The sequence below is a fragment of the Amycolatopsis japonica genome (assembly GCF_000732925.1).
Lineage (GTDB): Bacteria > Actinomycetota > Actinomycetes > Mycobacteriales > Pseudonocardiaceae > Amycolatopsis > Amycolatopsis japonica.
Genome location: NZ_CP008953.1, coordinates 3,400,271 through 3,457,941, shown reverse-complemented (window position 1 = coordinate 3,457,941; position 57,671 = coordinate 3,400,271). Strand labels below are relative to the sequence as shown.

The 57,671-nt window shown below is 67.0% G+C and carries 49 protein-coding genes (2 of these 49 running past the window's edge); 19 read left to right on the top strand and 30 right to left on the bottom strand.

Features of this window, described 5'->3' with window-relative positions; all coding sequences use genetic code 11:
• Positions 1-316 carry the 5' portion of a TetR/AcrR family transcriptional regulator gene (locus AJAP_RS16200; RefSeq protein ID WP_202965567.1) on the bottom strand. The gene continues 281 nt to the left of window position 1, outside the view, so 316 of the gene's 597 nt are visible here — the first part of the coding sequence; it begins with the start codon at positions 314-316; its stop codon lies off the left edge, out of view.
• 63 nt (positions 317-379) lie between these two features.
• Between AJAP_RS16200 and AJAP_RS16195 the strand changes: the two genes are divergently transcribed.
• Complete coding sequence (locus AJAP_RS16195) at positions 380-1,405, top strand: NAD(P)-dependent alcohol dehydrogenase (RefSeq protein WP_038512418.1); 1,026 nt, start codon at positions 380-382, stop codon at positions 1,403-1,405.
• Positions 1,406-1,602: 197 nt separating this feature from the next.
• Here the strand turns inward: AJAP_RS16195 and AJAP_RS16190 are convergent, their stop codons facing one another.
• Together AJAP_RS16190 and AJAP_RS16185 are read right to left on the bottom strand one after the other, a co-directional pair.
• Positions 1,603-2,028, bottom strand: a complete 426-nt coding sequence (locus AJAP_RS16190; protein ID WP_038512414.1) for a VOC family protein — start codon at positions 2,026-2,028, stop codon at positions 1,603-1,605.
• 503 nt (positions 2,029-2,531) lie between these two features.
• Positions 2,532-3,785, bottom strand: a complete 1,254-nt coding sequence (locus AJAP_RS16185) for a hypothetical protein (RefSeq protein ID WP_148311517.1) — start codon at positions 3,783-3,785, stop codon at positions 2,532-2,534.
• Positions 3,786-4,614: 829 nt separating this feature from the next.
• On the opposite strand from AJAP_RS16185, the gene AJAP_RS16180 reads away from it, so the two are divergent.
• Positions 4,615-5,508: a hypothetical protein gene (locus tag AJAP_RS16180; protein WP_051972476.1), complete on the top strand. Its 894-nt coding sequence runs from the start codon at positions 4,615-4,617 to the stop codon at positions 5,506-5,508.
• A 23-nt stretch (positions 5,509-5,531) separates the two neighbouring features.
• Positions 5,532-5,999, top strand: a complete 468-nt coding sequence (locus AJAP_RS16175; RefSeq protein ID WP_051972475.1) for a hypothetical protein — start codon at positions 5,532-5,534, stop codon at positions 5,997-5,999.
• Between the two features lie 72 nt (positions 6,000-6,071).
• Here the strand turns inward: AJAP_RS16175 and AJAP_RS16170 are convergent, their stop codons facing one another.
• Together AJAP_RS16170 and AJAP_RS16165 are read right to left on the bottom strand one after the other, a co-directional pair.
• Positions 6,072-6,689 (bottom strand): hypothetical protein, encoded by a 618-nt coding sequence (locus AJAP_RS16170; RefSeq protein ID WP_038512408.1) that lies wholly within the window; start codon positions 6,687-6,689, stop codon positions 6,072-6,074.
• Between the two features lie 47 nt (positions 6,690-6,736).
• Positions 6,737-7,684 carry a helix-turn-helix domain-containing protein gene (locus AJAP_RS16165; protein WP_228694958.1) on the bottom strand — a complete coding sequence of 316 codons (948 nt, stop codon included), beginning with the start codon at positions 7,682-7,684 and terminating at the stop codon, positions 6,737-6,739.
• A 127-nt stretch (positions 7,685-7,811) separates the two neighbouring features.
• On the opposite strand from AJAP_RS16165, the gene AJAP_RS16160 reads away from it, so the two are divergent.
• The 6 genes from AJAP_RS16160 to AJAP_RS16135 all read left to right on the top strand — a co-directional run bounded on the left by AJAP_RS16160 (position 7,812) and on the right by AJAP_RS16135 (position 12,169).
• Entirely contained in the window at positions 7,812-8,312 is a 501-nt protein-coding gene (locus AJAP_RS16160; RefSeq protein ID WP_038512402.1) for a TetR/AcrR family transcriptional regulator, read from the top strand.
• 13 nt (positions 8,313-8,325) lie between these two features.
• Positions 8,326-8,676: a hypothetical protein gene (locus AJAP_RS16155; protein WP_038512399.1), complete on the top strand. Its 351-nt coding sequence runs from the start codon at positions 8,326-8,328 to the stop codon at positions 8,674-8,676.
• 135 nt (positions 8,677-8,811) lie between these two features.
• Positions 8,812-9,075: a hypothetical protein gene (locus tag AJAP_RS16150; protein ID WP_038512396.1), complete on the top strand. Its 264-nt coding sequence runs from the start codon at positions 8,812-8,814 to the stop codon at positions 9,073-9,075.
• 66 nt (positions 9,076-9,141) lie between these two features.
• Positions 9,142-10,218 (top strand): ESX-1 secretion-associated protein, encoded by a 1,077-nt coding sequence (locus AJAP_RS16145; protein ID WP_038512393.1) that lies wholly within the window; start codon positions 9,142-9,144, stop codon positions 10,216-10,218.
• Between the two features lie 10 nt (positions 10,219-10,228).
• Complete coding sequence (locus AJAP_RS16140) at positions 10,229-10,666, top strand: hypothetical protein (RefSeq protein ID WP_038512390.1); 438 nt, start codon at positions 10,229-10,231, stop codon at positions 10,664-10,666.
• A 105-nt stretch (positions 10,667-10,771) separates the two neighbouring features.
• On the top strand, positions 10,772-12,169 hold the full coding sequence (locus tag AJAP_RS16135; RefSeq protein WP_038512387.1) for an FAD-dependent oxidoreductase: 1,398 nt from the start codon (positions 10,772-10,774) through the stop codon (positions 12,167-12,169).
• 53 nt (positions 12,170-12,222) lie between these two features.
• Here the strand turns inward: AJAP_RS16135 and AJAP_RS44810 are convergent, their stop codons facing one another.
• Complete coding sequence (locus AJAP_RS44810; RefSeq protein WP_228694957.1) at positions 12,223-13,023, bottom strand: VOC family protein; 801 nt, start codon at positions 13,021-13,023, stop codon at positions 12,223-12,225.
• 306 nt (positions 13,024-13,329) lie between these two features.
• On the opposite strand from AJAP_RS44810, the gene AJAP_RS16125 reads away from it, so the two are divergent.
• Complete coding sequence (locus tag AJAP_RS16125) at positions 13,330-15,312, top strand: peroxidase family protein (RefSeq protein ID WP_084098651.1); 1,983 nt, start codon at positions 13,330-13,332, stop codon at positions 15,310-15,312.
• Positions 15,313-15,351: 39 nt separating this feature from the next.
• Positions 15,352-16,926, top strand: coding sequence for a 4-hydroxyphenylacetate 3-hydroxylase family protein (locus tag AJAP_RS16120; protein ID WP_038512384.1), 1,575 nt, complete (start codon positions 15,352-15,354; stop codon positions 16,924-16,926).
• Positions 16,927-17,087: 161 nt separating this feature from the next.
• On the opposite strand, the gene cmdF is transcribed toward AJAP_RS16120, so the two are convergent.
• Both cmdF and AJAP_RS16110 read right to left on the bottom strand, forming a co-directional pair.
• Positions 17,088-18,719: a tyrosine 2,3-aminomutase gene (gene cmdF / locus AJAP_RS16115; protein WP_038512382.1), complete on the bottom strand. Its 1,632-nt coding sequence runs from the start codon at positions 18,717-18,719 to the stop codon at positions 17,088-17,090.
• Between the two features lie 51 nt (positions 18,720-18,770).
• Positions 18,771-21,953 carry a non-ribosomal peptide synthetase gene (locus AJAP_RS16110; RefSeq protein ID WP_202965566.1) on the bottom strand — a complete coding sequence of 1,061 codons (3,183 nt, stop codon included), beginning with the start codon at positions 21,951-21,953 and terminating at the stop codon, positions 18,771-18,773.
• Between the two features lie 161 nt (positions 21,954-22,114).
• Here AJAP_RS16110 and AJAP_RS16105 point away from each other — a divergent pair, with 161 nt between their 5' ends.
• A complete protein-coding gene (locus AJAP_RS16105) occupies positions 22,115-22,393 on the top strand; it encodes a phosphopantetheine-binding protein (RefSeq protein WP_038512379.1) in 279 nt (92 codons plus the stop codon).
• A 118-nt stretch (positions 22,394-22,511) separates the two neighbouring features.
• Here the strand turns inward: AJAP_RS16105 and AJAP_RS16100 are convergent, their stop codons facing one another.
• The 4 genes from AJAP_RS16100 to AJAP_RS16085 all read right to left on the bottom strand — a co-directional run bounded on the left by AJAP_RS16100 (position 22,512) and on the right by AJAP_RS16085 (position 27,085).
• A complete protein-coding gene (locus tag AJAP_RS16100) occupies positions 22,512-23,843 on the bottom strand; it encodes a hypothetical protein (RefSeq protein WP_038512376.1) in 1,332 nt (443 codons plus the stop codon).
• A 27-nt stretch (positions 23,844-23,870) separates the two neighbouring features.
• Entirely contained in the window at positions 23,871-25,283 is a 1,413-nt protein-coding gene (locus AJAP_RS16095; RefSeq protein WP_038512373.1) for a nucleotide disphospho-sugar-binding domain-containing protein, read from the bottom strand.
• A gap of 35 nt (positions 25,284-25,318) precedes the next feature.
• Positions 25,319-26,494, bottom strand: a complete 1,176-nt coding sequence (locus AJAP_RS16090; RefSeq protein WP_038512370.1) for an epoxide hydrolase family protein — start codon at positions 26,492-26,494, stop codon at positions 25,319-25,321.
• Positions 26,495-26,608: 114 nt separating this feature from the next.
• Complete coding sequence (locus tag AJAP_RS16085; RefSeq protein ID WP_051972473.1) at positions 26,609-27,085, bottom strand: dihydrofolate reductase family protein; 477 nt, start codon at positions 27,083-27,085, stop codon at positions 26,609-26,611.
• Positions 27,086-27,478: 393 nt separating this feature from the next.
• Between AJAP_RS16085 and AJAP_RS16080 the strand changes: the two genes are divergently transcribed.
• Both AJAP_RS16080 and AJAP_RS16075 read left to right on the top strand, forming a co-directional pair.
• Positions 27,479-29,014, top strand: coding sequence for an MFS transporter (locus AJAP_RS16080; RefSeq protein ID WP_063777809.1), 1,536 nt, complete (start codon positions 27,479-27,481; stop codon positions 29,012-29,014).
• 204 nt (positions 29,015-29,218) lie between these two features.
• A complete protein-coding gene (locus tag AJAP_RS16075) occupies positions 29,219-30,421 on the top strand; it encodes an acyltransferase family protein (protein WP_063777808.1) in 1,203 nt (400 codons plus the stop codon).
• Positions 30,422-30,669: 248 nt separating this feature from the next.
• On the opposite strand, the gene AJAP_RS42490 is transcribed toward AJAP_RS16075, so the two are convergent.
• The 12 genes from AJAP_RS42490 to AJAP_RS16015 all read right to left on the bottom strand — a co-directional run bounded on the left by AJAP_RS42490 (position 30,670) and on the right by AJAP_RS16015 (position 47,422).
• The gene (locus AJAP_RS42490) at positions 30,670-31,449 is read right to left on the bottom strand and encodes a thioesterase II family protein (protein ID WP_228695005.1); all 780 of its coding nucleotides are present in this window, start codon (positions 31,447-31,449) and stop codon (positions 30,670-30,672) included.
• 25 nt (positions 31,450-31,474) lie between these two features.
• On the bottom strand, positions 31,475-32,608 hold the full coding sequence (locus AJAP_RS16065) for an acyl-CoA dehydrogenase family protein (RefSeq protein ID WP_038512367.1): 1,134 nt from the start codon (positions 32,606-32,608) through the stop codon (positions 31,475-31,477).
• Entirely contained in the window at positions 32,598-34,511 is a 1,914-nt protein-coding gene (locus tag AJAP_RS16060; protein ID WP_038512364.1) for a B12-binding domain-containing radical SAM protein, read from the bottom strand. Before AJAP_RS16060 ends, AJAP_RS16065 begins: the two co-directional genes overlap by 11 nt.
• Positions 34,508-36,946 (bottom strand): non-ribosomal peptide synthetase, encoded by a 2,439-nt coding sequence (locus AJAP_RS16055; protein ID WP_148311515.1) that lies wholly within the window; start codon positions 36,944-36,946, stop codon positions 34,508-34,510. Before AJAP_RS16055 ends, AJAP_RS16060 begins: the two co-directional genes overlap by 4 nt.
• Positions 36,947-36,971: 25 nt before the next feature.
• Positions 36,972-38,219 carry an aminotransferase family protein gene (locus AJAP_RS16050; protein ID WP_228694956.1) on the bottom strand — a complete coding sequence of 416 codons (1,248 nt, stop codon included), beginning with the start codon at positions 38,217-38,219 and terminating at the stop codon, positions 36,972-36,974.
• A gap of 192 nt (positions 38,220-38,411) precedes the next feature.
• Entirely contained in the window at positions 38,412-39,656 is a 1,245-nt protein-coding gene (locus AJAP_RS16045; RefSeq protein ID WP_038512355.1) for a cytochrome P450, read from the bottom strand.
• A 48-nt stretch (positions 39,657-39,704) separates the two neighbouring features.
• The gene (locus AJAP_RS16040; protein ID WP_038512352.1) at positions 39,705-40,454 is read right to left on the bottom strand and encodes a hypothetical protein; all 750 of its coding nucleotides are present in this window, start codon (positions 40,452-40,454) and stop codon (positions 39,705-39,707) included.
• Positions 40,455-40,564: 110 nt separating this feature from the next.
• Entirely contained in the window at positions 40,565-41,644 is a 1,080-nt protein-coding gene (locus AJAP_RS16035) for a hypothetical protein (RefSeq protein WP_051972470.1), read from the bottom strand.
• An 18-nt stretch (positions 41,645-41,662) separates the two neighbouring features.
• The gene (locus tag AJAP_RS16030; RefSeq protein ID WP_038523154.1) at positions 41,663-42,892 is read right to left on the bottom strand and encodes a cytochrome P450; all 1,230 of its coding nucleotides are present in this window, start codon (positions 42,890-42,892) and stop codon (positions 41,663-41,665) included.
• Positions 42,893-43,064: 172 nt separating this feature from the next.
• A complete protein-coding gene (locus AJAP_RS16025) occupies positions 43,065-44,594 on the bottom strand; it encodes an MFS transporter (RefSeq protein ID WP_038512349.1) in 1,530 nt (509 codons plus the stop codon).
• 36 nt (positions 44,595-44,630) lie between these two features.
• Positions 44,631-45,986 carry a condensation domain-containing protein gene (locus AJAP_RS16020; RefSeq protein WP_051972469.1) on the bottom strand — a complete coding sequence of 452 codons (1,356 nt, stop codon included), beginning with the start codon at positions 45,984-45,986 and terminating at the stop codon, positions 44,631-44,633.
• Between the two features lie 14 nt (positions 45,987-46,000).
• Positions 46,001-47,422, bottom strand: coding sequence for a tryptophan 7-halogenase (locus AJAP_RS16015; protein ID WP_407639406.1), 1,422 nt, complete (start codon positions 47,420-47,422; stop codon positions 46,001-46,003).
• 295 nt (positions 47,423-47,717) lie between these two features.
• On the opposite strand from AJAP_RS16015, the gene AJAP_RS16010 reads away from it, so the two are divergent.
• From AJAP_RS16010 to AJAP_RS16000, 3 genes are all read left to right on the top strand, one after another.
• Positions 47,718-48,317 carry a dihydrofolate reductase family protein gene (locus AJAP_RS16010; RefSeq protein ID WP_038512341.1) on the top strand — a complete coding sequence of 200 codons (600 nt, stop codon included), beginning with the start codon at positions 47,718-47,720 and terminating at the stop codon, positions 48,315-48,317.
• Between the two features lie 211 nt (positions 48,318-48,528).
• Complete coding sequence (locus AJAP_RS16005) at positions 48,529-49,221, top strand: O-methyltransferase (protein ID WP_038512338.1); 693 nt, start codon at positions 48,529-48,531, stop codon at positions 49,219-49,221.
• 668 nt (positions 49,222-49,889) lie between these two features.
• Positions 49,890-50,327: an enediyne antibiotic chromoprotein gene (locus AJAP_RS16000; RefSeq protein WP_051972468.1), complete on the top strand. Its 438-nt coding sequence runs from the start codon at positions 49,890-49,892 to the stop codon at positions 50,325-50,327.
• Between the two features lie 64 nt (positions 50,328-50,391).
• On the opposite strand, the gene AJAP_RS15995 is transcribed toward AJAP_RS16000, so the two are convergent.
• The gene (locus tag AJAP_RS15995) at positions 50,392-51,867 is read right to left on the bottom strand and encodes an exo-alpha-sialidase (RefSeq protein ID WP_158509798.1); all 1,476 of its coding nucleotides are present in this window, start codon (positions 51,865-51,867) and stop codon (positions 50,392-50,394) included.
• A 199-nt stretch (positions 51,868-52,066) separates the two neighbouring features.
• On the opposite strand from AJAP_RS15995, the gene AJAP_RS15990 reads away from it, so the two are divergent.
• Positions 52,067-52,834, top strand: a complete 768-nt coding sequence (locus AJAP_RS15990) for a class I SAM-dependent methyltransferase (RefSeq protein ID WP_038512332.1) — start codon at positions 52,067-52,069, stop codon at positions 52,832-52,834.
• A gap of 45 nt (positions 52,835-52,879) precedes the next feature.
• Here the strand turns inward: AJAP_RS15990 and AJAP_RS15985 are convergent, their stop codons facing one another.
• From AJAP_RS15985 to AJAP_RS15975, 3 genes are all read right to left on the bottom strand, one after another.
• Entirely contained in the window at positions 52,880-54,028 is a 1,149-nt protein-coding gene (locus AJAP_RS15985; protein WP_051972467.1) for an aminotransferase class I/II-fold pyridoxal phosphate-dependent enzyme, read from the bottom strand.
• Between the two features lie 42 nt (positions 54,029-54,070).
• Positions 54,071-55,198, bottom strand: a complete 1,128-nt coding sequence (locus AJAP_RS15980) for a nucleotide disphospho-sugar-binding domain-containing protein (RefSeq protein WP_038512329.1) — start codon at positions 55,196-55,198, stop codon at positions 54,071-54,073.
• A 200-nt stretch (positions 55,199-55,398) separates the two neighbouring features.
• Entirely contained in the window at positions 55,399-55,956 is a 558-nt protein-coding gene (locus AJAP_RS15975) for an SMI1/KNR4 family protein (protein ID WP_038512327.1), read from the bottom strand.
• A gap of 95 nt (positions 55,957-56,051) precedes the next feature.
• Between AJAP_RS15975 and AJAP_RS15970 the strand changes: the two genes are divergently transcribed.
• Positions 56,052-56,828, top strand: a complete 777-nt coding sequence (locus tag AJAP_RS15970) for a hypothetical protein (RefSeq protein WP_038512325.1) — start codon at positions 56,052-56,054, stop codon at positions 56,826-56,828.
• 12 nt (positions 56,829-56,840) lie between these two features.
• Here the strand turns inward: AJAP_RS15970 and surE are convergent, their stop codons facing one another.
• Together surE and AJAP_RS15960 are read right to left on the bottom strand one after the other, a co-directional pair.
• Positions 56,841-57,581, bottom strand: coding sequence for a 5'/3'-nucleotidase SurE (gene surE / locus AJAP_RS15965; RefSeq protein ID WP_038523145.1), 741 nt, complete (start codon positions 57,579-57,581; stop codon positions 56,841-56,843).
• Positions 57,581-57,671, bottom strand: partial view of a 1-phosphofructokinase family hexose kinase gene (locus AJAP_RS15960; protein ID WP_038512322.1) — the 3' portion only. It continues 833 nt past the right edge of the window; the window shows 91 of its 924 coding nt (coding positions 834-924); the start codon falls outside the window, past its right edge; the stop codon is at positions 57,581-57,583. Before AJAP_RS15960 ends, surE begins: the two co-directional genes overlap by 1 nt.

Genomic DNA, 57,671 nt, shown 5'->3' with positions numbered 1-57,671 from the left:
CCAGCCTCGTCAAGGCGGCGTGGAGATCCGTGCGGAGGTCGCCGCCGGCGGGCGGGTGGGTCGTGTCCTCGCAGATCTGCTCGATCGCGTCGCGGGCCAGGTCGAAAGGTGTCGGCCAGTGCGCGTAGATGGTGGCCTTCGAGTATCCCGAGCGCTTGGCGACCTCGGCGTGCGTCATCGCCGCCCATCCGTCTTCCAGCAGCGCCGTCGCGCTTTCCCTGACCACATCACGCCGCGTTCGCGTGACGCGCGGATCCGCCCCATCACCCGAGAACTTGACCATCCAGCCATCGTACCCGCTACCGATCACACTCATCACTACTAGACTATGAGTACAGTAATGACCTGTTAGGCCAACGGCTGCCGGAAGGACCCGTTCGTGACCAGTGCCCCAGCACCCCGGACGCAGCAGGCGATCGTGCAGACCCGCTATGGAGGCGCACGTGACGTTCTCGCTCTGATCAAGGACCTACCGGTCGTCCCTCCCTCCGCGCACGAGGTACAGGTGCAGGTGCGGGCGTCGTCGATCAACCCGATCGACTGGCACATGCTCGAGGGCAACCGGCGCCTGATCACCCGGCGCCGCTTCCCGTTCACCCCGATGTTCGACCTCGCGGGCGTCGTCACGGCCGTCGGCAGCGAAGTCACGACGTTCTCCGTGGACGACCGGGTGTACGCCGACAACGAGATCCACGGCGGCGGCGGGACGGAATACGTCAACGTGCCCGAAGACCTCCTCGCCCACGCCCCCGCCGGACTGGGTTTCGCCGAAACCGCGGCGATTCCCTTGGCCGCACAGACGGCCCTGACCTGTCTCGACCGAGGCGATATCTCCCCAGGCACACGGATCGCGATCATCGGCGCATCCGGCGGAGTAGGACACTTCGCCGTCCAGATGGCACGCGCCGCCGGGGCGTTCGTCGTCGGCGTGTCGAGCGCGCGCAACCGCGACTTCGTCCTGAAGCTGGGCGCTGACGAAGTGGTCGACCGGAACGAGACCGACCTGACGGCGCAGTACGGAGCGAACTCCTTCGACGTGGTCATCGACACCGTCGGTGGCCGAAACCAGTGGCTTCAGGCCCGCCACGTACTACGGCAGGGCGGCCGGTTCGTGACGATCTCCCGCGACGAAGACGGAGTCGTCACCCCGGCCGCCATCGTCCGCCTGCTCACCACGATCACCGTCCGCCGCATCCAAGGCGCCGGGAAGCGGGGGATCAAGTACATCCCCGTGTTCCTCAAAGCCTCCCGCTCGCTGCTGCGGCGCGTGACCGCACTCGTCGACAACGGTCACGTCACACCCCATGTGGCGCGCACCTTTCCGTTGACGCTCGCGGGTCTGCGACAAGGCATCGAGGAAAGCCGCGCGGGACGTACTGCCGGAAAGCTGGTACTCGAACGATGACCCCGTATCCTTCCCCGGGCTCGGCTCGCCGCTACAACTCCGCCGCGGCACCACGCTGTCGACCGCACCGACGTCCCACAACACGCGGACGTCATCCTCGACACGGCGAACTTGCACCGTTCCGCACCTGGACCCAGTCCGTGCAGCACGGCTCGCTGTGGATGCAGAATACTGCCCAGCCGAAAGGCAATTCCGGGCTACAGGGCGAACTCCCCCGGCGCGAGGCTGCGTGTCAGGCAGAACTCGTTTCCCTCCGGGTCGGCCAGAACCACCCAGGACCGACCGTCTCCCTGTCCCACATCCGTCTTGGACGCGCCGAGCGCGAGCAACCGCTCCAGTTCGGTTTGCTGGTCGCAGTCGATCGGACAGATTTCGAAGTGCACCCGGTTCTTGGCGACGGTCTTGGTCTCGGGAACACGGACGAAGACCATATTCGGCACGGCGGGCCCGCCACGCAACGCGGCCAATCGCTGTTCGTCCGGCGACTCCGGATCGGGTCCGATCTCGACCACGGCGCCGTTCTTGTCCTCATAAACGACGTAGCCCAGGACGCCACACCAGAAATCCGCCAGCCGCCGCGGATCCACGCTGTCCATGGTCGCCCATTCGAACCGGCTCGTCATGCACAATTCCTTTCCGCGCGGCGGCCTGCATCGGATGCCTACCGTAGCGACTGCTGGACCCGGTCCAGGCCAAGCCCGGTGCAATGACCAAGCGATCCCGAGTGGGCTGCTGGCAGCGTAGCGCCCGTGGATCAGCGCGGCGGGAATCCCGTGACGTCGCTCGATGTCGTGCAGCAGTTGCCCTTCGTCGAGGGAGCAGCAGTTGGACCAGTAACGGGTGACGAAGTGAGCGAACGTCAGCTGGAATTCCGGGCCGACGATCGACGGAACGGTGCCCTTTGTGCGGCCGCGGTCCGGATCTCCGGATCTGGGTCGTGGAGCCACCGGCTGCAGGCGGCCGACAGGTCGCCGTCGCGTTCAGAAGCCCTGCTCCTCCTCTGAGGGGCGGGGCTTCAGTCGTTCAATGGCGATGAAATGAGGATGGCCCTCGGAACCGTCTCCAAGTGCCCGTCACGGAACGTGGCGTGCAGGTGCGGGACCACGGACGCTTCAGACGGCGAGGATCACGGGGATCCCGCTCCCCCGGCCCGCGCCTCGGCGGCCGTGTACTCGACCCTGATCACGACCGACCGCTCGTTGGGCACGGTGAACTCGCTGTCGGGCACGACTTCCATCCGGCCCGCGACGTTGTGCAGGCGCCTGGTGACGTCGTCGATGCGGCCGGCAATCACCCGCTCGTTCCGCTCCGGGCTGCCGGTCCGGCTCGCCCGGCCAGTGATCCGCACCGGTTTCCGCCCGGAAACGATCAATTCACGCACCGGCGCCGGAAGGGACGCCCACCACTCGTTCACCCCCAGAATGCCGTCGTTTCCGGACCTGAACCTGCCCTCGGCGGAATAGAAGATGGTCTTCATCTTCGTGATCTTCGGCGGGATCCGCACCCGGAGGTTGACCGCGAAGCTGCACGTGACCGAGGTGGTACCGCTCACCGTCATTCCGACCGCGTGCGAATTGGCCTCGCTCACCGCATAGCTGCCGCCCGTGGTCACCGATCCCCCCACTCCGCCCGGGGTGGCGGCCCCGGTCCCCGTTCCGGTGAGCGTGGTGGTCGTCGTCCTCGTTCCGGTGTCCGTCGTGGTGGTGGACTGGAGCGCCCGGAAGACGACGCTGACCGTCAGGGTGCCGGAATTCTCGCCGTCTCGTGACGTGATGGTCGGAACCCCTTCGAGGTACCCGGCGGCACCGATCGTGCCGCCGGGAGTGGTGTTGGCGAAGGCCACTCGGCCTTCCGGTGTCACCGTGAAGGGCGCCGAAACCCAGTAGTCGATGGGACCACCACCGGCGTGGATGTGCCGTTCGTTCGTGCCGTAGAGCCGGCCGGGTTCCTGGACGATGCCGTGGTGGTGCCAATACCAGGGCAGCCGGAGCAGCACGGTTCCCGTCGCTCCGGGATCGACTTCGACCGTCTCCGTGGCGTTGCTGAGGAACCAGGCCGGATGACTGACCGAGCGGTTCCCGTCGGCGACGTCGACGGACGCGTTGGCGTTGACCATCACGCTGCTGTCGTTCGTCCCGCCCCAGCCGGCGAAGGTACCTCGCTTGTTGACGTCGCGCTGGACGGGGAGCCCGGGCTTCTTAGCCCCGAGATAGGCGGTGACGGCTTTGTTCCCGGCGAGGCGTTGCAGGTTCGCCACGTTCGCCACGCCCGGAAGCACACCGGGCGGGAGCTTGTCTTCCGTGGCCCGGGAACGAGCACTCCGGTCGCGGGCCGGACCGGACGAGCCGAGTCGTTGCCTGTCGACTTCGCGCTCATTCATGAATGCGACACCTCGCCAACGTGAATTGCCGGAGATCGAACTTCACGCACGTTCCCGCAGAACAGCACGATACCGTCACACTGTTCGGGGTTCGCCGATCTGCCGGGGCGTCACAATGGGCACCATCGGCTTCCCTGTCGGGCAGACGCCACCCGGACGGGTCACTTTAAGGGGACACTTGACTGCCGAAGAGCAGCCGGAAAAATCATGCCGCTCCGCGTTCGAGTGCGCTACCTGCTCAACGTCCAACCGGGCCTGACCTCGATGACTGCGGACGGGGAATCCGTGGCGTTCGCCAGCCCAGCCGCGGCGATACCGCCGGCCTGGACACGGGCGGTCGATCGATATCGGCTCCACCGCGGGGATATACCGTGATCTTCGGCGACACCATCACGATCCTGCGGCCCGCGATCGGCCGGGACCGGTACGGCTCGAGGAAGCCACTGGATCCGCCGACGACGACTGTCGTCGCTCCCCGGCAGCCGGGCCGACTCACCAGGACAAGCCACGGTGCCGCTGGATCCGCGGCTCCGGCCTGACATGCCGCCCTGTTCGGCGGCCTTACATTTTTCCAAGCCAGGGGCTCTGTACGTCACTAAAGTCGAGCACACATTCCCGACGTCCAGCCGCAGGGTTCAGCGCCGGGAAACCGCTTCCGGAAACCTGGGCGGCGACCTCTCGAAGGGAAGGAACCGTGTTCGGTCACTTCAACCTATCGCCTTTTGCATAGGCCATTTCTTGGCCGGCCTTTGCGATCTGGTTCCGAGCCTTCTGGCGTTTATTTCACGATAGGCCGTCGGCAGTGGTATGCGGACAGGGAGGATCGAGGGTGTCTGCCAAGACGAGAATCAGGCGGCTCGCGCTGGCCGGGAGCGCGTGCCTGCTGGGCGCGTTGACGTTTTTCGTCGCTGTCGACCGCGAACCATCGACAGTTGACGAGACAGTGTCGGTACAGCCGTTGACAGCACAGGAGAAGTCCATCCTGCACCGGGCTGAACAGGTTCTGCTGCAAGCATGTATGGCCGACAGCGGATACGCCTACGTCATGGTCGAGGAAGAACCGGCCTCCTTTCTCCGACGGTTCCCCTATGTGGTCGACGACCTGTCCTGGGCGCGCGAACACGGATTCGGCAACGACGTGCGCGACGAGGTGCGGCAACGCGCGGAGAATGATCCGAACAAGCGCTACTTCGGCAGCCTGTCGGCGGCGGACAAGGCGAAGGCGCTCGCCGCGGTCAATGGTGAGCGTCCGGTGGGCTTGATCGCGACATCGCCTGCCGGGGTCGAGATGACCCGAAGCGATCGCGGTTGCACCTCCCAACTGGAGAAGAAGCTTTATGGCGAGCTCCAGACCTGGTTCCGGGCCAAGACCGTCACCGACGGGCTTCACGTGCCCCGACGGCAACTGGTGTCCGCGGACCCGGGGTTCCAAGCAGCCCTATCGGACTGGGCCCGGTGCATGGCCGACCGAGGCTATTCCTTCGCCGATCCCGCCCGGGTCCACGAGGCGTTCCGCGTCCGGGGACCGGAGGAGATCTCGGCGGCGGTCGCCGAGGCGACGTGTGCCCAGAGCACCGGTTTCGCTTCCGTAACCCGTGGCCTCGACGCCCACTACGAGGCCCTGCAAGGACAACGGTACGGGCGGGAGATAGCGGACCGCCTTCGCCTGGAACGTGCCGCACTGCCCTTGGCCCGTGCGGTGGTCGAAAGTCAATCCCGATGAATTCACCAGGAAAGGCAGGAACCATGAGGAAGGCGATCTTCGTCGCGGCGGCTGTGATCGGCATCGGCGTGGCGATGACACCGTGGGCACAGGCCGAGAACTCATCTGTCGGGCTTCGATCCGGCGAAGAGCGCGCGGTGGCCGCCGCCGACGGCCTTCTGCACGTCTGGGAGCACCCCTTCGCAGGCGGCAAGCACTGCACGTGGGTCGGCAAGTCCAACAACTGGGACGAATGTGGCATGCGGAACAAGGGCTCCGACATCTGGAACAACGGATACGCCGGCAACAACGACGACGTGTGGCTGCACTACAACACCAGCAACACGGGGGCCTACGTGTGCATCGGCAGAGGCACGTCGTGGAACAACCTCACCAGTATCAACCCGCCGCCGCCCGGCACGCAGCGGATCACCTTCTGGGCGAACACCGGCTCCGGCTCCGGCCAGCCCATCGCGGACAACGTCGCGTCGCACGAGTGGGGAAACTGCTGACGCGACGGTGATCTGAATCCACGACGTCTCCCGGCCCACCGCGGGCCGGGAGACGTCGGTCGTATTCAGAACTCAGGATGGCCCCGCCGGACAGCCGCCGCACACGCAAGGGTCTACATGAGGCCGGTCCGCGGGGCGCAGCCGTCGTGGTCGCCACGGCCGACGCCGGGGAGACAAACCACAGCTGACCAGAAAGGCGCGATCGTCGGGCTGCAGATCGGTGTAGTAGTCGACGCCGAGGTGCATGGCCAAGTCCTTCTTCAGCTGGGTTCGCAAGAGGGATACCTGGCGGACGATCGCGCAACCGCGACGGCGTTCGGCGTCGGCCGGGGACAACGCGGTGAGTTGTGCGGCCAGCACGGCCGGCTTCATCGCGCCGATCGGGCAGACGAGATTGCCGTGAACGCCTACGAACAAGTCGCGAGCCGCGGCCGAGGTGAGGATGCCGTCGCCGTCGTCGAAGTACCACTTGCCCATGTCGTCGTGGAGCTTCTTCAACTCCGCGGGCTCCAGCGGAGTAGCCCGGAAGGGGGCCGCGGACGCGGTCAGCGCCCAGAGCCGCGTATACGCCTCGACCTGACGTTCAGCGAGTTTGAGCCGGATCTGTCGCCGATAGTTGTGGGCGAACCAGAGTCCGACCAACCCCAGCAACACGGTTCCGGCCGCCTGAACCCACGTCGTGATCGCCATGTCAACTCCCGGCTCAACGGCCCCGTCGATCAGATGGACATTCCCAGCTAGGGAATCGGGCAACCCGATTCCAGGTTCGTGCCGGTCGGCGGTGTCGGGCGCAGGCTGATGAGGCTGCCGAGATAGAGGTCGGTCGCGCTACCGGGGCGCAGTAACGCTGTCGGGGTACGACCGATCAGCAGGCGGAAGTCCCGGTTGAGATGCGCCTGATCCGTGTATCCGCAGAGCGCGGCGAGCCTGGGCAGCGGGGGCGGGCAGGCGCCGGTCAGAAGCCGGATCGCCCGGTGACATCGGGCGATCCGCCCGACGACTTTCGGCGGTAGCCCGACTTCCCGGTGGAAGCGGGTGGCCAGATACTGCCGGCTCAGGCCGGCCCGTTCCGCGAGGTCGTCGACCTTGACCGCACCGCCCGATATCGTCAGGCTGCGCCAGCTGCGGTCGAGCGACTTGGGCATTTCCGGTTCATTCAGGAGCCAGCTCGACAACCGCCGGTCGAGAATCCGGAACCGGTGATTCGAATCCCGCGCCTCCTGTAGCTCCTCCCGAAGAAGGCAGGCTCGCGTGCCCAGGAGATCTTCGAATCGCACAATGGTGCGGCTGATTTCCCGCAGTGGCAGGCCGAAGAGGGCTCGTGCGCCCAGGGGGGTCAACTCGATGACGATCCCTCGCTCCCGGCCCACCCTCGTATAGGTCATCGGCGTATTCGACAGTCCCACGACCGGGGAGACCGTCGCCAGCGGCGAGCCGGAGACCTGATGCCGAACCGGCGTGTCCAGATCGATGACCACCACGACCGAGTTCAGCGCAGCCACCGTACGCGTCTCCGGCACCGGTGCGATCCGTTGGAAGGCCAGGTAGAAACTGACCCAGCGCGCCAGCCGTCGATCCGGCGACCGGGTCTTCCAGAACTCGTCGCCGGGCGACGAAGACTCCCCCACGGCCGTTCCCCCTGGTTCCGGTGATCCCATGAGCGACATCCGCAGCACGGAAAGCATGGCAGTCCCCGCGCTCGCGGTGGGACCTCCCGGCAGTGAACGAACCGAAAGGAGCAGAACCCTTCGTTCGATTTTTGAGGAACGATCGTTCTTGACTGATCGTTCCTCAAAAGTCTAAGGTCGTGACATGGGCAGGCGAAGGGCGTTCGACGAAGACGAAGTGGTGCGCGCCGCGGTGGAGTTGTTCGGTGGCCGCTCGTACGACGGGGTGTCCATCGACGACCTGGTCAACCATCTCGGCGTGCACCGCAACAGCTTGTACAAGACGTTCGGCAGCAAGCGCGGCCTCTATCTCGTCGCCCTACGCCGCCACCTCGCCGACGACGTCCGCCCCTTGGCCGAAACGCTCGCCGCGGCGACGGACGCCGCGACCGCGCTGCGGCTCGTCACGTCGGCCGACCTCGGTCTGCTGCTGCTCGCGGCGGCGGAACGGGCACCGGCCGACGAGGAGGTGGCCACCGAGGTGACCACGGCGCTGGCCACCGTGGACCAGGCGATCGCCGACGCACTCGGCATCCCCATCGACCTGGCCGCCGCCCTCACGGCCACCGCGTTGGGCCTCCGCCTGCGCGGCGACCCCGGCGGGGCGGGCGCCGCCCTGACCCGAAGACTCGATCCTCTTGACTGACAAGGAAAAAGACATGGCACTGGTCTCCATCGACGGCGACGACCTCGTCGTCGTGATCGAAGGTCTCGACAAGCTCTGGGCCTTGAAGAGCAGCCTGACCATCCCGCTGGCCAACGTCCGCGGCGCGACCGCGGACCCGGGCATCGCCGCCGACCCCAAGGGAATTCGCGCGCCCGGCGCCCACCTGCCGGGCGTGATCACAGCGGGCACGTTCCACCTCGACGGCGAAAAGGTCTTCTGGGACGTCAAGAACCCGTCGAAGGCCGTCGTGATCGAACTCGCCGACGAGCGCTACACCCGCCTCGTCCTCCAAGTCGACGACCCGCGCTCGACCGTCGCGCTGATCGAGAAAGCCCTGCGCTGAACGACGACGCTCCCCCGCGCGGCGCAGGTGACGCTGCCCTTTTCCCTGGAGCGCAAAGGCGTTGTGGCAGCCGGCGACACCTTCCACTCTGATCATGCGTCCGAGGTACGGACGTGATCGACAGGGGAGGACATCATGGGGAAGTTCGTCACCAAGGCGGCGCTCGCGGCAGGGATCGCCGTCGCCGCACTGCCTCTAGGCATGGCCTCGGCCGGTGCCGCTCCCGTCGCGGCGGAGCCGGCCCAGCAGGTCGGGACGGCCGGGATGAAGTTCTACGACGACTACTGGACGCTGAAATCGTGCAAGACGGTGGGCAACTGGGGTCTGAAGAAGGGCAAGTGGTCCGTCTACGAGTGCCAGTTCTCCGGGTGGGACTGGGACCTCTACTACGACAAGTGATCGCGACCTGGCGCCGGTACCGGCAGGGCCCGGCACCACACCTTCTGACGACACGGAGGAGGCCACATGTCGTTCAGAGTCGAAGCCGACGCGCTACGCGACTTCTCGAAGTTCCTCGAGGGCTGCCGCGAGGACGCCGAGGCCGTGAAGAAGAACATCTCCGACGACATCACGCTGAGCGCCCATGAGGAGGGCGTCCTCACGATGCTCGCGGGCTACCACTCGGCGAACACCGACGCGATGAAGGGTCGCATGAAGCTCCTGACCCATATCGCGGAGCACGCGGCGGACGAGATCGACTCGGCCGCCCAGATGTATGAGAAGACGGACAAGGACGACGCGGCGAAGCTCGACTCGACCTATCCGGGCGCGACCTACGAGAGCTTTCTCCCGCCCGCGGACGATGGGTCGAGCGCGACCTTCGAGTGGTATCCCACCAAGGGCAACCTCGACGTCGAGACGGACCCGGACGAGCTGCAGCCGAAGGCCGAGGGACTAGAGAAGTGGACCCGCGAGTTCTTCGACACCATCAGCTGGATGGCCAACATCCGCGAGTTCATCGCGTGGGCGTGCAAGAAGCTCGGGGTGTTCGACGGTGACCCGCTCGACTGGATCGTCCAGTGGTTCATGGGCGAGTGGCAGGCTTGGGCGACGTGCGCGCTCGAATGGGAGCTCTGCAAGGCGACCGCCCACGGTATGTCCGACAACTTCGAGTTGTTCGGTCTGCCCAAGCTGACACAGGTGTGGGAGGGCAAGGCCGCCGATGCCGCCTACGAATACTTCGACAACCTGAAAGACTCGATCGAAACCGAGTCCGAGGCCTTCGACAAGCTCTACGAGCAGTACAAGCTGGTGACGGAGCTCGCCTACGAGACACAGGTCGCCATCAACGACGCCGTGAACGGCCTGATCGACGCCGCCTTCGAAGCGGTGGCGATGATCGCCGGTGGCGGCTGGGTCATGGCGGTCTGGGACATCGTCGGCATCATCGGAACGATCGTCACCTCCGTCATGAACTACATCCAGGCCGCGGAGACGGCGATCCGGTTCGCCTCGTCGGATCCGGTGCCGGACACGACACTCAAGGAGCTTCCCGGCAAGGGGAAGTACCACGACTACGACCACCCCAGCGAAAAGATCTGAGGAGGCCACGATGTCGGACGAACGCCACCGGATTCCACCACTGAACCTGGACCTGAGCAGGCTCGGCGAGGTCCGAGAGTTCGCGCTACGGACGGCGGCCAAGGGGCAGGACCCGGTGCTGGCCGAGATGGCCAAGGAGATACGGGCGGGCAAGATGACGCTGCGCGAGGCCGGGACCGGCACCGCGTACCGGGAGGCGTTCGCGGCGGCGACGGAGAAGGCGCTGCGAACGGTCCGTGAGGTCGACGACGGGGACGCCAAGGCCGACGTCGAGGGGAAGTCCCTCGACGAGCTGGTGGACCGCTTCGCTCGGCGGAACGCGGAGTTGGATGCCGAGGAGGCGGTGCCCCAGCGTCCGCAGGCCGCCGAGCCGGAAGACGACGCGGACACGTACTTCGACAACGACTCGTTCATGGTGGACCAGCCCCGGCGTGACCGGCGCTGGTAATGCTCACCGGGTCTCGCAGGGCAACCATGAAGTAGTCAGACACTCTCGGCGGGGCGCATGATCGGACGAAATTCGATCCATCCGCGCGATGAGGAGTGATGCCCGATGGGTGACTACGCGGGACAGCGGGCGGTCGTCCTCGGGGGCAGTATCGCCGGTGTGCTGGCCGCTCGTGTGCTCGCCGAGAGATACCGCGAAGTTCTCGTGGTGGATCGGGACACCGTGGTCGGTGTGCACGAAGCGAGGCGAGGCACTCCGCACACCCAGCACGCCCACAGTCTGCACGGACGCGGGCAGCTCGTCCTCGAGGAGCTGTTCCCCGGCCTCACCGAGGAACTGTCGGCCGCGGGCGTGCCGGTCGGGGACCTCGGCGAGATGCGCTGGTACTTCAACGGCCGCAAACTGGCGCCCGCGCGTACCGGACTGACCTCGGTCACCGCGCCACGGCCGTTTCTGGAGGGATCCGTCCGTGCACGGGTGGCCGCGCTGCCCACCGTGACCTTCATGGAGGGCCACGACATCGTCGGATTGCTGACCTCGCCGGGCAAAGACCGCGTCACCGGCGTGAAGGTCCAGAACCGGGCGCTCGGATCCGACGAGCGGGAGCTGACGGCGGACCTGGTCGTCGACGCCACCGGACGTGGCTCGCGGACACCGGCCTGGCTGGACCGGCTCGGCTACCGGCGCCCGGAGGAGGACCGGGTGTCGGTCGGGCTCGCCTACACCTCACGCACCTTCCGCACCCGCCCGGAATGGTTCGAGGGAGTGCAGTCGATCAACCCGGTCGCCTCGCCCGCGCATCCGCGCGGGGCCTTCTTCGGCCAGGTCGGCCGCGACGTCTGCATTCTGTCCCTCACCGGGCTGCTCGGCGACCATCCGCCCACGGACCCGGAGGGATACCTGGAGTTCGCCCGCTCGCTCCCCATTCCGGAGATCTACGAGGCCGTCGTCGACGGCGAAGCACTCACCGATCCGGTCACCTTCCGGTTCCCCGCCAGCGTCCGGCGCCGCTACGAACGCCTGACCCGCTTCCCCGCCGGACTGCTGCTGCTCGGCGACTCCGTGTGCAGTTTCAACCCCGTCTACGGGCAGGGTATGAGCGTGGCCGCACTGGAGGCGATCACGCTGCGGGATCACCTCCAGTGCGATGGCGGTGCCATCGACCCCGCCGCCTATCTACGTGACATCGCACGCATCGTGGACGTCCCGTGGGAGATCTCCGCCGGCGGTGACCTCGACTTCCCTGGCGTGGAAGGAAAACGCACGCCCAAGGTACGGGTCGGGAACTCCTTCATCGCACGTGTGCAGTACGCCGCCACCAAGAATCCGGAAGTCACCGATGCCTACCTGCGCATCGCGGGCCTGATGGACCCGCCGACCGCGTTGATGCGCCCCGGCATGGTCGCCAAGGTGTTGCGGCATGCCGTCCGGCGGCCCGCACCCGGGCCCGCGGTCCACGCCGCACCTGTCGAGCGGCGGGACGGAACGCGACGCGCCGCGTGAAGCAGAAGGCCTCTTTCCCCCGTCGCCAGGGGAAAGAGGCCTTCGCCACGACATCAGGCCGGCGCGTCACCGAGACGGGCGAAGTAGGCCTCGTTCAGCTGGATCACCTGGACGTAGTTTCCGTCCGGGTCTTCGAAAGTGCTGAAATGACCGTCCGGACGCTCCTCCAGATCGCTCACCACCGGCGCTCCCTCGGCCCGCAGCCGCTCCACGATCGTCTTCGCGTCGTCGGTGTCGACGGTGAGCAACACCCGGCCCGGTTCGGCGGTGCGGGCGGCGACGTCGTCACGGCCGTCCACGAGCAGGCCGACACTACCCAGCCGAAGCCAGCCTTCAACGGGCTCGACCTCGAACACGCGCTCGTAGAACCCGCGTAGCCGTTCGGGATCGGCGGAGCCGAGCAACACGCTGGTGCCGCGCAGTTCGGGCCCCACCTCGTCCGGCTCCGGAGCCTGCACGGGCTGGCCGAGCGAGATCATGTTGCCCTCGCAATCACGAAAGAACGCCCCGCGTTCGCCGCTGCCCCGGCTCGGATAGTTGCTGTCGATGTCGACGATCCCGTTCACCGTGCGGAATCCCGGAAAGTCATATTCTTCGAAGACGACTCCGCGGGTGCGCAATTCCGCCACTTCGGCCTCGATGTCGTCGACCTCGAACGCCAGCTGGGTGAACGAACCGTCGGAGGCACCGCGAGAGGCGAACAGGCAGAAAACCGTCGGTCCACAGCGATAACGCAACCCGCCGGGTCGTTCGTCGACGGGTTCCAGACCGAGCTTCTCCGCGTACCAGCGTCGGGCCCGATCGAGATCCTTTGCCGGCAACCGCGTTTCCAGGACCGCGTCCGTCAAAGCCATTCGAGCTCCTCTTCCGTGTCGTCTTCTTCGGGGAAATGCGGGTGAACTCCATCATTACCACTCAGGAGACGCATTCTCACCTCCGGCCGTGCGAGCACGATACGAGAGGGTGACGTCTGGGAACGGTGCCAGACTGGGGAACCGGATCGGTTCGGATCGGACGCCAGTTCAGGACTCCGACCGGCTGTTGGGTACTCGACGGCACCGGCCTCATCGGCCTGGGAGGAAACTATGTGTGCAATCTCGCGCAGGCGCTTTCTGGTCACGGGAACCGCCGCGGGGGCGACGGCGGCGTTCACGTTGGGCATGCGTCCGCTCGACGGTGTCGCCAACGCCGAGGACGCCGGTGACGTCGTCCTCGGCAAGTGGGAAACGCGCAGCCTGAGCGGCGTCGGGAACAACCAGCTCCACCCGGACTGGGGGCTGGCGGGAACCGTCTACCCCCGGGTGGCTCCGGCGAACTATTCCGACGGCCGTGGCGAGCAGGTCTTCGGGCCCAATCCCCGGTACGTGAGCAACCGGGTCTTCAACGACACCGGAGTCCATCTGTACTCGGAGCGGAACGTCAGCGCCTGGGCCTTCGTGTGGGGGCAGTTCCTCGACCACACCTTCGCCATGCGCCTCGGCAGGCGGCAGACGGGGGAACCGGGCGAAACCGCCAATATCCCGGTCGATGCCAACGACCCGATCGACAAGTACCCCAACAATCTGGGTGTCCTCTTCTTCGAACGGTCGATCCCCGCCGCCGGCACCGGTGAGACCAACCCCCGTGAGCAGATCAACCAGATCAGCTCGTACATCGACGCCTCGGCCGTGTACGGAACCTCCGCCAGTCGTTTGAACTGGTTGCGTGAAGGGCCCGCCGACGGGAATCCCGAGCACGAAGGCGCGCGGCTGCTGATGCCGGGCAACCACCTTCCCCGGAAGCGCAGCCGCGGCAACGTCGACACCGCTCCGACGATGGTGCAGGGTTCGCAGCCCGACCCGGGCGCCCCCGTGGTCACGGGAGACCAGCGTTCCAACGAGAATCCGATGCTGAACGCGGTTCAGACCCTGTTCGCCCGCGAGCACAACCGGATCGTGGCCCTCCTGCCGAAATCGATGTCGGAGCAGGACCGGTTCCAGATCGCCAGGGCCGTCGTCATCGCGGAGCAGCAGTACATCACCTACAACGAATTCCTGCCCTCGATGGGCGTCAAGCTTCCTCGCTACGCGGGCTACAACCCCGGCGTCGACACCGGCATCTCCAACGAGTTCGCCACGGTCGGCTACCGGGCGCACAGCCTGATCCGCAACGACATCCACATCGAAACCGACGCCGGTCGCTACAGCAAGGCCACCATCGAGGAGCTGCGCGCGCTGGGGCTCACGGTGAACGTCGCACACGGCAAGGCCCACATGGTCCTTCCGCTGGCCGAAAAGACGATGTTCAACCCTGATCTCGTCGAGAAGGTCCAGCTCGGACCGCTGCTGCACGGAATCGGCTTGAAGCCCCACGTCAAGAACGACGAACTGATCGGCGACATGCTGCGCAGCTTCGTCTTCGAACTCGAACCGGGCGTCCACGGCGTGAACGACCTCGCCGCGGTCGACATCCAGCGTGGCCGCGACCACGGCATCCCGACCTACAACCAGCTCCGCGTGGCGTACGGCCTGCCCGTGAAGAAGTCGTTCCGGTCGATCACCGGTGAGCACACCGAGGAGTTCAGGTCCACCGGCCTCACCCCCGGCGACGAGATCAACGACCCGCGCAGCCTCGAATACACGGCCCTGTACGACATCCACGGCAAGCGCACGACCGTCGAAGCAGACAACGCCACCAAGGGTGTGCGGCGCAGCACGCTGGCGGCCCGGCTCAAGGCGATCTACGGCAGCGTGGACAAAGTGGACGCCTTCGTCGGCATGGTCGCGGAACGGCACCTGCCCGGCTCGCAGTTCGGCGAACTGCAGCTGGCCATCTGGCGCAAGCAGTACGCGGCACTGCGCGACGGCGACCGGTTCTTCTACGCCAACTATTCCCTGCTGGACCATGTCAAGCGCGCCTACGGTATCGACTACCGGAAGTCGCTCGGCGACCTCATCGCGCTGAACACGGGCATGCCGCGGGAGAGCCTCGCCCCGAACGTCTTCTTCGCCCAGGGGACGCAACACTCTTTCACGGCGCCTTCGGATGCCGACGCGGCGGACGCCGTCTCGCCCGCCGTGCTCGGCGGAGCGGCGGCCGGAGGATCGGCGGTGGCGGCCTCGAAGAACGCCAAGCCCTGGCACTGCGGCCGCGCGGAAGTCTGACGCTCGCCCAGCTCCGACAACCATGCGGGAAGGCCATCGATGACCGCGCTTCACGAGCCCGATCCCCACGCCGTTCCCCGGCGGACGCGCCCCTTCACCGGCGACGAATACATCGAAAGTCTCCGTGACGGCAGGGAAATCCATATCTACGGCGAGCGGGTCAAGGACGTCACCACTCATCCTGCGTTCCTGAATCCCATCCGGATGACGGCGCGTCTCTACGACTCGCTGCACGATCCGGAGCAGCAAGGCGTGCTCACGGCGCCGACCGACACCGGAAGCGACGGTTACACCCACCGGTTCTTCACCACTCCGCACACCGTCGAGGATCTGGTCGCCGATCAGCGCGCCATCGCGGCGTGGGCTCGCCTGAGCTACGGCTGGATGGGCCGCAGCCCCGACTACAAGGCCGCGTTCCTCGGCACGCTCGGGGCGAACGCCGAGTACTACGGTCCGTTCGCGGACAACGCCCGGCGCTGGTACAAGGAATCCCAGGAGAAGGTGCTGTACTGGAACCACGCGATCGTGCACCCTCCGGTGGATCGTTCCCGCCCACCGGACGAGGTGGCCGACGTCTTCATCCATGTGGAGAAGGAGACCGACGGGGGGCTCATCGTCAGCGGCGCCAAGGTCGTCGCGACCGCTTCCGCGTTGACGCACTACAACTTCATCGCCCATTACGGACTGCCGGTGCGAAAGAAGGAATTCGCCCTCGTGGCGACCGTGCCGATGGACGCGCCGGGAATGAAGCTGATCTGCCGTCCGTCCTATGCGGCGACGGCCGCGGTCATGGGCAGCCCGTTCGACTATCCGCTCTCCTCCCGGCTCGACGAGAACGACACCATCCTCATCCTGGACAAGGTGTTCATCCCCTGGGAGAACGTGTTCATCTACGGTGACCTCGGAAAGGTCCAGATGTTCGCCGGCCAGTCCGGGTTCACCGAGCGCTTCACCTTCCACGGCGCCACCCGGCTCGCGGTGAAGCTGGAGTTCCTGATCGGTCTGCTGGCCAAGGCGGTCGAGATGACCGGCAGCGGTGACTTCCGGGGCGTGCAGGCACGGCTCGGTGAGGTGGTCGGCTGGCGCAACCTCTTCTGGGCGTTGTCCGACGCCGCGGCACGCAACCCGGTGAAATGGAAGAACGGCGCACTGCTGCCCAATCCGCAGTACGGGATGGCCTACCGGTGGTTCATGCAGATCGGCTACCCGAGGATCCGGGAGATCGCGCTGCAGGACATCGCCAGTGGGCTGATCTACGTGAATTCCAGCGCCGACGATTTCCACAACCCCGAGCTGCGGCCGTATCTGGACAAATACGTCCGCGGGTCGAACGGCATCGACTCGGTCGAACGGGTCAAGCTGATGAAACTCCTCTGGGACGCGGTCGGCACCGAATTCGGCGGCAGGCACGAACTGTACGAGCGCAACTACGCCGGAAATCACGAGAACACCCGCCTCGAACTGTTGAACGGACAGATCGCCGGTGGGCAGATCGACGACTACAAGGCGTTCGTGGACCAGTGCCTCGACGAGTACGACCTGGACGGCTGGCGGGTGCCCGACCTCGAGAACTTCGACCACCTGCGGAAGGGCCGGAAGGCCATGTTCGACTGAGGTGCACCCTGGCGGGGGTCGTGAGTGGCAATGACGGTTAGAACCGTCATTGCCACTCACGACCCCTTCGCACTTCCCCGATACCGGCAATACCCGACACAGCACGGGCGACAGACGAAAGTGGGGACCGGCAGCCGCCGGTCCCCACTTTCGTTGCCTCGTCAGCGCAACTCGATGCCCGCTTCCTCGACGGCGCGGACGACCTCGCCACCGGCCAGCATCTCGGCCACGGCTTCGATGTCGTCCGACATGTAGCGGTCACGGTCCAGGGTGGGGATCCGCGAGCGCACCTTGTCGTACACGGCCTTCGAAGCCGGGCTCAGCCCTTCGTACCGGCCGGAGATGTCGACCGCCTGCACGGCGGCCAGCAACTCCACCGCGAGGATCTTCTCGTTGTTCTCGAGGACCCTGCGCGCGTTGCGCGCGGCGATGAGGCCCATGCTGACGACGTCCTGGTTGTCCCCATTGGACGGAACGCTCTGCGTGCTGGCGGGGCCGATCGTCCGGTTCTCCGCGATCAGCGCGGTCGCCGGGTACTGCGCTCCGGCGAAGCCGCTGTTGAGCCCCGGGTCGCCCGCGACGAGGAACTCCGGCAGCCCGTAGGAAAGGTGGCGGTTCAGCAGCCGGTTGGTCTGCCGCTCCGAGAGCACCCCGAGCTGGGTCAGCGCGATCGTCACGAAGTCCATGGCGAACGCGATCGGCTGGCCGTGGAAGTTCGCCCCGTGGAAGATCTCCTTGCCCTCGAAGAACAACGGGTTGTCGGTGGCCGAGTTGATCTCGATGTCGAGCTTGTTCTGCGCGTGGTAGAGCGTGTCCCTGACCGAGCCGACGAGCTGCGGGATCGCGCGCAGGGAATAGGCCTTCTGCAGGTAGACCTTCGTGCGCTGCACACCCTCTTCGTGCAGTTTGCCGTCGCCGCCGCTCTTGTCGCCGCCGTCCGCGACTTCGCGTCGCAGATCCGAATGCTCGACGGTCAGCAGGCTGCCCTGCATCAGCGCTCGCATGTTGGCCGCGGTGTCGATCTGGCCCTGATGCGGACGCGCCACGTCGTGGCCTTCCGGCAGGAACGGGCTGGTCGAACCGCGCAGGGTCTCGATCATCAGTGCCGAGACGATCTCCGCGTGCTTCACCTGGGTCATCGCCCGGTCGACGACGAGCGCACCGAGGCCGGTCATCCCCGAGGTGCCATTGATCAGCGCCAGGCCTTCCTTGAAGCGCAGTTCCAGCGGCTCGATGTTCAGGCTGCGGAGCACCTCACCGGTCGGCACTTTCTTCCCGTCGCGCAGGACGTATCCCTCGCCGATGAGCGTGATCGCGATGGCCGAAAGCGTCGCCAGGTCACCGCTCGCGCCGAGCGACCCGATCTCCGGGATGGCGGGCGTGATGCCGAGGTTGAGGTACAGGGCGAGCCGTTCGAGCACCTCCGGCCGCACCGCCGAATACCCCTTGGCGAGCGCGTTCAGGCGGGCGGCGACGATGGCCCTCGCCTCGTGTTCGGCGAACAGCGGACCGACGCCGGCGCTGTGGCTGCGCACCAGGTTGGTCTGCAGCTCCACCTCCTTCTCGGTGGCGACCAGCATGTAGATCATCTCGCCGTAACCGGTGGTGACCCCGTAGATGGGGATCTCCTGGCGGACGATCTCCTCGAACCTCGCCCGGCTTTCCTTCGCGCGCTCCAGCACGGACGGCGGCACCCAGCAGGACGCCCCTTGCTCGGCCACCGCACGGAGATCCGCGATGCTCAGGCCTTCGCCGTCGAAGGCGACCGCATGCTCTGTCTCAGTCCGAGTCACAATTTCTCCTCCGGGTCGTTCGGTGACAACCGTGTCGGCTGCCCACATCGGTCATGCCGCCGCGTCCTCGCGCGTTCCCGCGGCTTCGATCAAGGCAGCCATGCCTGCCAACGTGCTGTGTGCGAAGAACTCCGCGACGGGGACGTCGACGCCGAACCGTGCACGGACGTGGTCGCCGAGTGCGGGGATCAGCACGGAATCACCGCCCGCGGTGAAGAACCCCTCCAGCGCGGTGGCCGGATGTACGCCCAGGGCCGCCCAGATCGCGGCCAGCTCCTGTTCCGTGCCCGGACGTGGTGGCCGGGCGGCCAAGGACCGTGCGCGCGGCTTCGGGAGGCGGCGGCGATCCACCTTGCCGCCGGCGGTGCGGGGCAACGGCGCGCTCACCGGTTCGAACGAGATGAGGCGTACCGCGTCGCCGAACCTGCGCCGCAGGTGACCTCGCCACGTTTCGGTGTCGGCGCGGCCCGGCGAGGCTTTCCGGGCTCTGACGTAGGTGATCAGCCGGATCACCAGCCCGCGCTCGTCGGACACCGAGACCACCGCGCACTCCGCCACCGAGTCGTGCTCGGCGAGCGCCGCCTCGACCTCGGCGAGCTCGAGCCGATTGCCCTGGAGTTTGACCTGCAGGTCACGGCGACCGCGGAATTCCAGCAGCCCGTCCCACCGCAACCGGGCGAGATCACCCGTGCGGTAGCAGCGGACGTCCGTTCCGAGACCGCGCACCGGCCGGAACGCCTCACCGTTGCCGCCGCCGACATAGCCCCGCGTGACATACGGGCTCCGGATGACGATCTCGCCGGTGACCCCGGCCGGGCAAGGACGATCGTCGTCGCCGAGCAGTAGCACCTGGCGACCCGGGATCGGCTCGCCGATCGGCACCACGCCGTCCACGGGCGAGGAGATCTCGTGCCAGGTGGCCGCGATCGTCTCGGTCGGGCCGTACATGTTCACCAGGCGGACGGACGGCAAGGCGGCGCGCAGAGCGTTCGCCAGCTCCCTCGGGAGCGCTTCGCCCATCAGCACCAGGCATTTCAGGGCGCCCAGCCGCTCGCCCGCGCCCCGGTCCTCGATCTCCTTCAGCAGCTCGCTCGCGAAACTGGGGACGGTCTGGAGGAACGTGATCCGTTCCGAGACGAGCCAGTCGAGGAGCTTGCCGGGATGGACCCGGATCTTCTGGGGCACCGGATACAACGTCCCGCCGGCGGCCAGCGTCGCGAACACCTCACAGAGGCTCGGATCGTGTTCCGGGGCCACCCATTGCGCCACCCGTGCGCCGGGCCCCGTTTCGCAGGTCCCGGCCAGCCAATGGACAAACTGCGCGAAGGCGAGGTGAGTCTGCGGGATCCCTTTCGGGGTGCCGGTCGACCCGGAGGTGTAGGCGATGTACGCGGTCTCCTGCGGCGCCACCGGTTCCCCGGCCTGCCGAACCGGTCCCCCGCGGACCACGCCACCGATGTCGACGATGCGGCCGCCCAGTTCGTCGCGATACCAGCGGGCCAGGTCGTCCTCGTCCTGGTCCCACTCCCCCAGCAGACACGCCGGCGGCGTCGCGCTCAGCACGGCCCGGCCGCGCTCCCCCAGCTCACCGGTGCCCAGCCAGATCAGATGCGCGCCGGCACGGAGGGCTCCCAGCGAGGCGGCGACCTGGCGGGCTCCCGGTGTCATCCGGACGGCCACGGCCGCTCCGGCCACGTCGAAGGCCTGGAGATGATCCGCGACCATCGTCACCTCGCGCTCCAGGGCGCCGTAGGTGAGAACGCCGCCGCTCCAGACGACGGCGGCGCTGTCGGGTGCCAGTGCGGCGTGACGGCGTACCGATTCCTGAACCGGTTCGTCGATGACGACGGCGTCGTCGATCCGGTCCGTCGCACGGGCCGTCGCCGCTCCCCGGTAGGCCGTGTCCAACGGCAGCTCGTCCAGCGGGACGTCGGGTGCCGCGAGCGCGGCACCGAGCAGGACGCGCAGCTGGGCGAGCACCATCGAGGCCTGCTCCATACCGAACAGGTCGTCGCGGAAAGCCAGGGTCCCGGCGACCGAGGGCGCCACCTGGTCCACGGTCAGGGTCAGATCGGTGCCGACCGTGCCGGTCCCGAGCACGCGAGGCCGGACCTCGAGCCCGGACAGTTCGAGTGCGGCCTCCGGCTCCCTGAGGACGAACATGGCGTCGCAGAACGGGATCCGGCGTGGATCGCGGTCGGCCTCGAGCGCACGGACCAGGTGCCGGAACCCCGGCATCCGATGGTCGGACGCCTCTTGCGCCACCCGTGCCACGCGCCTCGTCAGCTCCCGGAAGGACGGTGCGCCGGCGAAATCCGCTTGGTGCACGACCAGGTTCTCGAAGGGCCCGAGAGCGCCGGCGAACTCCCCCGGACGCGTGGACAACGGGACACCCACGGCGACCCTGTCCTCGCCGCCGTAGCGGTGGAGCAGGGACTGGAACGCCGCGAGCAGGACGACGAACGGGGTCACCCGCTCGGATCGGCTGAATTCGGCGAGCCCACGCCCGACCTCAGAGCCCCAGTCGAACGGCAACCTGTCGCCGCTCATGACCGGTCGCACCGATCTGGCCCGGTCCGTCGGCAGCACCGGCGAGGCGGGCGCCGGCGTCATCGACGAGGTCCACCACTCCAGCAGGCGGCCGAACTCCGGTGTCTCCTCCTGAGCGCGCTCCCATCGCGCGTAATCGGCGTACTGCGCGACGGGCCCAGAAGCACCGCAGGCCCGCGTGTAGTTCTCGGACAGCTCCTCGACGAGGATCGAGACCGAGTGCTCGTCGGCGACCGCCCGGTGCAGGACGAGGACGACGTCGAATCGCCGCGGAGCCTCCTGGATCACGGTGAGCCTGGCGAGCGGCCCGTCCTCGAGGGTGAGCGACTCCGAAACGAGTCCGGCACGGTAAGAGTCGAGTTCCGGCGCGGAAAGATGGCTCAATTCGGCGAAGGCGAACGATTCCGCGGGATCGGCCGTGATCCGCTGCACCGGCCGTCCGCCGGTTCCGACGATCGTCGTCCGCAGGGTCTCGTGCCGGGCCACGACCGCTCGCCAGGCGGCCCTGAGGTCGTCGACGCGCAAAGGACCCGTCACCTCGTACCGGCGACAGATACGGTACGCCGCGGTATTCGGCACCAGCTTCTCCAGTAACCAGAGCCCTTCTTGCGCGCGGGAAGCCACGACTTCCCCAGCACGAAATCGCGGGGTGCCGCCCACGTTCGCGTCCTTTTCCTTCGCCACGGAGGAATCGTCACACGGGCCGCCGCACGAACGCTTCTCGTCCATTGCCGTGCCCCGAAAGGCGCCGGCACCGCACGTCCAAGGCCGCAAGCGGAAGGATGCCGCCCTTTCCGCACCCACGGACAATGGACGACGAATCATTTCCGAAAGGAGTGCGGAGAATGACAGATCGCGACCCGCGCGAGCGAACATCGACGGCGATCGAAAACCATGTCGAGAAGATTTGGAAAGATGTTCTCGGGATGCCGGACGGGCGCCACGAACTCACATTCTTCGATCTGCAGGGCCAGTCCATCTCGGCCGTGCGGATCGTCGCCAGGATCGAGGACGAGCTCGGCGTCACGGTGGATGTCGGCCTGCTGTTCGAGGACCCCGATCTCACCGGCTTCGCCTCGTCGGTCGTGGCGGTGGCGCTGCGTGAGGAACCCGGCGCGGCCTAGTACCGCGTTGTCACCGAAGAAGAACTGAAGCAGCACAGACGAAAACCGCAAAGCTTGAGGGCCTGGGCCGGACTCGACATCCCGTCGAATCCGGCCCAGGCCCTTTTCGCGCACCCGGTCAGGGGCGCGAGCGAAGCACCCGCCAGATCACGCCGGGGCGCAGCAGCGCGTCCTGATCGACGAGACCCGCCGAACGCATCAGGGCCTCGGTGACCTTGGGGTCGGTGAGGGCGGCCTGCTGAACCCGCTTCATGTACCAGTGCAGGAAGCGGACCTTCCGGGTGCGGCGGCCTTCCATCCGCGGGTGGACGAGGTTCATTGCCTCCGTCATCTCCCACGCCGGGTCGATGATGCGACCGACCTGGGCCATGAACTCGCGGGGCTGCGGCGGCACCCCGCTGCGTACCTGATCGCGGAGGGCCAGCGCCTCGATCGCCGCGAGGGACTGCGCTTGAGCGAACACCGGGCTCGGCGTGCAGACGGCGTCGCCCATCACGAGCAGACCTTCGGGCAGTCGCGCCATGCGTTCGTAGCGACGCCGGAGGGTCGTCGGGAACCGGAAGAGCACCGGGTCCGTCAGCGGCTCGGCCTCGACGATCGACTCGTAGATCTCCGGTGCGACCAACGACTTGACGAAGAGGGTGAAGCCTTCCGGATCGGTGGGCGGGTGATCGCCGAGAATCCCGTACGTGGTCAGCTCGACCTTGCCACCGTCGGTCTTCGTGAAGATCGCGCCGCGGGGAAGCGCCGGGTTCGCCACGCAGATGATCGAGTGGTCGGAACCGAAGGGATCCGACCGCATCCGGTACTGCCGCGTGGCGTAGCCGACGCCGACCTTGGTCCCTTCCTCCTCCACCCGCGGATAGCCGAGGGCCTCGAGCCAGACGGGAGTACGCGAGCCGCGGCCGGTGGCATCGATCACCAGGTCGGCCTCGACCACCACTTCCTCGCCACCGTCGTCGCGCGACTGCACCCGTGCACCGGTCACGCGGGAGCGATCCGGTGTGGTGGCCAGGCCGGTGATGTCGTAGCCCTCCATGAAGGTCACGTTGCCGAGCGCCTTGACCCGTTCACGAAGGTGGTACTCCAGCACCGGACGGGTCGAGCCCACGTTGGTGAGGCCGGCCCGGATCTGGCGCAGCGGCTTGTCGCCGAAGTACCAGCGGACCGTGCCCGACAGGTCGGTCATCGGACAGCCCGCGGCGATCATCTCGGCGGTGATGTCCGGGAACAACTCCTCCATGTTGCGCGCGCCCTGGACCAGGAGGCCGTTGATGTGGCGAGCCTGAGGAGCGCCACGCCGTGCCTCACGGACGCCGACGATCTGATCACGATCGACGACGATCACTTCTCGATAGCTTTCGGCGAGCGCACCGGCGGCGAACATCCCGGTCACACTGCCACCCAGAATCACGACGCGATCGCCGGTCTGAGATCTCTTGCCAGACATATCTCTCCTTCCCGTTCGGGGCAACCGCTACCGAGTGGCTTTCCGGTTCTCCGCGGTGAGTTTTTCGAGTACGGGGACGACCTCGGCCGGAAGCGGCATGGCCTTCCACTCCTCGTGCACGACCCGCGCACCGTCCTGATAGGACTTCTCGGTCAGCACGGCGGAGATCTGCTTCCGCAGGTCCTCCACCGTGAACGCCCGGTGGTTCAACCGGATACCGGCGCCGCGGTCGATGACGTAGTTGGAGCACGGCGTCGCTTCCATCTTCTTCGCCGGCATGATCCACGGAGTCGGCTTGCGCGCGTCCGACACGTCCTGGACACCGTGTTCCTTCTCGGTGCGGAAGGTGCCGGTCTCCGGCGCGTCCTCCTCCTCCGCGATGCGCAGGAGAATGGACTCCTCCGTGTCGCAGACGAGCTGCGGGATGCCGACGGCCGCCGCGGCCGCGTAGGTTCCTCCGCCGCCATGGTGGATCAACGCCGAGCAGGACGACATCACGTTCGACAGCGGCAGCCAGTCGACGGCCCGGACGTTGGCGGGGACGGGCGCCCCGTCGAGCTGGACGTCGTTCAGGGTGGCGACCACCTCGACGTCCAAACCGGACAGAGCCTCCAGCAGGATGGGGGTGCGGTCCCAGTCCCCCTTGATGAATCGCCTGGTCGACTCGCCGAGGCAGTACGCGATCCGGGGCCGCTCCGCCGGCTCGTGCAGCCACTTCGGGAAGGCGTCGGAGCCGTTGAACGGAACCCAACGCATCGGAACCTTCTTCAACGACGTGGGCAGGCCCATGCCTTCGGGGTAGATGTCGATCGTCCATTGCCCGACCAGAAGCTCGTCGTCGACCTCGACGCCGTACCGCTCCGCCACCGGGCGGACGAGTGTCGCGAGTGGATTGTCGTCCAGTCCGGCGGCGATGAGCTCCTCACGGTGCGCCGCGAGCTGCTCGAGCCCCCAGCCGAAGTTGTCCCGGCCCGGTGGCATCCTGGCGCTGGCGGCTCCGCACACCCGCGCGGCCACCGCACCCGCGGGCTGGGTGAAGTCCCAGATCACCAGATCCGGCCGCCAGGAACGGGCGAACTCGATGAGATCGTCGGTCTCCGGGCGGTCGGCCCGCAGGGAATTGCCGACCGGTACGAGCAGCTGCTGGTAGAAGACGTGCCACTGGTCGCGGAGTTCGAAGTCGGTGATGCCGAGGATGTCGGCGTAACGCTCCGATTCGTCCGGGTGCCGGGGTTCCGGCGCACCAGGGGCCAGGTGAGGCGAAAGCGTGGTGCCCTCCGCGAGCGCGACCGGGGTCAGCCCCGTGGCACTGATGGTGTCGCAGAAACCCTCCCACGACGCCAGCCGTACTTCGTGTCCCGCGTTCCGCAGCGCCGACGCGATCGGAACTATCGGGAACAGATGCGCGCGCGATGGATCAACGGGGATCAGGACTCGCATAGAGGTTCTCTCCCTCGGGTTAACTGATTCGGCGATCACAACGAATGGAAGAAGGTGCGCACCTCGTCGACGTAGAGGTCCGGGACCTCCATGGCCGGGAAGTGACCCCCGCGGTCGAACTCGTGCCAGTGCACGATCGTCTCGATGTCCCGGTCGGCCAGCCGCCTGATGGGCAGGAAGCAGTCGTTCGGGAACACGGCGACACCGACCGGCACGGTGAGGGGCAGCTCGCGGTGCCCTTCGAGCATGCCCGCCGACTGGGCGGACATCTGCTGCTTCTGCTGATCGAGGACCTCGTAGTACAGGTGCCCGGACGAACCGGCCGTACCGGTGAGCCAATAGATCATCACGTTGGTCAGCAGCGCGTCACGATCCAGCACGTCTTCGGGAACACCGTCCGGCGTGGTCCATTCCTTGAACCGCTCGACGATCCAGGCGAGCTGGCCCACCGGGGAATCGTTGAGTGCGTACGCGGGAGTCTGCGGCCTGGTCGACAGCAGCTTCAAATAGCCGGAGTCCTCGGTGTCGAACCGCGCCAGCCGCCCCAGCCGGGCCTGGTCCTGTTCGCTGAGGTCCGCCAGTTCCGCCGGGTCGCCGGACGGGAACACCGCCAGCATGTTGGAATGCACACCGATGACGTGCTCCGGATCGACGCGTCCCAGTTCCAGCGAGATGACCGATCCGAAGTCTCCGCCCTGTGCGCCGTAGCGCTCGTAGCCGAGCCGGCGCATCAATTCGGCCCATGCCTTGGCGATCCTGGCCACGGTCCAGCCTGCTTCGGGGAGCGGGCCGGAGAACCCGAATCCCGGAATCGCCGGGATGACGAGATGGAACGCCTCATCCGGGCCGCCGCCGTGCGCGACGGGGTCGGTGAGCGGTCCGATCACGTCGAGGAACTCGACGAACGAACCCGGCCAGCCATGGGTGACGATGAGCGGTGTGGCGTTCGGCTCCGGCGAGCGCACGTGCACGAAATGCACGTTCGCCCCGTCGATTTCGGTGACGTACTGGGGAATGGCGTTGAGCCTCGCCTCCACCGCGCGCCAGTCGTAGCCGGTACGCCAGTAGTCCGCCAGCTTTTCCAGGTATTCACGCGGAACACCGCGCTCCCAACCGATACCCGGCACGTCCGGCGACCACCGGGTCGCGGCGATCCGCTGCCGCAGATCCTCTAGCTGGCTTTCGGGAACATCAAGCTGAAATGGTCGCATCAGTCACCTTCCGACACCGCGCCTTCTTTCGATGAGGGCCGGATACCGTATTCTCACCGTTCTTCACCACGGCCGACGTCTCGCATTCTGCGGAGCCGGCCCATCCGCCCGCTGTCACGCGGCGCTCGCACTGCGGTACGAAACGTGGGTCACGCCGGTTCCCTCGACGCCACGCGGTCCCTCGACCCGCACCGGACCGTAGGCCGTCTCGTCGACGCGGATTCCCTTCCCCAGCACCACGGGGACCACGATGACCCGGAGGTCGTCGACCAGCCCCGCGTTGACCGCCTGCCAGGTGAGGTTCGCCCCGGCCAGGCCGACCACCATCGAGCCCGCGAGCATCTTCGCCCGCGCCACCGCGCTTTTGACCCCGCCGTCGGTGACGAAGGTGACCGAGCCGTCGTCGTACCGGTCCCCCGTCGGCACCGAATGCGTCACCACGAAAACAGGGATGCGCGCCGAACGCACCGCGGTCCAGTCGGCGGCGTCGAACGTCCGCCTGCCCACCACGATGGCGCCGCCGCCTCCGCACCATTCGAGAACCTGATCCGGCCCGGTCGCGCGATCGACGAGAAAACCGTCCTGAGACATGGAAATCTCCGCGATAACCGTAGTCATGCGCTCTCCTCGCCCTTCCTTCGACAGCCACTGCGTTCGAGAGTCACATGGCGACGCACCACGGAACGCCTCCGCGATTGCCTCGCATCGCCAAGGTCCGCACTTTCGGAGATGGGCGCATCCGCCCGCTACGGGACTGTGGGGGTCCGTACACACGCATCGCCGTGTTCGGCAACCCGCGCACCCCAACGAAGCACAACATGAGATGCGCCGGGTGCTCGACCACCGCGACCCTAGGTATATCGATCGGTCACAGCGCTATGAAATACCCAAAGGAGAGGACTCAGGTACATGACCACAGCCGACGTTTCTGCCAAGGCCGGGTGGCGTGAGTGGCTAGGGCTGTTGGTCCTATGTCTGCCCACCATGCTGACGACCGTGGACATCTCCGCGGTCTTCCTGTCCCTGCCGCACATCAGCGCCGATCTCGGCTCGGGTGCCACCGAGCAGCTCTGGATCGTCGACATCTACGGCTTCCTCATCGCCGGCTTCCTCGTCACCATGGGAACCCTGGGTGACAAGATCGGCAGGCGGAAGGTCCTGATGATCGGCGCGGTGGTGTTCATCATCGCCTCGATCCTGGCCGCGTACTCGACGTCGACCGGAATGCTGATCGTCTCGCGCGCGCTGCTCGGCATCGCGGGCGCGACCGTCGCGCCCACCGTGCTCGCGTTGCTGCAGAGCATGTTCAAGGACCCCAAGCAGATGGCGACCGCCATGGCCGCCTGGGGTACCGCCATCATGCTCGGTGTCATTCTCGGCCCGGTGATCGGCGGGCTCCTGCTGGGCGCGTTCTGGTGGGGCTCCATCTTCCTGATGGCCGTTCCGGTGATGCTGCTGCTGCTGATCGCCGGACCGATCCTGGTTCCGGAGTCCCGCAACCCCGAGGCGGGCAAGCTGGACCTGTTCAGCGTGGCCCTGTCCCTTCTGGCGATCCTGCCGCTCATCTTCGGTCTCAAGGAGATGGCGAGGGGCGGTGTGGCGGCGTTCCCGATCATCGCGGTGGTGGTCGGCGCCGTCAGCCTCGTGGTGTTCATCCGGCGTCAGCGTGCGCTGGCGAACCCGTTGCTGGACCTGAGCCTGTTCTCCAACCGCACGGTGTCCGCGGCCTTGATCATCGCGACGGTGCTGGCGTTCGTCATGGGCGGTATCGACCTCATGGCTTCGCTGCACCTGCAGCTGGTCGAAGGGCTCTCGCCGGTGCAGATCGGGGTCTGGCTGCTCATCCCGTCCTTCGGCATGGTCGTCGTCGGCAACATCGGCAACGTCATCGCCCAGAAGGTCAAGCCCGGCTACGTGCTCGCCGTCGGTTGCCTGCTCGCCGCGGTCGGCATGGTGGTGCTCACCCAGGTCAGCCCCACCGCCGGCGTCTCGACGGTGCTGATCGGCATCACGATCATCTACCTGGGTGGCAGCCCGGCGGGCATGATCACCCCGTACCTGATCATGTCGTCCACGCCGCCGGAGAAGGCGGGCTCGGCCGGATCGCTGCAGTCGACCGGTGGCGAGTTCGGCGTGGCGCTGGGTGTCGCGGTCGCGGGGCTCATGGGCACGGCCGTCTACCGCGGCGCGTTCGAGACCCCGGCCGGTACACCGGCCGACGTCGCGGGCCCGGCTTCGGAGAGCATCGCGGGAGCGTTCGCCACGGCCGGGCAGATCCCCGGCGAAGCGGGCGCCAACGTGGTCGCCTCCGCCAAGGAGGCGTTCAGCAGCGGAGTGAGCGTCGTCGCGGCCATCATGGCGGCCCTCATGGTCGGGATCGCCGTGCTCGCGGCCACCAGGCTGAGGCACGTCGAGCCCACCGGAAGCGCGCAAGCCGCCGAGGGCGAGGAAGGCGCTGACGGTGCGGAGAAGAGCATCGACAGCGCTCCCGAGTCGCCCGAAGTCGCCGAGAAGGTCTGACCGACCCACACAGGCGGCATCTTCGACCGGCCGCCCGCGGACAAGGAACCACATTCTTGTCCGCGGGCGGCCGGTTTTCTTGTTCCCGTGCATCGGGAACTGCGCTTTCCGGAAGACGCGAACGGACTTCGCACCCTGCGATCGTAAGGGCCTGAGGACGGGAGGAAGTCGTGTTCCCCGAATTCCGGCGAAAGGACGGTCACTATGGCGACCAAAGATGAAATCAGGACAACGAGACTACCGGCTGGAAAAGCGAGGACAAGGCTTCCTTCACTGACCGCTCTGCGGATCATCCCCGCGGTACTGGTGTTCATCAGCCACGGCATGGTCCACCCGCTCTTCACCGACAACGCCATCAACGAGTCGTACCTGTACATCACCCGCAACATGGGCGTCATCGCGCTCTCGTTGTTCTTCATCCTGAGCGGGTTCATCCTGACGTGGTCGTCCGAACCCACCGACACCGCGCGGTTGTTCTGGCGGCGGCGGTTCTTCCGCATCTTCCCGAACCACCTCGTGGTCTGCGCGATCATCCTCGTCATGATGGTCCTGGCGGGCCGGGAGATCATGGGGACCGAAGTCCTCGTGAGCCTCCCGCTCCTGCAGTCGTGGCTGCCGGATCCGAACTTCCTCCTCTACTCGGCGAACGGCCCCACCTGGTCGCTGTCGGTCGAAATGCTGTTCTACGCGGCATTCCCGCTCTTGTTCTTCCTGGTCAAGAAGATCCGCGGGAACCGGCTGTGGCTGTGGGCGGGCATCATGGCCGTGGGCGCCCTGCTCATGCCGGTGATCGCTCGCGTGTTCCTGCCGGACGAGCCGATGAGCTTCTTCTCCGACGGCGGGGTTTCCTGGCCGCAGCAGTGGTTCTCGTTCTACTTCCCGCCGGCGAGGATGTTCGAGTTCGGGGCGGGCATGATCATGGCCCGTATCCTGCAGACGGGACGCTGGCCGTCGATCCGGCCGATCGTGCCCCTGCTCATGCTGGTCGTGGTCTTCCTCGCGACCCTGCCCTTCGACATGATCGCGGGCTTCCAGGCGGTGGCGCTCATCCCCGTGTCGCTGCTGATCACCTCGATGGCCGCGTCCGACCTCGCGGGCAAGGAGAACTTCTTCAACCGCAAGACGATGGTCTGGCTCGGGGATCTGTCCTATCCGTTCTTCCTCGTCCACGTCACCGTGTTCTTCTCCCTGCACGCCGCGTTCAGCGGTCAATGGGGCGTCGGCGGCATGTACGAGGCCAAGCAGTTCGGCACACTGGGCGGAATCGCGGTCCTCGTCGGCGGCTTCCTGCTCTGCCTGTTCGTGTCCTGGCTGCTGTTCGTGCTCGTCGAACGCCCGATCATGCGCCGGTGGTCCCGGCCTCGGTGCAAGACGGCGGAGCCGCCGCTGTCGTCGGTGCGGTCCTGAGGAACGTTCAATCGAATGCCCCGGCCGATTCCGGCCGGGGCATTCCCCTTGGGTGGACCACACTCGCGTGGCTGGAGACGGGACTCGCGTGATTGGAGACGGGACTCGCGTGACTCGAGGCGGATCTCGCGTGATTGGGGGCGGAACGTGTCCAATCACGCGAGTCACGTGTCTGAGCACGCGAATCACGTGTTGGCGCTACCCGCCGCGGTGACGAACGAGGGCCGGGGGTGGGGCGAAGGGAGCCTTCACCCCACCGCTCGACGGCCTCCGGGGCTCGACCCCAGCACGTCGGCCAGGTCGGTCATCACCGCCGCGGTGAGGTCCCCGACGTGCTCCTGCAGGAAGAAATGGCCGCCGCGGAACAGCCTCGGACCGAGGACCGGCTCGCCGTGTTCCTTCCAGTCCGACAGCGTTTCCGCGGGGGTGACCGGATCGTCGTCCCCACCGAACACCGACACCGGAACCGGCAACGGGGCTTCTTCGCGGTAGACGTAGCTTCGGCACAGCCGGAAGTCGGCTCGCATCACCGGCAGCACCAAGGCGCGGACGTCCGGGTCGTCGAGCAGATCCGTCGCCGGGCCGGCCAGCCCGGCCGCTTTCGCGCAGAAGGCGTCATCGTCGTCGTCGGGATCCGGCATCGTGACGTGCGGTACCCCGTGAACGGGCCAGGACGCGGCCGCGAGCAGCGCGGGCAACGCCGCACCTTCCGCCTGCAGGATCCTGGTGGCCCGGTACGCCAGCATCGCTCCCATGCTGTGGCCGAACAACGCGTACGGCCCTTCCTCGGCCGACAGCCACTCCGCGACGGCCTGCGCGGCGGTCTCGCAGTCTTCGAACGCGGGCTCGCGGTGCCTGGCCTGCCTGCCGGGCAGCCGGACGGCCCTGAGTTCGACCCAGTCCGGGACGAAGGGCATCCATGGCCGGTACGTCGACGCTCCCCCGCCGGCGCACGGAAGGCAGTACAGCCGCACCCGGGCATCGGGCCTCGCCTCGAATGCCTGATACCACAAAGGACCCCGCGCCATCATCAGTGTTCCTTCCCGGCTCCGCTCAGATCAGCGACTGGGCGATGGTTTCCTTCATGACCTCGGTGGTGCCGCCGTAGATCGTCTGCACCCGGGTGTCGACGAACTCCCTGCCGACCCGGAAGTCGCGCGTGAATCCGTATCCGCCGTGCAGTTGCAGGCATCGATCGACGGTCCGCCGGGCCAGCTCCGTGTTCCACCACTTGGCCATCGCCGCGTCCTCGGAACCGAGGCGGCCGTCGGCGTGCTCGGCCACGCAGCGGTCGGTGAACGTCCGTGCCACCGCGAGCGAGGTGGCGAGTTCGGCGAGCACGAACCGGGTGTGCTGGTGGCTTATGAGCGTGCCGCCGGAAACTTCGCGGTCGCGGCAGTACCGCACGGTCTCTTCGAACACCGATTCCGCGCCCGCGAGCGCCGACGTCGCGATCCAGAGCCGTTCCTGCCGCAGATTGCGGATCAGGTAGGCCATCGCGCGCCCCTCGGTGCCGAGCACGTTCCCGGCGGGCACGATCACGTCGTCGAACGCCAGCTCGCACGTGTCCAGCGCGCGCATGCCGATCTTGTCGATCCGTTTACCCACCGTGAGTCCCGGCGTGCCGCGTTCGACGGCGAGCAGGCTGAACTCGGTGTCGCGGGACCCGGTCCTGGCGACCACGAGCAGCAGGTCCGCCTGTTCGGCATGCGAGATGAACGTCTTCCGTCCATTGAGGACGAAATCGCCGCCCGACCGGCGCGCGGTGGTGCGTACCCTGCTCAGGTCGCTGCCCGCGTCCGGCTCGGTGATCGCGATGGCGGTGACGAGTTCGCCGGAGCAGAACCCCGGCAGCCAGCGCCCTCGTTGTTCCGGGGTGGTCAGGGTGCGCAGGTAGGGCCCGACGATCTCGTTGTGCAGCGACAGCGACGGCGCATGGACGCCGGCGCGGGCGAACTCCTCCGAAATCACCACGTGGTAGCGATAGTCGGACTCGCCGCCGCCACCGTAGACGGCGTCGACGTCCATGCCGAGCAAGCCGTGCTTGCCCGCCACCCGCCATACATCGCGATCGACCAGCCCGTCGGACTCCCACTGCGCGTAGTGCGGCAGGACCTCCCTGGCGAGGAAGGTCTTCACCAGCTCACGGAACTCTTCGTGCTCGCCGCGGAACACCTCACGCCGCATTGAGAGCCCCGAAGGTCCCATCGGGCGCCACCGTGGCCCACGACGGCACGATGTCGCGGAGCCGGTTCATCATCCCCTGGCAGTAGGCCGCGTTGTGGTCGAGGCTCCGGTGCCGCGGGTACGGCATCTTCCGCCGGCCGACGTGGTCGAGGCGGACGCGAGTGCCCTCCGCACCGTCCGGCGCCCCGATCAGGTCCATGGCCGACTCGGGTACCTCGAGTTCCACCTGGTAGCGCGAGCGGTTCACGACGGTGACGTGCTCCAGCTCGATCGACGGCGGGGACACCGGTTCGCGGTAGACATAAGGGCGGGCGACGAGATCGAGCTCGAAGGCGATCCGCTGCCTTTCGGTGGCGAGCCAGCCGCGCTCGGTGAGGAAGTCGCGCAGCAGTGCGTCCAGTTCCGCCCGGTGGGAGTGCAGCACCATGTGCAGCACCTTGCCGGTGTTGTTGAGGTCGTAGTTGCGCAGGTTCGTCACCGAGTCGGCGAAGAACGCGCAGATCGGGTTGTCGGTACGCCGCTGGAAGTAGTCCACCGCCGAGGTGAGGAACTCGCCCCAGGAACACGTGCCGTCACGGTCCAGCTCGGTGGCGATCAGCCGCGCCGCACGCGCGTTGTACAGGGTGATCACCGCGTAGGCGAACCAGACGCCGGCCTCGTAGTCCTCCCTGGAGACCCACTTGGTGCCCACCACCACGTCGGCCTCCGCCACCGGGTCCTCGACCCGCACGGTCTTGATGCCGAGCAGTTCCTGCCGTTCGTACATCGGCGTGTTGCGCAGCAGCAGCTGCGGATACATGACGATCGCGTCGGCCGAAGACTCGCACAGCCGCGCGATCCCGGATTGGAAGGATTCCAGCGTCTCACCGGGAAGCGGCCAGATGAGCTCGGTGTACGAGCTGATCTTCTTCTCCTTGAGCTTGTTCTGCAGCTCGACGTAGGTGGTCTCCTTGATGTTGGCGCGCTGCACCATTTCGAGCGTGCCGGGGCTCAACGTCTGCAGCGAAACCGGCTGGCTGGCCAGCATTCCGCCCTCGACGAGGATCTCGGTGATCTCGGTGACGCGGTCGGGCCGGTTCTTGGCCGCCTGCATCGACACCATCATCGGGTAGCCGTTCTTCTGCTTGCAGCGCACCAGATGCCGGGTCAGTTCCACATCGCGCGGCAACGCGCCCCAGTTCGCGTCCGCGAGGAAGATGCTCTCGATGCCATGCTCGCTGAGCCAGGTGAGATCCTTGAAGACCCGGTCCTCTTCCCAGCGGAACACCTTGTCGTTGGTCGCCGCGCCCCAGAAACAGTACGAGCAGCTGAACGGACACCCGCGGTTGGTCTCCACCACCGCGAACGTGTACTCGCCGCCGTCGAACACGCCGGCGGCGAACGGGGAGGGGATCTCGTCCAGCTCTTTCAGCCGCGCGGGTTTGTCCGTGTCGACGAGCTCGTCGCCCGCGAAGAAGCTGATTCCGGGCACCGTGTGGAAATCCGGTTCCGGAGCGAGAAGCGCGCGCAGGTACGCGGCGAAGGTCTGCTCGCCTTCACCGTTGCAGACCACGACCCGGTCGCTCCCGTGGGGTACGTACTCGGTCGCGTGGTTCATCACCTGCGGGCCGCCGAGGATGACGTGGGCGTCGGGCCGCGCGGCGAGGATCCCGTCGAGCAGACGCTTCGCCGCGCGCATGTTCCACAAGTAGCAGCTCAGCGCGAAAACCTCGGTGTCGCCCGAAAGCAGCTGCTCGAGCACGGTCTCGGTCGGCGTGGTCGACGGGGAGGAATGGATCTCGAACGTGAACGTCTCCGCGATCTCCGGGTCCTGCTGCGCGAAGGCCTGCAGATATCCGGACGCCAGCGGCAAAGTGTTGGGGTAGAGGGGAAGTTCGACGAAGGTGACGTGTCGTGTCGTCATGCCGCTTCTCCGGGATTCGTCTCGCCCTGCTCGAGTTCGGCCGCCAGTTCGTGCAACACCTCGTACTCGAACAGATGCTCGGCGCCGAGCCGGATACCGCGGGCGCGGGCCCTGGCCGCGAGCCGCATCGCCGTGAGCGAGTCGCCGCCCAAGTCGAAGAAGCTGTCCTCACGGCTCACCGAGCCGATGGAGAGGACCTCGCACCACAGCTCGGCCAGCACCCGTTCCAGATCGGTCGCGGGCGCGTCCCCGTCCCCGCCGCCCGACGGCGCACGGCGAGCGAGCTCCCCGCGATCGGTCTTGCCGTGAGGGGTGAGCGGGAACGCGTCGAGCACCGTCACTTCGGTCGGCACCATGTAGTCGGGCAGGACTTCGCTCAGCCTGGCCCGCAGCCCGGAGCCGTCCGGTCGCCGGCGCGGGTCCGGCCGCACGTAGGCCATCAGCCTGCCGCCACCGGACTCGGGCGTGTGGATCACCGCGACCGCGTCCCGCACGCCCGGCAGCGACCGGACGGCGGCCTCGACCTCTCCCAGCTCGATGCGGAATCCGCGAAGCTTCACCTGGTTGTCGACACGGCCGACGAACTCGATCGATCCGCCCGGCCGTACTCGCACCAGGTCACCCGTCGCGTACTGGCGGCCAGAAGGACCATCGACGAACTTCAGCGCGGTCAACTCCGGCCGGTTGAGGTAGCCGAGCGCGACACCTTCCCCACCCAGGTACAGCTCGCCGACGGCTCCTGCCGGGACAGGGGAAAGCCGCTCGTCGAGTACGTGGGCCTCCACGTTGGCGAGCGGGGTGCCGATCGGCGGGGCCCCGGAGCGCGGTGTGCTCATCTCGCCGCACGTCGCCAGCATCGAAGTCTCGGTGGGGCCGTACACGTTGTACAGGCGGAACGGCAGACCCGGCGGCGGGTACGCGGGCAGCTTCTCACCACCGACGAGCAACGAGCGCAGCCGTGAGCCGAGTTCGGCCCAAGGCTGGCCGAACAGTTCCACGCCGAGCGCGGTCGTGACGAAGCACGTGGTGATCTCCTCGCGGCACAGCCACCGCGCGAGTTCGACCGCGGAACGCCGGATCCCTTCGTCGGGAATGCACAACGTCGCACCGTTCGCCAGGCACGGCCACACCTCCAGCGACCACCCGTCGAACGACGGCCTGGCCAGCTGCGGCATCCTGTCTCCCGGCACGACCTCGAAGGTCTCCTGGTACCAGTTGACGAGATTGGTCAAACCCCGATGCGGCACCAGCACGCCCTTGGGAAGACCGGTCGAACCCGACGTGTACGTGACGTAGCAGGCGTCCCCGGGCGCCGGGCTGACGAACTCGCCGGTACTCCCCTGCCCCTCGAGGACATCGTCGACGACGAGGACGGGGTGGTCACCCTCCGGCAGGCGCGAGTCGTCGGCGGCGCGGGTGAGGATCAGGCGGCAGTCCGCGTCGTCGAGCATCGTCGCCAGCCGCGGGCCGGGCTCGTTGAGGTCGAGCCCGACATAAGCCGCGCCGCTGAGCGAAACCGCGAGCGTGGCCGCGACGAGTTCCGGCGAGCGGTCCAGCAGCAGCGCGACCCGGGTGCCGGGCCCGACCCCGTTCGCGGCGAGTGCGTCCCGCAGGCGCGACACCCGCTCGAGCAGGTCTCCGTACGTCCAGGCGACATCGCCGTGGACGACCGCCATCCGGTCGGGGGCGCGTCCCGCCCACCGCACGAACCGCTCCGGCGCCGAGGTCAGGTCCTCGTAGGCGACCGTCGTGTCCGGAAACTCGGTGCCCGCCTCGGCGCCGATGTCCAGGGCCGCGACGGGCAGCGCCGGTTCGGCGGCCGCGGCACGGAGCAGGGCGGCGAGATGCCCGACGATCCTCTCGGCATCCGCACGGGACCAGGAACCCGCGTCGTAGTACAGGGTCGTGGCGAAATCGTCCTCGACCGTCAGCCACAACGTCGTACCCGCCAAGGACAGCGGCGAGAGGCTCGTCCCGGCCGGAGCCACCACGATCGGCACCCCGTCGCGGCCCGGCGCGAGCTGCTGTACCGGCTGTCCTTCCCCCGCCGCGATGCTCTCCAGTACCTCGGCGAAACTCGCGTCCGACGACAGCTCCCCGGCCACCACCGACACCGTCGGCGGGGTGCCCCCGACCGGCCGCGCGACGGCGGCGACCGCCACGTCGGCACTCCGGGTGAATCGAGCCAGCAGCACGGAGGTGGCGGCCACGACCGTGTCGACCGGTGAGCCGGACGCCGCCGACGCCAGGGCCCGGAGCCGCTCCAGGCTCACCGGGTCCCACGCCGTCGACACGCTCTCGAGCCGGAACTCCGCTGACTGGTGCTCGGGCCAGCCGAGCGGGAACGGGAGCGTCACCCGCGACGCGATGTCCGATTCCCCCGCCGGCCGAGCCGCGCGCAACAGCGCCACAGGCTCGATTTCGATTCCTGACATCGAAGCTGCCCCTCCAGTTTCTTTCTCAGCTGCCCGTTCGGGAAAGCACTTCGACGATGGATTTCGTCGTGACCTCGGTCTCCACCTGGGTCATGACCAGCGGCGGCGAAAGGATGATGTTGTTCCCGTAGGGCCGCACGATGACGCCGTGGTGCTTGCGGATCTCGTCGGCGAGACCGAAGACGGCGGGGATGTCCATCGGCGCCCTGCTCCCGCGGTCGGCGACCAGCTCGATCGCGGCCATCGCACCTTCGACCCGGACGTCGCCGACCGAGGGCAGGTCGGCCAGCGGGGCCAGCCCGGCACGGAACCAGTCCCCGATCGACAACGCGTTGGCCGCGAGGCCCTCACCCTCGATGATGTCGAGGTTGGCCAGCGCCACGGCGGCACCGACCGGGTGGCCGCTGTAGGTGTGACCGTGGAAGAAGCCCATGTCCGCGGTGATCGCTTCCGCGATTTCGTCGGACATCAGCACCGCGCCGAGCGCGAAGTAGCCGCTCGTGATGCCCTTGGCCGTGGTGACGAGGTCCGGTTCCATCTCGCGCTGCACCGAGTCGAACCAGACGCCCGTGCGGCCGAACGCCGTCACGACCTCGTCGGCGATCAGCAGGATGCCGTGGCTGCTCAGCACTTCCCGCACCCGCGGCCAGTAGTCGGGAGGCGGGGTCAGCACCCCGCCACCGGCCATCACCGGCTCACCGATCATCGCGGCCACGTTGCCGGGCCCGAGGCGGGCGATCGTCTGCTCGAGCTCGGCGATCAGGAAGTCCGTCGGGTCCTGATCTCCGTAGAGTTCGCCTGCCCGGTAGAGGTACGGCGGCGACAGCTTCTCCACGTGCGGCAGGTTGGGCCCGACCCCGATCTGCATCGGCTCGAAGCCGGTGAGCGTCCCGGAACCGTAGGTGCACCCGTGATACGAGGCCGACCTGGAGATGATCCAGGTGCGGTCCGGCTCACCACTGCGGACGTGGAACAGCCGTGCGGCCTTGATGGCCGTGTCCACACTCTCCGAGCCCCCGCTGGTGAAGAACACCTTGTTCAGCCCGGCGGGCGCGTGCTCGGCGAGGCGGGCCGCGAGCCGGATCGTCTTGTCGTTGCCGAACTCGTGGAAAGTGGTGAAGTATTCGAGTTCCTCGACCTGCTTCGCCATGATCTCGGCGAGCTCGCGCCTGCCGTGCCCGACATGGGAGTTCCACAGACCGCCGCCGGTCGCGTCGAGCAGCTCGGTGCCCTCCGCGTCCCAGACCGTGGATCCCTTGCCACGGACGATCACGACGCGCTCAGGCGCGCCGGAAGACTCATGCGGGTGTACAACGTGGCGCCGGTCCAAGTCGGCGAGCTCCGCCGCTGACGCCAGTTTCTCCGGGGTCCATGGCGTATTTGTCACGTTGATTCCAATCGTGAGAAAGTCTTTCTCCGAGTTTATCGTCCGGCGTTTCGGGCCCTGTTCTCCAGAATTGTCACATCACCAGGAGACGGGGAAAGAAAGGAGGCGCGGCACGGTGAAGTCGTTGTACCAGGGAATCTCTTCGACGGGTACGGCCGGCCGGAGCGTGGGAACACGGGCGATCAGGGTGGTGAACACGATCTCCAGTTCGAGCCGGGCCAGATTCCGGCCCAGGCAATGGTGGACCCCGTGGCTGAACGCCAAATGGTCGGTCGGCACCTGGGTGACGTCCAAGGTCTCGGGGCGCGCGGTCACCGCGGGATCCAGGTTGGCCCCCGCGAAGCTCACCAGGACACCGTCGCCGGCTTTGATGACCTCGCCCGCGATTTCGATGTCCTCGGTCGCGACACGCGAGAGCTGCTCGACCGGGCACACATAACGCAGGATCTCTTCGATCGCCCCGGGAATGAGCGACGGGTCGGCGACCAGCGCGTCGAACTGCCCCGGAGTGTCCAAAAGCGCGAGTGTGCCCAGCGCGATGGTGCTGGTGCTGGTGACCGTCCCGGCGACCAGGATCGCGAAGGCGAACTGCACCAGTTCGTCGTGCCCGAGGTCGCCGACGCGGACGTGCCGCTCGATCAGATCGTCCAGCAATCCCTTGCCGGGCTTGGCTTCCTTCGCCTGGATCAGCCGGAGAAGGTAGCCGGTCAGATCGTCCATCGCCTGATCCGCGCGCTCCGGATCGAACAGTTCACGCGCGGGCCCCTCGAACGACTCGCGCTCTTCGTAAGGGACACCGAGGAAAGCGCAGACCACCTTCATCGGCACGGGCCCGGCGAAATCGGCCACCAGATCGGCCGAAGCGCCGGCACCGAGCATCACGTCCAGTTGCTCGTCGACGATGCGCTGGATCTCCGGCCGGTGCGCGGCCACGCGCCTGGCGGTGAGCGCGGGCAGCAACATCCGCCGCTGCCGCGTGTGCTCGGGCGGGTCCACGCCGAACAGTACGCCCGCGAACCCGCCTTCCTCTTCCTTCGCCATCTCCCTCGTGGCACGCATGTGCAGGTGCCGCTCGTCGAGCACGGGAAAGTTCGGGTAATGCGCGAGGCTGGACATCCGCGGGTCCGCCAGCAGTGCACGGGCCTCGACGGGCCCGGTCACCAGCCACGCGGTGCGCCCGTCGTACAACCGCACCTTCGCCACGGGCCCGTCTCCACGCAGTTTCGCCGTGCTCTGGGAAGGCCGGTACGGACATTCACGCGCGAGGGGGTAGTCCGGCAGATCCGAAGAATCCCTCTGCGGTGTGTTCACCTCTGCGGTCATGACCCCTCTTTGCCTCGAACGGACGCGCCGACTATTCCGAAAACGAACTCAACCGTGGTATCGCAGCGCCCGCTCGTACATGATCCGGGCCGCGCGCACCGCGATGGCCGGGTCCGGGTCGAGCGACCAGATGAACAGATTCCCCACGGCGACGAAAACGTACTCGGCCGGGCACTCGCCCTCGTGGAAGTTGTACTTCGTGAGCAAGGCCGCCTCTTCCTCGTTGGCGGGCTTCGGGAAGGTCGTCGTCATCCTCGTGACGAACGACTTCCCGAACAGCAGCCGCAGCGGCCGCTGCTCCACGAACGTCACCTGGCCGGTGATCTTTCCTTCGAGCGTCATGGTTCCCGTCGCGCAGCTCGCCACGGCGGTCCTGACCCTGTTGACGTCGAAGCCCCCGGGAATCTTGGCGACCACCTGCAAGAAGATCGCGGGGCCCCGGCGCCCGAACTGCATCCACCCCGTTCGCGTGCCCAGCCCGCCCACGGAATCGTCGGCGAAGCTGAGGCACGACTCGGGCGAGGACGTCATCCCCGGGGTGCCCAACCCGCCGTCCTCGGCGGCCTGCGCCAAGGTGATCGGGTCCATGGTGACGCTCCCCGGCGCCTGCTGGTCAGGAGGAACCAGCACCGACGCCAGGGAGGTGCTCCAGCGCTGCGAGGCCTCGGCCGCAGGCTGGTCCGAGACCACCGACGACAAGGCCAATGTCGCCGCCATCGCCACCGCCATGAGCCCTCGGCCGAACACCCTGCCGTTGAAGTGCATTTCCCGCTCCGATCTCCGGACGAACGTCGTCATCGGGCCTGCGCCATGTGGTTTCGGCCGCCTCTAAAGAATGCGAAAACGGAAAGCGACTCTCGTCCTCGATCCCGCTCACCGGGCAGCAACGGCAAGATGGAACAAGCTTCCTACCGGCCGCCGCGCGCGATCTCCTGGAAACCGAGGTGGGCATAGTGGTCGGCGATCGCGTGAAAGGCCTCTTTCGGCTCGACGCGATAGCCGGACGCCGGGTCGGAGAAGTCGTCCCGGATCGTCTTCACCAGCGCCATGCTCGCCGTGTCGAGATCCAGCCGGGGATCGGTCGAGTGCGGATGGGTGGGGTGGATGAATTCCGAGACCGTGACCCCCGCGGCCCCCGCGTCCTCGAAGATCTCGAACATCTTGAGGTGATAGGCGGCCTGCTCGCCCTCGTCGCGGGTGTAGCCGTCGAGGACCGTGGGCACGTCCTGGGCCCGATCGACGATGTCCCAGAAGAAGAAACCCTTCTTCTCGGCTCCCTGGTAGGTCGCGGTCCCGAACTCGCTGATCAGCACGGGCTTGTTCCAGCGGAGGTACGAACCGACCAGGTCCTTGTGCTCCGCCGGCGTCTGCCCGGACGGAAGGTACTGGTACATCAAGCCGATCGTGTCGAACGGATCCCAGTCGACGACCTCGAACGGAGCCGCCGAGTAGCCGACGGAACCGCTGAAGTTCCCCCGCGCCACGACGGCCGCCTTGGCGAGGAATTCGTTGAGCCGGGGCGCGGCGGCCGCGACGTCGACGCGCGCGGTGGGCTTGAGCAGGTAGTGCTCCGCGTCCGCGTACACGTTCGCCATCCGCTCGTGATACGTGTCGCCTTCGATGAGCCCCGGCGTGAAGACGAGGTGCACCGCACCGACGGTGAGGCTGACCTTCGCGCCTTGCTTCCGCAGGGACTCGGCGAGCCGCGCCGCCTCCGCGAGGTGGTCCATGATCTCGTTCACCGGCCGGTCGACCAGCCGCGGCTGAAGCAGCACGTGGAGTTCGCGCTCGATCGCCGCGGTCGCGGTCTGCGCCAGCCGGTCCAGGTCGGTGCCGTAGACGGTCACCGAGTTGCAGTTGAGCTGGTCGCTGATGAGGCTGATCTCGGCCTCCATCGCGGACTCATCCCATACGGTCCGGGAAAGATCGCCCTGACCGGTCGCGAAGTTGGTACCCGTGTCGTAGGCGACACCGCGGTAGGAAAGCATCCTGCGTCCTTTCGTTCCTCACCAAACCACTGGGAATTCGAAGAGCCGCTGCAGCGTCCCGTCGTTGTTGTTGCTGGGGAGCTGGTCGGCGGGCAAGGTCGAGCGCAGGTCGGGCATGCGCTGGACCAAGGACCGGAACGCGACCTCCAGTTCGAGCCGGGCGAGGTTGTCGCCCGGGCACCGATGGATTCCGTGGCTGAACGAGAAGCTCGGCCGGGGCGGGCGCCGGATGTCGAAGGTGTCGGGTTCCGCGGCCATCTTCGGATCGAAGTTGACGCCGGCGCAGCTGATGAGGATCCCGTCGCCCGCCTTGATCTTCGCCCCGCCGGGAAGCTCGATGTCCTCGGTCGCGACCCTGGCGAACGCCTCGACCAGCGAGACGTAGCGCAGGATTTCCTCCACCGCGCCGGGGATCAGGGAGTGGTCGTCGCGCAACGCCGCCCACTGATCCGGGTTGTCCAGCAACGCCAGCGTTCCCAGCGAGATCACGTTGGTGGTGGTGTCGGTGCCCGCGACCAGCATCGCCATCGCGATGTGGACCAGCTCCGAGCGGGTGAGCGTCCCCTTGTGCAGCTGGTCGACGATCAGGTCGTCGATCAGGCCGACCGGTTTCGCGCCGGGATTGTTCTCCTTCTTCGCGATCAACCGGTCGAGGAAGTCACCGAGTTCCGTGGTCGCCTCGTCGGCGAGCTCGGGTACGAACAGCTTGTGAGCCGACGTCTCGAATTCCTCGTTGTCCTCGTAGGGAACACCGAGCACGTGACTCATGACCATGGAAGGAACCGGCTGCGCGAAGTCGGCGACCAGATCACCCGGCGCGCCCTTGCTCATCATTTCGTCGAGTTTCTGATCGACGATCCGCTGGATTTCGGCGTGGTATTCCTTCGTCCGGCGCAGCGAGAAACGCGGCATGATCATCTGCCGCTGCTTGGTGTGCTCCGGCGGGTCGACACCGAAAAGGACGTCGGCGTATCCGCTGTCGACGACCTTCTCGAATTCTTCGTTGAGCAGCGGATAATTACCGTGATACGGGCGAATGGAGACCCGCCGGTAGTCCGACAGCACGGCGCGGGCCTCCGCGGTACCGGTCACCAGCCAGGCCACGCGGCCGTTGTAGAGCCGGACCCTGGTCATCGGGCCGTCTTCACGCAGGTCGACGTGAACCTTCGAGGGCCGGTACGGGCATTTCGACTCCCGTTGGATCGGGAATCCCGGCAGGTCGGCCGAATGCGATGGTGTAGACGTCACGGACACCCCTTTGTCATGCTTTCCATTCAAACCGGCACGTCGCTGTTCATAAGAGCGACAAGATCGTGTGCGACGCATTCATGTAAAGGGCCACCCGAGCTCCCCGAAACAAGTATCGTCGTCCGGCACGGCGGTCGCATCTCCGTGTATGCGACCCACGAGCCTGAAGCGTTCACACCCGGGACTCTTCCGGCGCCCCGGTGGCGGGGAATCGGCGAAGACCGACGACCGCGAGTACGGCGAGCCCGGCGAAGAGCACGGCCGTGACGATCGTGACGACGTGCAGTCCGCTCGAGAACGCCGCACGCCCGGAGTCGAGAAGGGCGGCGCTCACCTCCGCCGGATACCGCTCCGCCGCGGATACCGCTCCGGGGAGGCTTTCGGCGGCGTTCACGTCGTGGACGCCGGCCGGGACGGTGACCTGCGTACGGTAAACGGTGCTGCCGACCAGGCCGAGTACGGCGATCCCCAGTGCCGCCCCGAATTCGTTGAAGGTCGAGGACATGGCACCGGCGGCACCCGCCTTCTCCGGCGGAACCGACGACATGATGAGGAACGGGCTCAACGTGCCGTCCGAGCCGACACCGAAGTACACGACGACGAGCCCCACCAGGAACATCGCGAGGCCGCCGGAACCGTTCGCCACGGTGAGCACCACCATGCCCACCGCGGCGATCGCCGACCCAGCCGCGAGTACGTACGCGGGCCGGATCTTCCGCGCCAAGAGCGGGGCGAGGTTGACCGCGACGATCATGCCGAGTGACGGAATCACCATCCACAACCCGATGGCGACCGGTGAGAGACCTTCGACCAGCTGCAGGTACAACGAGACCATCATGCTGGTACCCGCCATGGCGAACGCGCTGAGCAAGGCGAGCAGCAACGCCGCCGTCACCGCGCGGTCGGCGAACAGACTCAAGTCCAGCAAGGGAGCACGCAGGGTCCGCTGGCGACGCACGAACACGAGGAAAAAGAAGACGCCGGCGAGGATCGCCGCGACCGGCACCGGCTCCGGACCGCTTCTGCCCAGTTCCTTGAAGCCGTAGATCGTCGGCAGTATCGCCATCAAGGACAACGCCACACTGGCCAGGTCCAGTTTGCCGGCGGCGGGGTCGCGGGATTCCGGCAGGACGAACGGGCCGACGAGCAGCAACAGCCCCATCACCGGCACGGCCATCAGGAAGATCGAGCCCCACCAGAACGCCCCGAGCACCAGGCCGCCCGCCACGGGACCGAGGATGAGCCCCAGCATGACCGAACTCCCCCACGCGCTCATGGCGGTGCTCATCTGCCGGGGATCGCGGAACATGTTGCGGATCAACGCCAGCACCGACGGCATGACCGTCGCGCCCGCGACGCCGAGCAGGGCACGGGCGCCGATCAGTATCCCGGTGGAGCTCGCGTACGCCGCCAGCACCGAGGTCACCACGAACGCCGCGGCGCCGAACAGTAGCACCTTGCGCCTGCCGATCCGGTCGCCCAGCGTCCCCATCATGACCAGGAACCCGGCCATCGTGAAGGCGTAGATGTCGGTGATCCACAGCTGCTGCGTGGCGTCGGCGCCGAGGTCACCGCTCATCCGCGGCAACGCGAGGAACATCACCGAGATGTCCAGTGTGGTCAGCATGGTCGGCAGGCACAGCACCGCCAGGCCGACCCATTCCCGCCAGCCGGCGCGGGCGGGCGCCTCAACCGTGGTCATCCGCGCCCTCACGCGTGGTCGCGACCCCGTACGAGGTCACGACTGTCGTACACCGACGAGGACGTCGGCGAGCACCCGCCGGAGCTCGGTCACCCACGAGGCGATCGTGTCCTCGACGAACAGGTCGGCGGTGTAGCCGATCTTGCCGACGATGTCGCCGTCGTGATGCAGTTCCAGTGCCCACAGCGCGCCGTCCGGCAACTGCGAGCCGACCGGGGCCGACAGCACCCGCCTGCGCATCGCGGTGATGCGAAGATCGCCGACGACCTGTTCGTCGCTCATCATGAACGGCGACTGGACGACCTGGAACACGCATGACGCGCTGTCCGGCTTCGACACCTCGTCCATCAGGTTCGGTGCCTCTTCGATGATCTGCATGAACGGAAGCTCGTGCGCGTAGGCGCGCAGGCAACTCGCGCGCACTTGTGCGATCACTTCGCGGATCCCGACGCACTCGGCGATGTCGAAGCGCAACGGCACGAAGTTGTAGAAGGAACTGACCGTGTTCTGGATCCAGGCCGGGGTGCGCCCCGGCGTGAACGTCGGCACGACCAGGTCGGTTTCCCCGGTCTTCTCCCGGAGATAGACCAGATACGCGGCGAGCAGCACCATGAACACCGTGCTCTTGGTCTCCGCGGCGAGTTCCTCCGCGGAGGTGCGGAACTCGGCTTCGAGCAGGAACCGGTGCCAGCCGGTGACGAACGAACGCTCCTCGGCCCGCGGCAGATCGGTCGGGATCGCGACCATCCGCGCCCCGTCCAGATACTCCCGCCAGAACTTCCGGGCGGCGACGACGGCGGGGCCGTTCGCGTTCTCCCGTTGCCATGCGACGTATTCGTGCAGCTGACGCACCTCGGGCAAGTCGGGCGCCCGCTGATCCCGCCTGGCACCGTAGAACTCGGTGAGGTCGCGGATGACCAGCTGCGCCGACCAGCCGTCGACCGCGGTGTGGTGCGCCACGAGGACGAGGACGGCGTCCCGGTCGTCGAAACGGCCCAGGATCAGCCGGACCCGCGGCATCTCGTCGAAGGGGAATTCCTCGGCTTCGACGTCGTTGAGGAACTCCTCGGCGGCCCGTTCCCGGTCAGCGGCGTCCGGGATGTCCCGGATCACCAGGTCGGCCGAGCTCGGCAGGAACACCGCCTGATGCAGGTCACCGTCATTGACCACGATGCGCGTGCGGAGCGCTTCGTGCCGGGCGACCAGGTCGTCCAACGCGCCCTGCAACGCGTTCACGTCGAGTTCGCCGAGAAGGCGCCAGCCCCCGACGATGGTGTACATCGGGCCGAACGGCCCCATCCCGTCTCCGTGGTCGACAAGGCTGAGGAACTCCTGCTGGAGCGAAAGCGGAAACCGGTGCACGCTACCGGCCGTCGACTCTGTCACTGACATGACCGTGATTCCCTTCAGCTCGCCTGCTGCTGGACAGGCCGGATCCAGTGCATTCCGTCGGCGGAAGGCACCAGCCCGCCGTCACGGACCGGGGTCCGCTCGTCGGCGTTCGCCCCCAGGCTGGCCTGAACCTGGATTCGGGTGCCCTCACGGGACACCGAGCGGGCGAGCTCGGTCTTCAACAGGTCGCGGTCCTCTCCCGCGACCAGCACCGGACGTTCCACCGCGTCGGAAAGCTCCTGGAACGCGGGTGCCCGCTTCCCCAGGTAGGCCTTGGCGTCGATCAGGGCTCCCTCACCCGACGAGCCACCCCCGACCAGTTCCACGAACGACTCGACGTCCGAGGCCGCGTTCCCGGTGACCTTCTTCGCCCTCCAGAAGTACGACGACTCGTCCTCGTGCATGTCGTAGAACGCCACCAGGAAGTCGTGGAACCTCGCATACTCGGCGCGATACCGCGCTTCGAACTCCTCGCAGGACTCGGTCTCCCCCGCGGTACCCGCCAGCACGGTGTTGATCGTCCTGGCGGCGAGCAGCGCGCTGTAGGTCGCCAGGTGCACGCCCGAGGAGAACACCGGGTCGATGAAGCAGGCCGCGTCGCCGGCGAGGATCAGCCCCGGCCGCCAGAACTTCTCCTGGATGTAGGAGTAGTCCTTGCGGACCCGGACCTCGCCGTAGGGACCACTGGTGACCCGCCGCGCGTCCGCGAGATAGTCCGCGATCAGCGGACATTCGGCGATCAGGTCGAGCAGGGCCTGCTCCTTGTCCCCTTGAGCGCGTTCGAGCGCGTCCGGGTGGAGCACCGCGCCGACGCTGGTCAACGTGTCGGTCAGCGGGATGTACCAGAACCAGCCCGAATCGAAGGCCGCCGCGAGAATGTTCCCCTCGTTCGGCGCGGGCAGTCGCTTGCCGCCTTCGAAATAGCCGAACAACGCCAGATTGCGGAAGAACTCCGAATAGCGCCGCTGTCCCCCCACCTTTTTGTGGATCCGGCTCCCGTTCCCCGAGGAGTCCACGACGAACCGTGCGGACACCTCGTGGGTGACACCGTCGGCGTCCGTGTACCGCACGCCGCAGACCCGGCCGTCGGCATCCTCGATGACATCGGCGACCGAGGACTCCTCCCGAACCTCGACCCCACGACGGCGAGCGTTGTCCAGCAGAATCTGGTCGAAGCGCATCCGCTCCACCTGATAGGCCGTCGACGCCTCCGACACGAATTTCGAAGAAATTCCGAAAGAAAACGTCCAGGGTTCCGGATTGCGGCCCCAGCGGAACGTTCCTCCGCGTTTCAGCATGAACCCCGCTTTGTCGAGTTCCTCCGACACGCCCAGCAGACGGCACACTCCATGCACCGTGGCCGGGAGAAGCGATTCCCCGATCTGATAGCGCGGGAACTTCTCCTTCTCCAGCAGCAAGACCCGATGTCCCTGCATCGCCACCAACGTCGACACCGCCGAACCGCACGGGCCTCCACCCACCACGACGACGTCGAACCCAGCGGTCTCGGCACTCACAATAGATCTCCGTCCTGAACTCGAGGGTCAGATCTGGATCGTCGCACGGAGACGGAGCACGGAGCTTCTCCTGAGTTGTGACCCCGCCACGGGTGCGGCGGGGTAAACCATTTCGATACGAAGAGAGCACGGGAGAAGTGGACAACGACCGGTCATGGTGCCAGGGTTGAGCGATCGAGAAGTGCTCGATACATCGCGCAAGAAGGGATTTCTCATGCCAAAGGTGGCGACTCAAGCGTCCGTGTCGCTGGACGGTTTCATCGCCGGTCCGGAGAACGGGGGTTTTGAGTACCTTTTCGCGTGGTGCCGTGCCGGCGATGTCGAGGTGCCCACCGCGTCGGGCCGGTCGTACAAGGTCGCCGAGGCGTCCGCCGACTATGTCCGTGACATGATCGAGGGCTACGGTGCCCTGGTCGTCGGGCGAAACCAGTTCGACGGCATGGACGGGTGGGGCGGACAGCACCCCATGCGCGTGCAGGTCTTCGTGGTCACCCATTCGGTACCCGAAGGCTGGGCCCCCGAAAGCGACGAGTTCGTCTTCGTGACCGAGGGCGGCGTCAAGGCCGCGATCGACCAGGCCAAGGCGGTCGCCGGGGACAAGAACGTCGGCGTGGGCCCGGGCATCGTCGCCCGTGAAGCGCTGGACGAGGGGTTGCTCGACGAGGTCCGCCTCGACCTCGTGCCGTACATGCTCGGCGACGGAGTCCGTTTCGTGGACACGCTCGGCTCCGCTCCCAGGAAATTCGGCGAACCCCGCGTCATCCAGGGCAAGAAGGTCACGCACCTCATCTACCCCGTGGAGACCAACGAATAACGGCTCCCTTTCGGGCGACGGCGGGCCGGGCGGGTGAATCCGCCCGGCCCGCCGTCTTCCTGCGCTCCCTGTCGTGGTCTCTCGGGTCGTGGGTCGCGCAAGGTTAAGGACGCGCTCGCCCTCGAACTCCGGTGACGATTGCCCGGCCCGGTGTGCTCGGCCAACGCGGTGTCCCACCCGGGTGACCCGTACCGACCACCAGGGAGCAAAGATGGGTAGCAGCACCCCGTTCGCCGAGCTCAAGCACGTTTCGGTCGACCAGGCCACGCGTGACTACCTGCTCGAGTCCTGTACACCGCCCGATCCCGCGGTGAGCGCGCTGATCGAGCGCACCGAAGCGGTCGGTGACGCGGCGGGCATGATGGTCCCCGCCGAGCAGTTGCAGCTGCTGACGATGCTGACCGGGCTACTGCAGGCGACGACCGTCGTCGACGTCGGAACCTTCACCGGTCTTTCCGCGCTGGCGTTCGCTCGCGGGCTTTCCGCCGGCGGGCGGGTGATCACGTGCGACGTGACCGACAAATGGATCGAGCTCGCGCGGGAGCACTGGGAGCGTGCCGGCGTGGCGGACCGTATCGATTTCCGGCTCGGGCCGGCCGGGCGGACACTCCAGAACCTGGCCGAAGACACCGTCGCCGATCTCGTCTTCGTCGACGCCGACAAGATGAACTACCTCAAGTACTACGAGGCGGCTGTCCCCCTGTTGCGCCGAGGTGGTTTGTTGGTTGCTGACAATGTACTGCTGGACGGTCTGGTCCTGGACCCCGAACTCGCGGAGCCGGGGCTCCCGCGCCGGTGCGCGGAGACCTTGCGCGTGTTCAACGCCAGGCTCGCGGCCGACGATCGGTTCGAGACGGTGATGCTGCCCATCGCGGACGGGCTCACGATCGCCAGGAAGCGCTGACCGGACCCCCGGTGTCATGAGGGTGCCCCATGGGACGGATGTTCCATGGGGCACCCTCTTGTCATGTCCGGTGTCTACAAAGGACACCAGCTGGCAGCGTCGAGCGGGGAGGATTCGGGACGTTGAGCGTCCGTAATCCTCCCCGCTCGACGTCCGAGACCCGTGCGCCGCCTCGACACACCGAGCAGTCAACCCTGTGCCGGCCAGGCGATTCGTGCGTGGAGGATTTGGGACGGTCAACGTCCCAAATCCTCCACGCACGACCGTGCCTCGGAGAGATCCCGCCGTCATCGAACGCCGAGGTTCACCCGAGATGCCCCCCCGGCGGACAGTCGAGAGACGTCAAGCCACCGCGGCACACCCCTCCGCGCCATCTCGATCGGCGGGACGGACGACTTCGCGAAAACGGCCCACCGAGGGCCGGAATCGATCACCGTTCACGATCATCGCAGGTGACAAAAGTCCACTTCGGACACTCCTCCCCAAGATCGAACCAAGCGTGGAATGTCCGACTTCTCCTCGATTGCCACCCCGTCCTGTTTGTGTGTTCTTCACTGACCGACCTGTGTAAAGTAATTGGCAGATGAGGTTGAGACAGCACAAGGAAGTGCTGAGAAATCCACTCATCACCTCTGAGAAATCCACCCCAAAATGATCGGAGTATTTCGATGCGCGTGAAGAACGGCACCTCCCGCATTGCCAAGGTCGGCGCTATCGCGGTGTTCGCCACCGGATTGGCACTCGGATCGTATTCCGTCGCCAACGCGGAAACCGTCGAGTCCGTTTCCGTGACGCCCACCTCGGGTCTCGCCGACGGCGCGACCGTGCAGGTTTCGGGTTCCGGCCTCGCCGCCAACTCGACGTTCTGGATCGGCGAGTGCGGCCAGGTCGGCACGGAATGCCTCGGAGACGCGGGCAGGGTCCTCCAGGTCACCTCGGACGGCAGCGGTTCCTTCTCCACCCCGCTGACGGTGGTCAAGCAGTTCAACGGCCACAAGCTGGACGGCAGCACGGTCGCCGTCGACTGCAACTCGACCCAGTGCGCCGTCGGCGTGTTCAACGCGGACGCCTCGAGCGTCGGCAAGGTGACGATCTCGTTCAACTAGTCGTGGTACGGGTCATGAATGCCCGGTGTCGCCCCGCGCGAAAAAGCCGGCACCGGGCATTCATTCACCCGCGCCCGTAGATACTCGTCGCGTAGATATCAGTACGGTTGTCGAGATCGCCATCATTGGGTTTCGCGAAAAGCGAAACAAAAGAGTTCCTCCCGGCAACGAGTCCGTACTGTGCACCCATGTACAAATACGGTGTCGGACCGAAGATGTCCGCTTTGGGGACGACGGCCAGATCGGACGGGCCGTCCACCTTTCGCTCCGACCACGTCGCACCGGCATCGGTGGACGTTGCCAGCCAGAAATCGGTTGGCAACGTCACCGGGTCGGGGGTATTTGGCCGGAAGTCGTAATAGGTCACCCCGACGGTACCGTCACGGCGAGCGGCCAGAGAGAGCGAAAAGGCGGGCACCGAGGGGTCACCGCTGGCCGCGACCGGTTCCGACCAGGTGAGACCGCCATCGGTCGAACGGGCGACGACGACGGCGTCGCGAGCACCGCCCGAAAACCGGGAATCCTGCCATGCCGTATACAGCACACCGCGTCCGTCCATGGCGCTGTGCATGAAGTACCCCGCCTCGGCGATGGGAGTTCCCGTGTCCGGGTCCTTGACACCCGCCGAGCGCATTTCGCTGATCTTCACCGGCTGTGACCAGGTGCGCCCCTTGTCGGCGGAACGGATCGCCATGGCCTGGAATCCACGCTCATGGGTCACCGGATCCTCGGAGATGGCGGTGAAGGGGAAGACGAGGACCCCGTTCGGCAGTACCTCGACGCTGCCGGCGAATCCGTAGGTGTTGAGACCGCCGTCGAAGATCGGACGCGGCTGCTCCCAGGTCTTCCCTCCGTCGGAACTTCTCGCCAGGTACATCGGCCCGGTGGACTGCCCGTCGTCCCGCGTTCCTATCCGGCACCAGGCGAGGTAGACGTAGCGCGAGTCCGTCGGGTCCGCGGTGATCGTCGGGAAATCGTTCAGCGCCATGCCGCTTTCCCGGGTGATGGTTTCGGGATCGCTCCAGGTTCGGCCGCCGTCGGCCGATTTCGTCACTTGGATCGCGTGTTCGGATTCGGGGCTGAAAAGGCCTCCGGTGATGGTGAGCGAAGTCAGGTACACGGTCCCGTCGAGCCCGATCGTGCTCCACACGTCGAGTATTCGCTTGAAATCGCCGCCGTTCTCCTCGTCGCCGCCCGCGCATTCCGTCAAGGGCGGAGTCGAGCGCGACCACGACCGGCCACCGTCGAACGAGGTCACGACCACGGCGCCACGCGAACCGCCGTCCTGCCAGCGATCGACCTGATAGGTGCCGACCAGGTGCCGCGGATCGCCGGGGTCGATCGCGAGAGTCGGCTGGACCTCGGAGTTCGTGTACAAAGTGGTCGGCGTTTGCTCGCCGGCGCAGCCTTGAGTGAACGGGGTCGCCCGGGACGTCCGGACCGCCTGGCGGCCCGCGGAAGCGGAATCGCCGATGAGCAACGCGCTCATCGTTATCGCGATCGTCGCCGAGATCCGCCGCCAAATTCGTAGCCGATTCATGTGTTCACCCCTCGTTTTCTTGATCATCCGGCGAAATCGATGCTAGTTACGGCTTTCCGCCATCACCAACTTCCGCAATGCGCCATCGCGCCGGTCACGCGGACCGCAGTTCGCGAGTGGCCGCGGTGACGAGACCGGCCGGACAATCGGCGAAGAAGCCTGCCCGGTCCGGGCAAGGCCGAAGGAATACGGAGATCCCATGACTGACGAGCAGGACTGGGCGGACACGCACGCCCGCTGGGGAGAAGACCACACCGAGCTCTACGATCTCGTCTTTCGCAGCAGGGGCAAGAATTTCGAGACCGAGGCCGACGACATCACGCGGCTGATCCAGTCCAGGTTCCCGGCCGCGGCCAGCCTCGCGGACGTCGCCTGTGGCACCGGCGCTCATTTGGCCAGGTTCGCGAACTCGTTCGATCACGTCGAGGGCGTCGACATCGCGCCGGCGATGCTGGGTGTCGCGAGCCGCCGGCTGCCTGGTGTCAACCTGCAGCTCGACGACATGCGGACCTTCGACCTCGGCCGGAAGTTCGACTCGGTGGTGTGCCTCGGAAACGCCATCGCCTGCCTGGAGTCGCGTGAGGACATGGAGGTGGCGATCAAGAACCTCGCCTCACACCTGGTACCCGGCGGCGTGCTGGTCGTGGAGCCGGGGTGGTTCCCCGACATGTTCATCGACGGTTATGTCGGCGGGCATCTGGTGCGCGACAACGGCAAGGTCGTCTCCCGGATCACCCATTCCGTACGGGAAGGCGATCACGCGAGGGTGGAGATCAAGTTCGTGGTCGGCGAATCGACGGGTCTCCGCGAATGGACGGACTACTTCCTCATGAACCTGTTCACGCAGGAGGAGTACGTGTCGGCTTTCGACCGAGCCGACTGCTCGGTCGAACTCCTGGACATTCCGTGGACGCTCGGATCGGACCCGCATAACGCGCCGGGCCTGTTCGTCGCCGTCCGAAAGTGACACTCGTCCGTCGAAGGCGTCCCTGAGATCCGGTCGCCGCGACGCCTACGCTCCCGCGCAGGCGTCGCGGATGATCTCACAGACGGCCGCGATCTCGGCCGGACCGACGGCGGTGCCGGTCGGCAGCGAAAGCACCCGCTCGCACAGCGCCTCGGTACGCGGCAACGGGAGCGGAGTGTGGACGTCCGGACGCCCCCGGTACGGGTCGATCATGTGGCAGCCCGGATGGAAATAGGGACGGGCGAGGACGTTGTGCTCGGTCAGGGCAGCCTGGACCGCGTCGCGGTGGATTCCCGCGGTCGCCGCGTCGACCTCGATGACCACGTACTGATGGTTCGCGCGTTCCTCGTCGGCCTGTTCGTAGACCTTGACACCGGGAAGCCCCGCGAGCCCGTCGCGGTAGGACTCGTGGTTCTCCCGGTTGATCTCCATGAACGCTTCCATGGCCTCGAGCGAGGTCAGCCCCATCGCGGCCGCGGCCTCGGTCATCCGCCCGTTGATCCCGCACGCCACGGTCTCGCGATTGTCGTCGAGCCCGAGGTTTCGCATGACCCTCGCCTGCGACGCGATGCGCTCGTCGTTCGTCACGATGGCGCCGCCTTCGAAGCTGTTCACGTACTTCGTGGCGTGGAACGAGAAGATCTCCGCAGACCCGAACCCGCCGACCGGTTTCCCCTTGTAAGTGCACCCGACGGCCTGCGCGGCGTCGAACAACACCGGAATTCCGTGCCATTCGGCCAGCTTCGAGAGCTGATCGATCTCGCAGGGGCGGCCGAACACGTGGACTCCGACGATGGCGCGCGTCTTGGGCCCGATGAGCTGTTCGACGTGTTCGGGGTCGGCGTTCGCCGTCGTGGCTTCCACGTCACAGAAGACCGGGACCAGGCCGACCCACTGAAGGGCGTGCGGTGTCGCGGGTGAGGTGAACGAGGGAACGATGACCTCGTCGCCCGGCTGGAGCCCGGCCGCCTTGGCCGCGATCTGGATACCGGTCGTCGCGTTGGCCACCGGAACGCAATGCTCGGTTCCCGCCATTTCGGCCACCCGGGCCTCGAATTCGCGGACCAAGGGGCCATTGTTGGCCAGCCACAGCCGATCCAGGGCGCCGTTGATCCTCTCCAGGAACCGATCCCGGTCACCCACGTTGGGGCGTCCGACGTGAAGCGGATTGCTGAACATGGACTTCTTCACCATCGATCGTCATCCTTCACGTTCGGTCGGTATCCAACGGTGCCTTCAGGGGATCAGCTTTTCGAATATGCCGGTGATCTCGAGCGGCGAGGGCGCGGCGGCCATTTCGGCGGCGATATCCGATGCGGCGATGCCGAACTTCACCGAGCCCAGCAATTCCAAGCAGCCTTTGGCCACGGCTTGCGGCGTGATCTGCGCGGGAAGCAGCCGAATGCCGGCGCCGGATTCCGCCACCGCGCCCGCGTTCTCGAACTGATCGTCGAACTGCGGCAGCACCAGCTGGGGAATTCCCGCTTCGAGTGCGGTCAACGCGGTTCCTTGGCCACCGTGGTGTACGACGAGATCGCAAGCCGCGAGGACCTGGGACAACGGCATCCGGCCCACGTGACGGATGACGGGGGGCAGCGGTGGCCACGATGCGGCGACCCCGGCGTCGACGGCGACCACGATCTCGACGTTCAACTGGGCCAGCTGTTCCAGGATGGGCAGCGCGAGCTGGGCGAACCGTCCCTTTTCCAGGTGCGGGACCACGGTGCCCAGTGTCAGGCAGATCCGGCCCCCGGCCTGGCGTTCCACGGCCCAGGACGGAACACTGGCGTCACCGTTGTAGGACACGTGCCGGATGCTCCGGTGATCGGCCGCGTAGGGCAGCCGGAGGCTGCGCGGCCAGGGATTGACCACCAGGCCCGGCCGAGGCAATCCGTCCAGTCCCCGCGCTTCGAGCTCACCGGCGAGGATGTCGGCGCCCCCCATCCGGTACTCGCCGAGTTCGGCGATCCCCCAGTGGAATTCCACCCACGGGACGCCGCTCACCGCGGCGGCGATCGGCCCGCTGAGCTCCGCCCGTTCGCTGACGACGAGGTCCGGCCGCCACGCGTTCATCAGCGACGTCATTCCCGGCAGGTTCCGGGCGGCGATCTCGGCGAAGACCCGACCGTGCGCGTACCGGCGCAACTCCTCGCCGTTCCCGGAATCGCCGGCGGTCAAATCGACCAAGGACACCATGGCCGATCCGCACGAAACCGCGGGCAGACCCGCACGGAGTACGGTCGGCACGAATTCCTCCGAGGTGGCCACCAGCACCTCGTGGCCACGCGCCCGGAAGGCCCACGCGAGTGGGACCAACGGATAGAAGTGACCGGACAAGGGCACGGTGGTGAAGAGAATCCGCATATATGTCTCCGACGTGGACATCCGCTTTTGGTGGTTCCGCGACACGCACTGAAGCAGATCGTAAACGCCGCGTTTCCCGCGTGTTTATCCATAACTGGCGTTTTACGGCCACGAAGGAGTTCAGAGCAGAATGCAAGAGGCCGTGGTGCTCGCCCGTGGTCGGCGCGGTCTGCCGAGGTCGACCCGCCGACCTTCTCCGATCAATGGAGGTCGAGAAGGACGAGCGTGCTTTCTTCGACCTTGACGCGTCCGGCTTCGACGAGATCCGCCGCACGGGCGAGGAACGCGGCGAGCGACGGCGCTATCGGCTCACCGAGGTCCGGCACGTTGGGGCGGGACACGACCTGTCCGACGGTGCCGAGTTCGCCGGGAGCCAGGTCCAGGAAGTAGCAATCGCCCTGGAAAGCGAGGAACGGCAACCAGGATTCCGACCACACCGTCCACCGCAGGCAAGCGGGTTGCTCGACGGGTTCGGCCAGGTCGCCGACCACGTCGGTGAGCATCCGGTGCATCTCGATCATCTCGTCGACGGTCAGGAAATGGTGGAAGTTGAGCGGTCCGTTCAGTTGGTCGGGGTCGTCTTGGCCCGCCGACACGCGCAGGAGGTCACGCAGATCGGTGGGCAGGACGAGCCCGGTCTCGGTGGCGAGCCGGTCGAGTTCCCGCTCGGACGCGCCGGGCAGGAACGGTGCGGCGTCGGGCAATTCCCGCTCGATGATGCTTCGCAACCGGGCGAACTCGCGGGCGGTCTGGTTCATGACGGCCAGTATTCACCACGTCCGGGTAAATCCGGATGACCTTGATCCGGTCCGGCCAGTAGTCTCCGGCGAACCGGGAAACAGAGGGAGCCAAGGTGTCCAGCCACTTCGGGGCGATCGGGATCGACGTCACGAGCCAGGAAGAATTCGGGGAACGGGTCGTTTCCCTGATCGGCGCGGGCACCGCCCGGCGGATCACCAAGAAGATCAGCGAGCACGTCTGGACCGATCCGTCCGGTGCCCGGCTGGTCGCGCAAGTCCACAATGGTCAGATCGAGTTCCTTCTGCCCTGTCTGGCGGGCAAAGCGCCCGCAGTCCCCGTTGGCGACATTCGCCTCGTCGACGACGAGACCGCGATGCTCGACCTCCTGGACGGTGTCGGCGGGGAAATGATCTGCCCCATCGCGGTCGAACTGGAAGACCGAGCGGTCCTCGCCGGCTCCGGCGGGCGGCTCGAGTCCGGCTCCCTGGTGCTGGCGGCACTGGCCGAGGAAGTCACCGTGCACGCCGACGCCGACGCGTACTCGGCCTCGCAGGACGGTGAACTGGAATTCGCCGCCGACCACTTCATCCCGTCCGGCACCTTCTCGCCAGGAGAACCCGCACCCGGCTGGGCGCCGTCGGCCCACGCGCTGTTCGCCGGCGAGGTCGTCGAAGCCGAGACCCCCGTGAACACCGTCACCGGCACGGCATTCCACCGGATCCGGGTCCGCACCATCGCGGCGATCGAACTCGACGTCGCCATCGCGACCACCGAGCTCGAGCGACCGCCCGGGCGCGGCAACATCGTGACCGGGACCTTCTTCCTGACCGGAAGCCTGGGGCTGCAGCCGGAAAACCCCGTGAAGCGGCGGAGCTGGTTCCGGCGGTGAGCCCGCGTGAGGTCACCAGTCCAGATGGGGATCTTCGGTGACCGAGTTCAGCGCGGTCACCGTCGCGTGGCCTTCGCTCAGCAGGCGGGCGTCGCTGCCCGGCGACAACTCGCCCTCGACCGTGACCGCGGTCAGGGTGAACGCGCTGTCCTCGCCGTTCTGGATGTGACTGCGCACCGCGCCGAACTCGGCCAGCCCGGTGCGTTTCGGCGGTCCCGCCTCGGAACGATCGGGCACGTTGAGGTTCAGAACCGTACCGGCGGGCAGTTCCGTCAGCCGGTCGAACAGGGTCGCGGCGACGGCGACCGCGGTGTCCCAATGGGGGCGCGGGCCGGGATCCAGTCCCACGTCGAGTGAGACCGCCAGCGCCCTGGCACCGTTGATCGAGGCCGTCAGCGCCGCGCCCACCGTGCCCGAGTGCAGGATCGCGCGCCCGACGTTCGCCCCGTGGTTCACGCCGGACAGGACGATCTCCGGTGCTTCGCCGAATGTTCCCTGCGCCGCCGCCAGGGCGATCAGGCCGGGATGCGCGGCGACGGCGAACGCGGGGACACCGGCCAGCCCGGGCAGCTCGCGTCGTTCGACCGCGACCCGCCCCGCTCCCCCGGCACCGGTCAGGCCCGCGCTGGTCCCGCTCGCCTCCGCCGCGGGCGCGGCGACCACCACGGTCCAGCCGTGGTCCACGGCGCCTTGGGCCAGCGCCGCCAGGCCCGGCGAGTCGATACCGTCGTCGTTGGTGATCAGGGCACGCATCAGGAGGCCTCCCACGGTTTCAGGCGTACTCGTCCGGTGAGTTCCCTTACCGCGCCGTCACTACCCGAACCGAGACCATGTCGTGTCACG

Coding starts and splice junctions, on each gene's coding strand:
- AJAP_RS16015 (WP_407639406.1), bottom strand. CDS start 47,422: ATGCAGGGACATCGGGTCTTGCTGCTGGAGAAGGAGAAGTTCCCGCGC.
- AJAP_RS15980 (WP_038512329.1), bottom strand. CDS start 55,198: ATGCGGATTCTCTTCACCACCGTGCCCTTGTCCGGTCACTTCTATCCG.
- AJAP_RS16145 (WP_038512393.1), top strand. CDS start 9,142: ATGTCGTTCAGAGTCGAAGCCGACGCGCTACGCGACTTCTCGAAGTTC.
- AJAP_RS16095 (WP_038512373.1), bottom strand. CDS start 25,283: ATGCGAGTCCTGATCCCCGTTGATCCATCGCGCGCGCATCTGTTCCCG.
- AJAP_RS44810 (WP_228694957.1), bottom strand. CDS start 13,023: ATGGCTTTGACGGACGCGGTCCTGGAAACGCGGTTGCCGGCAAAGGAT.
- AJAP_RS16055 (WP_148311515.1), bottom strand. CDS start 36,946: ATGTCAGGAATCGAAATCGAGCCTGTGGCGCTGTTGCGCGCGGCTCGG.
- AJAP_RS16135 (WP_038512387.1), top strand. CDS start 10,772: ATGGGTGACTACGCGGGACAGCGGGCGGTCGTCCTCGGGGGCAGTATC.
- AJAP_RS16170 (WP_038512408.1), bottom strand. CDS start 6,689: ATGGCGATCACGACGTGGGTTCAGGCGGCCGGAACCGTGTTGCTGGGG.
- AJAP_RS16185 (WP_148311517.1), bottom strand. CDS start 3,785: ATGAATGAGCGCGAAGTCGACAGGCAACGACTCGGCTCGTCCGGTCCG.
- AJAP_RS16190 (WP_038512414.1), bottom strand. CDS start 2,028: ATGACGAGCCGGTTCGAATGGGCGACCATGGACAGCGTGGATCCGCGG.
- AJAP_RS42490 (WP_228695005.1), bottom strand. CDS start 31,449: ATGGCGCGGGGTCCTTTGTGGTATCAGGCATTCGAGGCGAGGCCCGAT.
- AJAP_RS16150 (WP_038512396.1), top strand. CDS start 8,812: ATGGGGAAGTTCGTCACCAAGGCGGCGCTCGCGGCAGGGATCGCCGTC.
- AJAP_RS15975 (WP_038512327.1), bottom strand. CDS start 55,956: ATGAACCAGACCGCCCGCGAGTTCGCCCGGTTGCGAAGCATCATCGAG.
- AJAP_RS16060 (WP_038512364.1), bottom strand. CDS start 34,511: ATGACGACACGACACGTCACCTTCGTCGAACTTCCCCTCTACCCCAAC.
- AJAP_RS16085 (WP_051972473.1), bottom strand. CDS start 27,085: ATGTCTCAGGACGGTTTTCTCGTCGATCGCGCGACCGGGCCGGATCAG.
- AJAP_RS16155 (WP_038512399.1), top strand. CDS start 8,326: ATGGCACTGGTCTCCATCGACGGCGACGACCTCGTCGTCGTGATCGAA.
- AJAP_RS16165 (WP_228694958.1), bottom strand. CDS start 7,684: ATGCTTTCCGTGCTGCGGATGTCGCTCATGGGATCACCGGAACCAGGG.
- AJAP_RS16040 (WP_038512352.1), bottom strand. CDS start 40,454: ATGACGACGTTCGTCCGGAGATCGGAGCGGGAAATGCACTTCAACGGC.
- AJAP_RS16025 (WP_038512349.1), bottom strand. CDS start 44,594: ATGACCACGGTTGAGGCGCCCGCCCGCGCCGGCTGGCGGGAATGGGTC.
- AJAP_RS16075 (WP_063777808.1), top strand. CDS start 29,219: ATGGCGACCAAAGATGAAATCAGGACAACGAGACTACCGGCTGGAAAA.
- AJAP_RS15990 (WP_038512332.1), top strand. CDS start 52,067: ATGACTGACGAGCAGGACTGGGCGGACACGCACGCCCGCTGGGGAGAA.
- AJAP_RS16175 (WP_051972475.1), top strand. CDS start 5,532: ATGAGGAAGGCGATCTTCGTCGCGGCGGCTGTGATCGGCATCGGCGTG.
- AJAP_RS16160 (WP_038512402.1), top strand. CDS start 7,812: ATGGGCAGGCGAAGGGCGTTCGACGAAGACGAAGTGGTGCGCGCCGCG.
- AJAP_RS15995 (WP_158509798.1), bottom strand. CDS start 51,867: ATGAATCGGCTACGAATTTGGCGGCGGATCTCGGCGACGATCGCGATA.
- AJAP_RS16100 (WP_038512376.1), bottom strand. CDS start 23,843: ATGTCTGGCAAGAGATCTCAGACCGGCGATCGCGTCGTGATTCTGGGT.
- AJAP_RS16005 (WP_038512338.1), top strand. CDS start 48,529: ATGGGTAGCAGCACCCCGTTCGCCGAGCTCAAGCACGTTTCGGTCGAC.
- AJAP_RS16105 (WP_038512379.1), top strand. CDS start 22,115: ATGACAGATCGCGACCCGCGCGAGCGAACATCGACGGCGATCGAAAAC.
- AJAP_RS16090 (WP_038512370.1), bottom strand. CDS start 26,494: ATGCGACCATTTCAGCTTGATGTTCCCGAAAGCCAGCTAGAGGATCTG.
- AJAP_RS16140 (WP_038512390.1), top strand. CDS start 10,229: ATGTCGGACGAACGCCACCGGATTCCACCACTGAACCTGGACCTGAGC.
- AJAP_RS16120 (WP_038512384.1), top strand. CDS start 15,352: ATGACCGCGCTTCACGAGCCCGATCCCCACGCCGTTCCCCGGCGGACG.
- AJAP_RS16035 (WP_051972470.1), bottom strand. CDS start 41,644: ATGCTTTCCTACCGCGGTGTCGCCTACGACACGGGTACCAACTTCGCG.
- AJAP_RS16065 (WP_038512367.1), bottom strand. CDS start 32,608: ATGCGGCGTGAGGTGTTCCGCGGCGAGCACGAAGAGTTCCGTGAGCTG.
- AJAP_RS16000 (WP_051972468.1), top strand. CDS start 49,890: ATGCGCGTGAAGAACGGCACCTCCCGCATTGCCAAGGTCGGCGCTATC.
- surE (WP_038523145.1), bottom strand. CDS start 57,581: ATGCGTGCCCTGATCACCAACGACGACGGTATCGACTCGCCGGGCCTG.
- AJAP_RS16125 (WP_084098651.1), top strand. CDS start 13,330: ATGCGTCCGCTCGACGGTGTCGCCAACGCCGAGGACGCCGGTGACGTC.
- AJAP_RS16045 (WP_038512355.1), bottom strand. CDS start 39,656: ATGACCGCAGAGGTGAACACACCGCAGAGGGATTCTTCGGATCTGCCG.
- AJAP_RS16080 (WP_063777809.1), top strand. CDS start 27,479: ATGCTGACGACCGTGGACATCTCCGCGGTCTTCCTGTCCCTGCCGCAC.
- AJAP_RS16020 (WP_051972469.1), bottom strand. CDS start 45,986: ATGTCAGTGACAGAGTCGACGGCCGGTAGCGTGCACCGGTTTCCGCTT.
- AJAP_RS15985 (WP_051972467.1), bottom strand. CDS start 54,028: ATGGTGAAGAAGTCCATGTTCAGCAATCCGCTTCACGTCGGACGCCCC.
- AJAP_RS16010 (WP_038512341.1), top strand. CDS start 47,718: ATGCCAAAGGTGGCGACTCAAGCGTCCGTGTCGCTGGACGGTTTCATC.